The organism is Mesorhizobium sp. LjNodule214 (assembly GCF_964252735.1).
In the GTDB taxonomy this organism is placed as follows: Bacteria; Pseudomonadota; Alphaproteobacteria; order Rhizobiales; family Rhizobiaceae; genus Mesorhizobium.
On record NZ_CAXUPE020000001.1, the window covers coordinates 2,072,308 to 2,128,482 of the forward strand.

General features: G+C 62.6%; 51 protein-coding genes, 2 pseudogenes and 1 riboswitch (2 of these 54 cut by a window edge). Of the genes and pseudogenes, 20 read left to right on the forward strand and 33 right to left on the reverse strand.

All coding sequences use genetic code 11. From position 1 onward, the window contains the following. On the forward strand, window positions 1-727 hold the 3' portion of the coding sequence (locus ACSQ3Z_RS09830; RefSeq protein ID WP_436171084.1) for an NmrA/HSCARG family protein. It extends 248 nt beyond the left edge of the window; 727 of the gene's 975 nt are visible here — the last part of the coding sequence; its start codon lies beyond the left edge, outside the window; the stop codon is at window positions 725-727. A gap of 305 nt (window positions 728-1,032) precedes the next feature. Continuing rightward, window positions 1,033-1,356, forward strand: coding sequence for a hypothetical protein (locus tag ACSQ3Z_RS09835; protein WP_436171085.1), 324 nt, complete (start codon window positions 1,033-1,035; stop codon window positions 1,354-1,356). Here the strand turns inward: ACSQ3Z_RS09835 and ACSQ3Z_RS09840 are convergent. Then, window positions 1,349-2,464: a Fic family protein gene (locus ACSQ3Z_RS09840; RefSeq protein WP_436171086.1), complete on the reverse strand. Its 1,116-nt coding sequence runs from the start codon at window positions 2,462-2,464 to the stop codon at window positions 1,349-1,351. The genes ACSQ3Z_RS09835 and ACSQ3Z_RS09840 overlap by 8 nt on opposite strands. A 560-nt stretch (window positions 2,465-3,024) precedes the next feature. Here ACSQ3Z_RS09840 and ACSQ3Z_RS09845 point away from each other — a divergent pair. Then, window positions 3,025-3,341 (forward strand): annotated as a pseudogene (locus ACSQ3Z_RS09845) (NIPSNAP family protein). Window positions 3,342-3,393: 52 nt separating this feature from the next. On the opposite strand, the gene ACSQ3Z_RS09850 reads toward ACSQ3Z_RS09845, so the two are convergent. Next, a complete protein-coding gene (locus tag ACSQ3Z_RS09850; RefSeq protein WP_436171087.1) occupies window positions 3,394-4,203 on the reverse strand; it encodes a helix-turn-helix domain-containing protein in 810 nt (269 codons plus the stop codon). Window positions 4,204-4,312: 109 nt separating this feature from the next. Here ACSQ3Z_RS09850 and ACSQ3Z_RS09855 point away from each other — a divergent pair, with 109 nt between their 5' ends. After that, window positions 4,313-5,203, forward strand: coding sequence for an NAD-dependent epimerase/dehydratase family protein (locus ACSQ3Z_RS09855; protein ID WP_436171088.1), 891 nt, complete (start codon window positions 4,313-4,315; stop codon window positions 5,201-5,203). Between the two features lie 254 nt (window positions 5,204-5,457). Here the strand turns inward: ACSQ3Z_RS09855 and ACSQ3Z_RS09860 are convergent, their stop codons facing one another. Together ACSQ3Z_RS09860 and ACSQ3Z_RS09865 are read right to left on the reverse strand one after the other, a co-directional pair. Beyond that, window positions 5,458-5,817 carry a LysR substrate-binding domain-containing protein gene (locus tag ACSQ3Z_RS09860; RefSeq protein ID WP_436171089.1) on the reverse strand — a complete coding sequence of 120 codons (360 nt, stop codon included), beginning with the start codon at window positions 5,815-5,817 and terminating at the stop codon, window positions 5,458-5,460. Between the two features lie 202 nt (window positions 5,818-6,019). Beyond that, window positions 6,020-6,895, reverse strand: a complete 876-nt coding sequence (locus ACSQ3Z_RS09865) for a LysR family transcriptional regulator (protein ID WP_436171886.1) — start codon at window positions 6,893-6,895, stop codon at window positions 6,020-6,022. 142 nt (window positions 6,896-7,037) lie between these two features. Between ACSQ3Z_RS09865 and ACSQ3Z_RS09870 the strand changes: the two genes are divergently transcribed. Further along, window positions 7,038-8,045, forward strand: coding sequence for a zinc-dependent alcohol dehydrogenase family protein (locus ACSQ3Z_RS09870; RefSeq protein WP_436171090.1), 1,008 nt, complete (start codon window positions 7,038-7,040; stop codon window positions 8,043-8,045). Between the two features lie 492 nt (window positions 8,046-8,537). Here ACSQ3Z_RS09870 and ACSQ3Z_RS09875 read toward each other — a convergent pair whose 3' ends face one another. The 11 genes from ACSQ3Z_RS09875 to ACSQ3Z_RS09925 form a co-directional block, all read right to left on the reverse strand. Continuing rightward, window positions 8,538-9,299, reverse strand: coding sequence for a hydroxymethylpyrimidine/phosphomethylpyrimidine kinase (locus ACSQ3Z_RS09875; RefSeq protein ID WP_436171091.1), 762 nt, complete (start codon window positions 9,297-9,299; stop codon window positions 8,538-8,540). After that, the gene (locus ACSQ3Z_RS09880) at window positions 9,290-9,895 is read right to left on the reverse strand and encodes a thiamine phosphate synthase (protein WP_436171092.1); all 606 of its coding nucleotides are present in this window, start codon (window positions 9,893-9,895) and stop codon (window positions 9,290-9,292) included. The genes ACSQ3Z_RS09875 and ACSQ3Z_RS09880 overlap by 10 nt, the downstream gene beginning before the upstream one ends. After that, window positions 9,892-10,665, reverse strand: coding sequence for a thiazole synthase (locus ACSQ3Z_RS09885; protein ID WP_436171093.1), 774 nt, complete (start codon window positions 10,663-10,665; stop codon window positions 9,892-9,894). The genes ACSQ3Z_RS09880 and ACSQ3Z_RS09885 overlap by 4 nt, the downstream gene beginning before the upstream one ends. A gap of 1 nt (window position 10,666) precedes the next feature. Then, window positions 10,667-10,864, reverse strand: a complete 198-nt coding sequence (gene thiS / locus ACSQ3Z_RS09890) for a sulfur carrier protein ThiS (protein WP_436171094.1) — start codon at window positions 10,862-10,864, stop codon at window positions 10,667-10,669. Further along, complete coding sequence (gene thiO, locus ACSQ3Z_RS09895) at window positions 10,833-11,834, reverse strand: glycine oxidase ThiO (RefSeq protein WP_436171095.1); 1,002 nt, start codon at window positions 11,832-11,834, stop codon at window positions 10,833-10,835. Before thiO ends, thiS begins: the two co-directional genes overlap by 32 nt. Next, window positions 11,831-13,666, reverse strand: a complete 1,836-nt coding sequence (gene thiC, locus ACSQ3Z_RS09900; RefSeq protein ID WP_436171096.1) for a phosphomethylpyrimidine synthase ThiC — start codon at window positions 13,664-13,666, stop codon at window positions 11,831-11,833. The genes thiO and thiC overlap by 4 nt, the downstream gene beginning before the upstream one ends. Before the next feature lie 103 nt (window positions 13,667-13,769). Beyond that, a riboswitch (TPP riboswitch) is annotated at window positions 13,770-13,886 on the reverse strand. A 107-nt stretch (window positions 13,887-13,993) separates the two neighbouring features. Beyond that, window positions 13,994-14,446, reverse strand: a complete 453-nt coding sequence (gene panD / locus ACSQ3Z_RS09905; protein ID WP_436171097.1) for an aspartate 1-decarboxylase — start codon at window positions 14,444-14,446, stop codon at window positions 13,994-13,996. Between the two features lie 63 nt (window positions 14,447-14,509). After that, window positions 14,510-15,364: a carboxylating nicotinate-nucleotide diphosphorylase gene (gene nadC, locus ACSQ3Z_RS09910; RefSeq protein ID WP_436171098.1), complete on the reverse strand. Its 855-nt coding sequence runs from the start codon at window positions 15,362-15,364 to the stop codon at window positions 14,510-14,512. Further along, window positions 15,364-16,905 carry an L-aspartate oxidase gene (locus ACSQ3Z_RS09915; RefSeq protein ID WP_436171099.1) on the reverse strand — a complete coding sequence of 514 codons (1,542 nt, stop codon included), beginning with the start codon at window positions 16,903-16,905 and terminating at the stop codon, window positions 15,364-15,366. Before ACSQ3Z_RS09915 ends, nadC begins: the two co-directional genes overlap by 1 nt. Continuing rightward, the gene (gene nadA, locus ACSQ3Z_RS09920; protein WP_436171887.1) at window positions 16,902-17,876 is read right to left on the reverse strand and encodes a quinolinate synthase NadA; all 975 of its coding nucleotides are present in this window, start codon (window positions 17,874-17,876) and stop codon (window positions 16,902-16,904) included. Before nadA ends, ACSQ3Z_RS09915 begins: the two co-directional genes overlap by 4 nt. Before the next feature lie 66 nt (window positions 17,877-17,942). After that, complete coding sequence (locus tag ACSQ3Z_RS09925; RefSeq protein ID WP_436171888.1) at window positions 17,943-18,917, reverse strand: NUDIX hydrolase; 975 nt, start codon at window positions 18,915-18,917, stop codon at window positions 17,943-17,945. Between the two features lie 651 nt (window positions 18,918-19,568). Between ACSQ3Z_RS09925 and bioB the strand changes: the two genes are divergently transcribed. The 5 genes from bioB to ACSQ3Z_RS09950 are packed head-to-tail and all read left to right on the forward strand — an operon-like array spanning window position 19,569 to window position 24,523. Then, window positions 19,569-20,510, forward strand: a complete 942-nt coding sequence (gene bioB / locus ACSQ3Z_RS09930) for a biotin synthase BioB (RefSeq protein WP_436171889.1) — start codon at window positions 19,569-19,571, stop codon at window positions 20,508-20,510. Beyond that, on the forward strand, window positions 20,507-21,646 hold the full coding sequence (locus tag ACSQ3Z_RS09935) for an 8-amino-7-oxononanoate synthase (protein WP_436171100.1): 1,140 nt from the start codon (window positions 20,507-20,509) through the stop codon (window positions 21,644-21,646). The genes bioB and ACSQ3Z_RS09935 overlap by 4 nt, the downstream gene beginning before the upstream one ends. After that, entirely contained in the window at window positions 21,643-22,278 is a 636-nt protein-coding gene (bioD, locus tag ACSQ3Z_RS09940; RefSeq protein WP_436171101.1) for a dethiobiotin synthase, read from the forward strand. The genes ACSQ3Z_RS09935 and bioD overlap by 4 nt, the downstream gene beginning before the upstream one ends. Beyond that, entirely contained in the window at window positions 22,278-23,543 is a 1,266-nt protein-coding gene (locus ACSQ3Z_RS09945; RefSeq protein ID WP_436171102.1) for an adenosylmethionine--8-amino-7-oxononanoate transaminase, read from the forward strand. The genes bioD and ACSQ3Z_RS09945 overlap by 1 nt, the downstream gene beginning before the upstream one ends. Beyond that, window positions 23,540-24,523, forward strand: a complete 984-nt coding sequence (locus ACSQ3Z_RS09950; RefSeq protein WP_436171103.1) for a beta-ketoacyl-ACP synthase III — start codon at window positions 23,540-23,542, stop codon at window positions 24,521-24,523. Before ACSQ3Z_RS09945 ends, ACSQ3Z_RS09950 begins: the two co-directional genes overlap by 4 nt. A 408-nt stretch (window positions 24,524-24,931) precedes the next feature. On the opposite strand, the gene ACSQ3Z_RS09955 is transcribed toward ACSQ3Z_RS09950, so the two are convergent. The 7 genes from ACSQ3Z_RS09955 to ACSQ3Z_RS09985 are packed head-to-tail and all read right to left on the reverse strand — an operon-like array spanning window position 24,932 to window position 32,398. Then, a complete protein-coding gene (locus ACSQ3Z_RS09955; protein WP_436171104.1) occupies window positions 24,932-25,471 on the reverse strand; it encodes an NADH-quinone oxidoreductase subunit B family protein in 540 nt (179 codons plus the stop codon). An 11-nt stretch (window positions 25,472-25,482) separates the two neighbouring features. Continuing rightward, on the reverse strand, window positions 25,483-27,003 hold the full coding sequence (locus ACSQ3Z_RS09960) for an NADH-quinone oxidoreductase subunit C (RefSeq protein WP_436171105.1): 1,521 nt from the start codon (window positions 27,001-27,003) through the stop codon (window positions 25,483-25,485). A 5-nt stretch (window positions 27,004-27,008) separates the two neighbouring features. Further along, the gene (locus ACSQ3Z_RS09965) at window positions 27,009-28,460 is read right to left on the reverse strand and encodes a hydrogenase 4 subunit F (RefSeq protein ID WP_436171106.1); all 1,452 of its coding nucleotides are present in this window, start codon (window positions 28,458-28,460) and stop codon (window positions 27,009-27,011) included. Next, window positions 28,457-29,119, reverse strand: a complete 663-nt coding sequence (locus ACSQ3Z_RS09970) for a hydrogenase-4 component E (protein WP_436171107.1) — start codon at window positions 29,117-29,119, stop codon at window positions 28,457-28,459. The genes ACSQ3Z_RS09965 and ACSQ3Z_RS09970 overlap by 4 nt, the downstream gene beginning before the upstream one ends. After that, window positions 29,119-30,075, reverse strand: a complete 957-nt coding sequence (locus ACSQ3Z_RS09975) for a respiratory chain complex I subunit 1 family protein (protein ID WP_436171108.1) — start codon at window positions 30,073-30,075, stop codon at window positions 29,119-29,121. The genes ACSQ3Z_RS09970 and ACSQ3Z_RS09975 overlap by 1 nt, the downstream gene beginning before the upstream one ends. Next, window positions 30,066-32,087 carry a hydrogenase 4 subunit B gene (gene hyfB / locus ACSQ3Z_RS09980; protein WP_436171109.1) on the reverse strand — a complete coding sequence of 674 codons (2,022 nt, stop codon included), beginning with the start codon at window positions 32,085-32,087 and terminating at the stop codon, window positions 30,066-30,068. The genes ACSQ3Z_RS09975 and hyfB overlap by 10 nt, the downstream gene beginning before the upstream one ends. Continuing rightward, window positions 32,084-32,398: a helix-turn-helix domain-containing protein gene (locus ACSQ3Z_RS09985; protein ID WP_436171110.1), complete on the reverse strand. Its 315-nt coding sequence runs from the start codon at window positions 32,396-32,398 to the stop codon at window positions 32,084-32,086. The genes hyfB and ACSQ3Z_RS09985 overlap by 4 nt, the downstream gene beginning before the upstream one ends. Window positions 32,399-32,614: 216 nt before the next feature. Between ACSQ3Z_RS09985 and ACSQ3Z_RS09990 the strand changes: the two genes are divergently transcribed. Then, complete coding sequence (locus ACSQ3Z_RS09990; RefSeq protein ID WP_436171111.1) at window positions 32,615-33,367, forward strand: spermidine synthase; 753 nt, start codon at window positions 32,615-32,617, stop codon at window positions 33,365-33,367. A gap of 150 nt (window positions 33,368-33,517) precedes the next feature. On the opposite strand, the pseudogene ACSQ3Z_RS09995 reads toward ACSQ3Z_RS09990, so the two are convergent. Both ACSQ3Z_RS09995 and ACSQ3Z_RS10000 read right to left on the reverse strand, forming a co-directional pair. After that, window positions 33,518-34,264: pseudogene (locus ACSQ3Z_RS09995) on the reverse strand (YoaK family protein); the annotation flags it as partial. A gap of 148 nt (window positions 34,265-34,412) precedes the next feature. Then, on the reverse strand, window positions 34,413-34,685 hold the full coding sequence (locus tag ACSQ3Z_RS10000) for a helix-turn-helix domain-containing protein (protein WP_436171112.1): 273 nt from the start codon (window positions 34,683-34,685) through the stop codon (window positions 34,413-34,415). Window positions 34,686-34,993: 308 nt separating this feature from the next. On the opposite strand from ACSQ3Z_RS10000, the gene ACSQ3Z_RS10005 reads away from it, so the two are divergent. Continuing rightward, a complete protein-coding gene (locus ACSQ3Z_RS10005) occupies window positions 34,994-35,206 on the forward strand; it encodes an alkylphosphonate utilization protein (protein WP_436171113.1) in 213 nt (70 codons plus the stop codon). 238 nt (window positions 35,207-35,444) lie between these two features. Here ACSQ3Z_RS10005 and ACSQ3Z_RS10010 read toward each other — a convergent pair whose 3' ends face one another. After that, entirely contained in the window at window positions 35,445-36,563 is a 1,119-nt protein-coding gene (locus ACSQ3Z_RS10010; RefSeq protein ID WP_436171114.1) for an NAD(P)/FAD-dependent oxidoreductase, read from the reverse strand. Window positions 36,564-36,676: 113 nt separating this feature from the next. On the opposite strand from ACSQ3Z_RS10010, the gene ACSQ3Z_RS10015 reads away from it, so the two are divergent. From ACSQ3Z_RS10015 to ACSQ3Z_RS10035, 5 genes are all read left to right on the forward strand, one after another. Further along, window positions 36,677-37,582, forward strand: a complete 906-nt coding sequence (locus ACSQ3Z_RS10015; protein ID WP_436171115.1) for a LysR family transcriptional regulator — start codon at window positions 36,677-36,679, stop codon at window positions 37,580-37,582. 89 nt (window positions 37,583-37,671) lie between these two features. Beyond that, window positions 37,672-39,756, forward strand: coding sequence for a hydantoinase/oxoprolinase family protein (locus ACSQ3Z_RS10020; protein WP_436171116.1), 2,085 nt, complete (start codon window positions 37,672-37,674; stop codon window positions 39,754-39,756). Window positions 39,757-39,760: 4 nt separating this feature from the next. Continuing rightward, the gene (locus tag ACSQ3Z_RS10025) at window positions 39,761-41,746 is read left to right on the forward strand and encodes a hydantoinase B/oxoprolinase family protein (protein WP_436171117.1); all 1,986 of its coding nucleotides are present in this window, start codon (window positions 39,761-39,763) and stop codon (window positions 41,744-41,746) included. After that, window positions 41,743-42,045, forward strand: coding sequence for a (2Fe-2S)-binding protein (locus ACSQ3Z_RS10030; protein ID WP_436171118.1), 303 nt, complete (start codon window positions 41,743-41,745; stop codon window positions 42,043-42,045). Before ACSQ3Z_RS10025 ends, ACSQ3Z_RS10030 begins: the two co-directional genes overlap by 4 nt. Next, a complete protein-coding gene (locus ACSQ3Z_RS10035; protein WP_436171119.1) occupies window positions 42,042-43,409 on the forward strand; it encodes an FAD-dependent oxidoreductase in 1,368 nt (455 codons plus the stop codon). Before ACSQ3Z_RS10030 ends, ACSQ3Z_RS10035 begins: the two co-directional genes overlap by 4 nt. Before the next feature lie 43 nt (window positions 43,410-43,452). On the opposite strand, the gene ACSQ3Z_RS10040 is transcribed toward ACSQ3Z_RS10035, so the two are convergent. Then, on the reverse strand, window positions 43,453-44,778 hold the full coding sequence (locus ACSQ3Z_RS10040; protein WP_436171120.1) for an NAD(P)/FAD-dependent oxidoreductase: 1,326 nt from the start codon (window positions 44,776-44,778) through the stop codon (window positions 43,453-43,455). Window positions 44,779-45,002: 224 nt separating this feature from the next. Between ACSQ3Z_RS10040 and ACSQ3Z_RS10045 the strand changes: the two genes are divergently transcribed. After that, complete coding sequence (locus tag ACSQ3Z_RS10045) at window positions 45,003-45,479, forward strand: Lrp/AsnC family transcriptional regulator (protein ID WP_120013359.1); 477 nt, start codon at window positions 45,003-45,005, stop codon at window positions 45,477-45,479. A 103-nt stretch (window positions 45,480-45,582) separates the two neighbouring features. On the opposite strand, the gene ACSQ3Z_RS10050 is transcribed toward ACSQ3Z_RS10045, so the two are convergent. The 7 genes from ACSQ3Z_RS10050 to ACSQ3Z_RS10080 form a co-directional block, all read right to left on the reverse strand. Continuing rightward, a complete protein-coding gene (locus tag ACSQ3Z_RS10050) occupies window positions 45,583-47,238 on the reverse strand; it encodes an ABC transporter ATP-binding protein (RefSeq protein ID WP_436171121.1) in 1,656 nt (551 codons plus the stop codon). Beyond that, window positions 47,235-48,086 carry an ABC transporter permease gene (locus ACSQ3Z_RS10055; RefSeq protein WP_436171122.1) on the reverse strand — a complete coding sequence of 284 codons (852 nt, stop codon included), beginning with the start codon at window positions 48,084-48,086 and terminating at the stop codon, window positions 47,235-47,237. The genes ACSQ3Z_RS10050 and ACSQ3Z_RS10055 overlap by 4 nt, the downstream gene beginning before the upstream one ends. Beyond that, window positions 48,083-49,033 carry an ABC transporter permease gene (locus tag ACSQ3Z_RS10060; RefSeq protein WP_436171123.1) on the reverse strand — a complete coding sequence of 317 codons (951 nt, stop codon included), beginning with the start codon at window positions 49,031-49,033 and terminating at the stop codon, window positions 48,083-48,085. Before ACSQ3Z_RS10060 ends, ACSQ3Z_RS10055 begins: the two co-directional genes overlap by 4 nt. 86 nt (window positions 49,034-49,119) lie before the next feature. Continuing rightward, complete coding sequence (locus ACSQ3Z_RS10065; protein WP_436171124.1) at window positions 49,120-50,730, reverse strand: ABC transporter substrate-binding protein; 1,611 nt, start codon at window positions 50,728-50,730, stop codon at window positions 49,120-49,122. 64 nt (window positions 50,731-50,794) lie between these two features. Beyond that, on the reverse strand, window positions 50,795-51,487 hold the full coding sequence (locus tag ACSQ3Z_RS10070) for an HAD-IA family hydrolase (RefSeq protein ID WP_436171890.1): 693 nt from the start codon (window positions 51,485-51,487) through the stop codon (window positions 50,795-50,797). 268 nt (window positions 51,488-51,755) lie between these two features. Further along, window positions 51,756-53,129, reverse strand: coding sequence for an aspartate aminotransferase family protein (locus ACSQ3Z_RS10075; RefSeq protein ID WP_436171125.1), 1,374 nt, complete (start codon window positions 53,127-53,129; stop codon window positions 51,756-51,758). Window positions 53,130-53,143: 14 nt separating this feature from the next. Next, complete coding sequence (locus ACSQ3Z_RS10080) at window positions 53,144-53,983, reverse strand: GNAT family N-acetyltransferase (protein ID WP_436171126.1); 840 nt, start codon at window positions 53,981-53,983, stop codon at window positions 53,144-53,146. A 318-nt stretch (window positions 53,984-54,301) separates the two neighbouring features. Between ACSQ3Z_RS10080 and ACSQ3Z_RS10085 the strand changes: the two genes are divergently transcribed. Together ACSQ3Z_RS10085 and ACSQ3Z_RS10090 are read left to right on the forward strand one after the other, a co-directional pair. Beyond that, window positions 54,302-54,970 carry a haloacid dehalogenase type II gene (locus ACSQ3Z_RS10085; RefSeq protein ID WP_436171127.1) on the forward strand — a complete coding sequence of 223 codons (669 nt, stop codon included), beginning with the start codon at window positions 54,302-54,304 and terminating at the stop codon, window positions 54,968-54,970. A 16-nt stretch (window positions 54,971-54,986) separates the two neighbouring features. Then, a protein-coding gene (locus ACSQ3Z_RS10090) for an NAD(P)/FAD-dependent oxidoreductase (protein ID WP_436171128.1) crosses the window boundary here: on the forward strand, window positions 54,987-56,175 show its 5' portion. 86 nt of this gene lie beyond the right edge of the window; 1,189 of the gene's 1,275 nt are visible here — the first part of the coding sequence; it begins with the start codon at window positions 54,987-54,989; the stop codon falls past the right edge of the window.

A 56,175-nucleotide genomic window follows, 5' to 3' on the forward strand; every position in this document is an offset into this window, starting at 1 on the left:
GCCGAACATTGTCACGGTGGAGCCAGAGGAACCCGAGTTTGCCCTCGGCAAGGAGTTGGCCGATGCGGCGGTGGCCGCTGGCGTCGAACATGTGGTTTTCAGCTCGCTCGAAAACGTCAGAACGCGCACTGGCGGCACCAAGTGGGCGCCGCACTTCACGGACAAGGCGAGGGTAGAGGACTACATTCGCAGCCTGCCCATTCGTAGCTCGTTCGTGTACCTGGCGTTTTTCTACACCAACTTCCTGGAATACTACGTGCCGCAACGCGGGAAGGACGGCACAACGTTCGCCATATACTTGCCGCCGGACGTCCCCATGCCCTTCTGTGATCCGCTCACCGCGGCCGGGCCGGCGGTGCGCGAGATGTTCGATCACCCGGCGCAATACGCTGGCAAAGCCCTGCCGGTTATCGGCGAGCTTATCTCGCCGCAGGAAATGGTGAACACGTTTGTGCGCGTCACCGGGCAGCGGGCGCGATACGCCTCCGCGTACTCGCGCGAAGACCTGTTGCGCCACTTTCCGATGTTTGCTGCCAACGAGCCTTTCGTGCGCGAGTTGGTGGGCATGAACGAATACGCCGTCGAATATGGCTATTTCGCTCCCGAGCGCGACTTGACTTGGAGCCGTAAAATCGATCCGCATGCATTGACTTGGGAGCAGTTCCTCAAACGCAGCAACTGGCAAGGCGATCTGCTGTCCTATGGTGCCATCTCTGAGGCCGCCTGAGAGCGGCGACACCTGCACCTTTGACGTTGAGAAGATAGTCCGCGGGTGGACTAGGCTAGGCGCTTCGTCGAGCCGCTGCCCTTCGTGCTGACGTGCGCTATTGTGCGCTGAAGCCGATTACCGCTCTCCAGGACCTCTTCGCATCGCCATAAAGCGGGATGCTCCGAACGGCACTGACCGAGGTGCCGTCTTGGCGGCCGGCGCCTGGGTTACAAGCCTTTTGGGGCGCCTTCCCGGCAATCGGTCCCGGCCTGTGGAGTGTCTTCCATCTCTGCAACCCGCAAAAGGCGAGAGGGGGCATCATCTTGCGAACCGAACTGATCGACGTTGCCGAGTCGCGTGAACACCTCTGGAACGGTGTCGTATGCACCCGCGAGGGGCGCCTGTTCGCCAGCATGCCGGCACGGTTTGGACCTTCGACGCCGGGCGTCGTGGAAGTGTTTCCTGACGGCAGTTTCAGACCGTTTCCGGGCAACGAGTGGAATGCTTGGCGCGACGGAAAAGATCCGCCCCGCTCCTTCATCGACATCAACAGCATCATCCCCGACGGCAAGGGCAGCCTGTGGTGTGACCGACCGCACGCGGCGTTTCGTACGAGATCGTGGATAGGGAGCAGGAGACCTATCTAGCAGAATCCGAAACTTGGAGTGAGTAGCGCGTGTGCCTACGCTCCCCGGCTTTTGTTAGCGCACCTTTGGCAACCAGATCCTGCAAGTCCCTTGTCGCTGTTGCGCGTGACGCCTGTGTGATGGCGATGTAGTTCTCGGCGCTGAGCCCTCCCTTGAAGCCGTCGATGCCTTCGCGGAACATCCGGGCGATGACCTTTTCCTGACGCTCGTTGAACTGGCCGCGGTAGCGTTCGTAGAACTTGGCCTTGGCGACGGAGAATTCGACACGGGCAAGCGTTACGCGCTGCGCTTCAAGGATCGTGTTGGCGAAGTAGAGCAGCCAATCCGTAACCGCATTGCTCTTGTTGCTAGCCTCCAGGCCGTCGTAATAGGCCTTGCGGTGGCGTTCGATCGTGTACGCCAACGCGATGAGGCTCGGTTCACCCAGGTTTTGCGCCAGCGCCTTTTCGCAAAGGGCACGCCCTATGCGACCGTTGCCATCCTCGAACGGGTGAATGCTCTCGAAATAAAGGTGCGCGAGACCGGCACGCGTCAACGCAGGCAGCGGCGTCTTGCCTTTGGGTGAGGTATCATTGAACCAAGCGGCGAAGGCGTCCATTTCGGTTTTCACCCGCGCTGAAGGTGGCGCTTCGAAATGCACTTTGGGCTTATCCAGCCGATTGGAAACGATTTGCATGGCATCTGCATGCTGGCGATAGTTGCCGATGGTCCCAATACGCCGCTCGCCCGACATCACCATCTTGTGCCAGGCGTAGAGAGTGCGATGCGAGAGGGCATCGGCAAAATGCAAGTACACATAGACCATCATTTCAGCGATGCCGCGCTCGGCAGGCGGAATGCGCTTAGCCTCGCCGCCCAGACCAAGTTGCTGGCGCAGGGATGATTGCAGGCTCTCGCGGTTGAGGTATTCCCCTTCAATCGCGGATGTCTTCAAGGCCTCTTCGCTGATAAGATCGATGCGGATCTGATCGCGATCTTCGGAACCGACATGACGAAAGACGCCCAGGAACTCGCCCGATCGCAACAGGAACTCACTTTCCAGCGGTTCCAATGCCTTCTTATCGTAGGTAAAATGCGGCCAGTCAGCCTGCTCCCAATTCCATACCATGAGTTATAGACCACCTTTCTATAACTCATGATGTCATGAATGGTGAGCTATAGCAATCTTCGCTATGCCTCAGAAATCGAGGCTACCCCGGCGCGATCACACAACTAACCATCCAGGTCAATTTCTTCGAATGGTTGCGCGATAGCGCCGACCAGACAACGGGCGCGCGCGCTGGCTAGATCCAAGACTAGGCAAAGTGATTAGGAACACCCGTGAGCTGGCTCGATTTGAGCATCGTAGCGCCTCGCTTCGCAACGGATTGCTCCGCTTCGTTCTTGCAACATGTGTGCCCAGAGTCTGTAGGTCTACGAAATTCGCCGTACTAATTGCCGTGGTTAGTTCGCAAAAAAGTACAGCAGTTTCCAATCTAAGTCTTTGAAATCGTTGGTGATACAGACAAAAATCGAACCTGTGACCTACAGATTAGGAATTCAGAGGAGTGCTCATTTGGAGCTCTTACCAGGTTCGCTACCCAATACGAGAACATACGAAGGGTACGGTTTGGCGCACCCGGTAATGAGGCCAATTGATAGAGACTCCACCCGCCCAAGGAAACTGCCATGATAACTTGTGTCGTCCACTATGAGGTTGATACGGGGCAGCTTCAGGCTTTCGAGAAGTTCGCGAGAGCATGGATATACCTGGTCAACAAATATGGTGGCATACACCATGGCTATTTCTTGCCATCCGAAGGCGCGAGCGATCGGGCGCTGGCACTATTCACCTTTGAGAGCCTAGCCGCCTGTTCGGAAAGAATGAGGAGTTCGTCAAAGCCGATCGCATTCGAGACAACAGCGGTTGCGTAATCCGGTACGAACGAACCTTCATGCGGCCGCTACTTTCTACTGATGTGAAAGAGAAGCCGGACGGCCTCTGAAGGTCTGTGTTGGACGCGAATTCGGCGTCAGGCGACCTCGATTTGCAATCGCTCAGGATCGCGTGCGCTTCAAACCGCGAGGTGTTTCCCCGATTTCGCGGCGCATCCAATGAGCAAGATGGGACTTATGGGCAAAGCCCGTCAGATGCGCAACCTCACTGATGCTAAAGTCGCTAGCCAGCAACAATAGTCGCGCCTTCTCGATCCGACGACGAAGCACATAGCGATGAACTGTTAGTCCTGTCGCAGCCTTGAACCAGGTCCTAAGATGTGAATTGCTAACGCCCGCGACCTTGCTCAGCGTGTCCAAGGAAAGCGGCGTTTGAATTTGGGCTTCAATGAAGTCCAGCACACGCTTCAGTTGGAGATCAGACAAACGGCTCGTTCTCTCGGGCTCCTTTTCCTCAAGTTCCAGCAAGCGAACTGCTAGCGCAATGCCGATGCTGTCGGCGAACAACGCTCCACTCGGCGAACCCACCCGGAAATCATTTTCGAGCGCGCGAGCGAGGTGCTCAATCCGTTCGTCACGAAGAAGATGGCGCGTTTCAAGCCGTCCGAAGCTTCCAGATCCCAGTTCAGTCGCGACGTTTTCAATCAAAGCGGGGGAGAGGCTAAGCTCCAGGGTCTTGAACTGAGTCTCCGCTTCAAACCCTCCCTCTTCGCCTGCTGGTACCAAGTCGATATCGCCGGCCCGCCGTACAAAATGTCTTCCAACTTGGCCGCAATAGGACCGCGTCGCTGCGCTGACGTGGATGAGGACGCGGTGCCGATTTGCTTGAGGCAGCTGAAAGCTGCCGGCCTCAATCTGCAATGGCGCGATTGTAACGGCTTTGGCCTCGGGCGCAGCAGACTGCTCATGCATGGGAGCCTCAACGTTTAGCGGAACATGCTGAAGATTTGGCGATTGCCGCGCGATTTTCAATGCGATGCCTCGCAAACTGAACGGTATCGCAGCCGTCGAAAGGATTGATATGAGTACCTATGTTGTTGTGGGCGCCGGCCCAGTGGGCGTTGAAACGGCTCGTCTCCTTGGGGAAGACGGGCATAATGTTGTTCTTACAAGCCGCAGCGTCGGCCCGACTGATCTGAAGGACGTGCGCACGGTCCAGGCGGACGCCACGGATGCGGCAGCGCTTGCCCGGATTAGTCAGGGCGCCGAGGCGATTTTCATGTGCGCCATGGCCCCCTATCATCGTTGGCCAACCGACTTTTTCCCGATCATGGACGGAGTCACGCGCGCAGCGGAAATCGTCGGCGCAAAACTCATCGTCCTTGGCAATGTTTATGGGTACGGCGCGAATGCCACGGGTCCGCTTCGCTTCGATCAGCCTCTCGATCCGACCTCGCGTAAGGGATCGGTCCGAACTATCATGTGGCAGCGAGCCCTGCGCGCTAGCGTCCCGGCCATAGAGATCCGGTCTAGCGACTATCTAGGATACGGCGCGGTCACTTACTTCTCGCTTCTTGCACTACCTTCGCTGATCGAGTCGAAACCCGTTACGTTCCTGGGTGATCTCGACGCAAATCATGCCTGGGCGTTCACGAAGGACGTAGCCAGAACTCTCGTGGCCGCCTCCTCGTATAGCGGGGAATGGGGGCGCGCATTCCACGTTCCGTCGCAGCACATCTCGCCTCGGGAACTCATGCGGAGGACTGCGGCGATGCTCGGCAAGGAGCTTCCCGACGTCAGCACTTACTCGCACGCCCAGATGGAAGCATTCGGCATGCATGAACTCGTGGAGATGAGCTATCTGTTCCAAAGCCCGTTACTCGTTGATTCCTCCGATTCCGAGGCTATCCTTGGCGTTAAGGCGCAGAGCCTCGATGCAATGATTGCCGACACGCTTCGCGATCAGATTTAGGGCACATGTCCCTATCGTCTGCGCGCTGGAACGCCACGGAAGCCGTCGACCTCTACGGAATCGACGCTGCGGTCACCACTCGCCGTACGGTGGAAGTGCGCGACTGTTCAGATCTTGCAACATTATTTGGCCGAGATTGGATGGCGCTCAGGTATCGCGCCCCGTCTCGGTCATAAGCCATTCTGAAAAGGCGATCGCTCCGGCTGATGAGCCTCGGACAGGCATCAATACCCAGTATCCGATCCTATCGGACGTTACTTCATGCGAAACGGCCGGATCAGACGCCCGGTTCGGAGATAGTCTTTGACCAACACCATGCGTCCCATCGCTACGCGCTGACCATCCAGGGCGGCCTGGATTGCGATGTTGTAGTCAGTCAGCTGTACAGTCGTGGCGCTCGACATGTCCAAGCCAACAGACGCGGCCCACACGTCCCAATCGGCAGTACTCTTCCTGAAAGCGGTCTCTCGGCTCATCAGCTCTGGACTAATCACCGGCGTAAGGTGCTCGGGCATTAAAAAATGCGCCTCCGCTCCCTTCCAGGTGCCTCCCCCGTAACGGATCGCCAAATCGGCCTCGCTAGCGGCCAGATCCGCAAGCTGAGTTGGTATCATTTCGCTTCCACGACCCGACGCCCACACCACGGCTGCCGCCGATCACCACGATGTTCTTGCCAGCGAGCTGAAGCATTCTACCCTCCTTGCACCCAATGGTGCTGTGAATGTTGATCTGAAGGGTAAGACTGGTACGCTCGATCAAAATCATCGGTGCCGGCTCATTTTTTTGATCTCATCGGTAACTCTCTAGCAAACACATCTATCTGCTCAGCAGACGAGGCATCTGATCCGCGAGCGCGTCGACCGCAGCTCTGACCTTGGTGAAGATATGCTGCGCCTGTTGCCGGACAGCAAAGACGTCATTGCCGATTGCGCGGTACTCCGTCAGGATCGGCCTGAGACTCCCTTCGCCAATGCGACCTTTCACCAGCCAACTCGGCTGGCACGTAATGCCTATGCCGTCTACGGCCGCATCGACGATCGAATCGAGATCGTCGAACCGAATTCGCCATTCTGTCGCAAGCTCAGTCGTGGATCCGTCTGGCGCCATGAAGCGCCATGGTTCGGGCCGGCCGCCGCGACGGTAAAATGGAAGGCAATCATGTCTGGACAGATCCTCGGGCGTTACCGGACAGCCGCGCTTCGCAAGATAGGAAGGCGCCGCGCACGCGATCATGTCAAATCCTCCGAGCTTGCGGGCGATCTGTCCGGCTCTGTCAGGCAGTGGCCCGATCCGAACCGCAACGTCGATGCGATCTTCAACGAGATCGACGAACTGATCGGAAAAGCGAAGGTCCACCTCGAGCCTCGCGTGACGCTGGCTCAAAGCGATCAGGATCGGGGCGACACAATGCCGCCCCAGGAGAACGGGTGCGGAAACGCGTAAGACGCCCGACGGCGACGAACCGGCTTGATCGAGGGCCGCTTCGGCTGACTCGATGTCCGCCATAATCACAAGACAGCGCTCGTAGAATGCCTGGCCACTGTCTGTAAGGCTCTGTCCCCGTGTCGTGCGGTGGAAAAGACGGGTCTTGAGCCGCTCCTCCAGCCGCGCGACAGCTTTTCCGACTGCCGATCGGGTGAGCCCGAGCTGTTGCGCAGCCTTGGCGAAACTTCCCGCCCCGGCCGCTTGCACGAAGATCGTTATACCACTCAACCGATCTACCAAGAGAATGCCTCGTAGATATTTTCGCTACACTGAAGGGACAATCTCTCTGCTTATGGAGACATATATATTCCAATACCATTGGGCCGCTCTACAATGGAAGGGATGCAATATGAAAACTTGGCACGTGACCGGACCCGGAATTGAATCTCTGCGGCTTGCAGAGGTCGACGTGCCGATACCGGGTTGGGGAGAAGTGCTGGTTCGTGTGGACGCGGTCTCCCTGAACTACCGCGATCAGCTTCTGATCGCGAATGATGGCTACGCACGTTTCGGCCTGCCTTTTACGCCCTGCTCGGACATGGCTGGCAGCATCGAGGCTGTAGGGCAGGGGGTTTCGCGCTTTGCCGTCGGAGACCGGGTCATCAACAACTTCAACGGCGGATGGATTGATGGCAACCCGCCGCGCCGCGATGGTGAGATTGCAAGTTTCGGCGGCCCGCTGCCGGGCACACTCACCGAATATATGGCGCTGCCGGCGGAATGGCTGGTCAAAGCGCCGTCTTCCTGGTCGGATGCTCAGGCAAGCACTCTTCCCTGCACCGGATTGACGGCCTGGATGAGCCTGATTGAGATCGGCCGCTTGATGCCCGGGCAGACCGTCGTCGTCCAGGGAACCGGAGGTTTTTCGCTGTTCGCTCTGGAACTGGCGCGCAGGGTCGGAGCCGAAGTGATCGTCACGACGACCAGCGCTACCAAGGCTGAACGTGCCTATGCGCTGGGAGCGACACATGTGGTTGACCGCAACGATGGAAGCAAATGGGCGGAGCAGGTGAAGGCGATCACCAAAGGACGCGGGGCCGACCATATTCTTGAGGTGGCAGGTGGCCGCAATCTGGAAAGCTCTGTTGCGGCACTCGCGCCGGGTGGCCACATTTCCCTCGTCGGTGTCATCGAGAGCTTCGATTCCACGTTCCCTTCAGTGCCCGCAATCCATAGTTTTGCGACCATCCAGGCGATCTATGTTGGGCATCGTGCTGGGCTTGAACGGCTGGTGCGTGCAGTAGACACGTGTGGCCTTTCTCCAACCATCGATTCCGAATTCGATTTTGCAGAGTTTCCTCATGCGCTTGCTCGGCTACAGCAGGGACCATTCGGAAAAGTCGTAGTTAGGCGTTGATTAGTGCGGATCGGCAGCGGACAACGAATTTGCTAGTCCATATGCAAAGAATGAGCCGACAGACCTTCGTCAAGTTGGCACAGCGAAAAAATGCCCTAGTCGGAGCGCTGACGGTACTTTTCGAGACGGCTTGGGCGCGTCGTCGGACGCCGTAGGATGCAAAAAAATCGTCCGATTGATCCCGATAGTTGGTGAAACCTCAAAATACTTTTTGCGGCGATTTTCCCTTTAAAATCAAAAGCGTAACTTTTTGACGGACCATGCGTCGGCTTTCGGTGCCGCAAGCAAGAAAAAGTCCAGCTAGATCAGTGACCTAGCTGGGTTGAAAACAATCGAATGGGAGTAGGGGAGGCCGCAGCGTAGAACGGCAGCCCTTGTGATTTCGGCTTTTGGCGCACGTCAGATGCCGTCAGCCATTTCCTCCGCTCCTTCCTGACCGTTTGGCTGATGTCGTTGCGTCCGAAGTAAATCTCGCTCAGTTTCTGCTTCGCGTCATGACAGCCATTGTTTCTGAAGCCTCTCGAAAACAAACCGCTTGCCTTTGCGCACGCTGTCTTCGAGTGGGCTCGCATTCGCCAGATGTGCCGCAATCGCGCTGGCCAGCATGCATCCAGTCCCGCGCATCGACGCTTTAAGGCGCGGTGTGTCGAAGAGGATTGGTTCTTGACCGTGGCGCAACAGACTATCGGTAGATCGGGGTCCCACTGCATGGCCGCCCTTGATCAGAATCGCCTGCGCGCCGGCGGCCAAGAGTTCCTGGCCTTGCCAGACCGCGTCATCCTCATCGACCGCTTGCTCCGCGCCGATAAGGAGCGCCAACTCGATGAGATTGGGTGTGGCCAGGCGGCAAAGCGGCATCAGGTCGCCCTTCATGGCGTCGACGGCTCCGGCTTCCAGGAGCGTCCGACCTGACGTGGAGGCCAGCACCGGATCGAGCACTGCCGGTATCCGCGGATTTTCGCGCAGCACGACGGCGACCGCAGCGATGATGTGCTCCGTCGCGAGCATGCCGATCTTGATGGCCGCCACCTTGTTGGCCTGCAGTGCAGCGCGCATCTGATCGGCCACAAGATCGGGCTGCGAAGGATGGATTTCCCTGACGGTGTCGTGTGTTTGCACCGTCACCGCAGTGACTGCGAGGCAGGTGCGCACGCCAATGGAGGAGATCGTCTCGACATCGCGTGCAAGTCCGGCACCCCCGCTGGAATCCGATCCGCCAACCACAAGCACATGCGGTTCTCGCCTCAGCGCCATTGGTCCGTCTTTTCAATCCATTCCCGCGTGCGCGCTTCGGGGTCGTCGTTCAGCGTGATGTCGGTCACCACCGCCGCGCTGTCCGCACCAGCCTCAAAAGCGCCGTCGAGGCGGTCAGGGTTGAGACCGCCAATGGCGACCAGGGGAATCGGCGCGACCCGGCACTTCCACTCGCCGATCCGTTCGAGCCCTTGCGGCGCCCATTTCATCTTCTTCAGGATGGTCGGGTAGATGGGACCGAGCGCGATATAGTCGGGCTCGGCAAACATGGCCGTCTCCAGTTCGACATGATCATGCGTGCTCAGCCCGAGCCTGACACCGGCTGCCCGTATCCGCGCGCGGTCGGCGGTCTGCAAATCCTCCTGGCCGAGATGGACGAAGTCGCAGCCTTCCTCGATTGCCAGGCGCCAATGGTCGTTGACGATGAGCTGGCTTTGGTGCTCGGCGCACAAGGCCTTTGCCTTCCGGATTTCGGCGCGCAGTCGGTCCTCGCCCATGTCCTTGATGCGAAGCTGAACCAGCTTGACGCCGAGTGGTGCCAACCGCCCAATCCAGGCGGCGCTGTCGACGATCAAATAGAACGGATCGAGCTTCATGAGAAAACCGCCCTGCCGAATATCGGCGTCGACGGCACGGCGACATCGCGCGGCTCGAGCAATCCCGAACTGAAGGCTTCGCGACCGGCATCGACCGCCTTGCCGAACGCACGCGCCATGCCGACCGGATCGGCCGCCCTGGCGACCGCCGTGTTCAGGAGCACGGCGTCAAAGCCGAGTTCCATGACGGTTGCCGCATGCGACGGTCGCCCGAGCCCCGCATCCACAATCAGCGGGACGCCTGGGAAATGTCCGCGCATCGAGCGTAGCGCCATGATGTTGACCGGTCCGAGGGAGGAGCCAATCGGCGCGCACCACGGCATCAGGACCTTGCAGCCCGCTTCCAGCAGCCGTTCGGCCACGACAAGATCGTCGGTGGTGTAGGGGAAAACCATAAAGCCGTCCTCGCACAGGATGCGGGCGGCTTCGACCAGGCCGAACACGTCTGGCTGCAGCGTGTCGTGGTTGCCGATCACTTCGAGCTTGATCCAGCTCGTACCGAAGACGTCGCGCGCCATTTTCGCAGTGGTGACCGCTTCCTTGACGGAGTGACAACCAGCAGTGTTGGGCAGGATTCTGACGCCCAGCGAGCGGATCAACGACCAGAATTTCTCGCCGGCCCTGCCACCTGCCATCTCACGGCGCAGCGAGACGGTCACCACCGACGTGCCCGATGCCTTGACCGCATCGGCAAGGATGGTCGGCGAAGGATACTGCGCGGTGCCGAGAAGCAGGCGGGAAGGAAGCGTCGTCCCGAGAAGCTCGAACATGCTAGCCTCCCTGCATGGGCGAGAGGATTTCGATCCGATCGCCGTCTCTCAACCGGAATTCCGCTCGGTTGGCTTTGTGCACGAGGTCGCTGTTGACGGCGGTCGCCAGCCAATCGCCCTCATAGTCGAGCGCGGCAAGCAGCTCGGCCAGGGTGGTGGCGGCAACCTCATGCGCTTCGCCGTTGACCAACAGTTTCATGAGCAAGCTCCTTGGTTCCGTCTTGATTGAAAACCAGGTCGGCCGCCTGGCGCGCCATGGCGGGCGCGAGTAGAAAGCCATGGCGATAAAGCCCGTTGATCGCGACGGCGCTTCCGCATGCCTCGACACGCGGCAGATTGTCGGGAAAGGCTGGACGGATGCCGACACCGGTTTCAACGATCTCGGCCTCGCCAAAGGCCGGATGGAGGGCATAGGCGGCACCCAGAAGCTCCATCATCGAACGCGCCGTGACCGGTCCCCCGGATTGGCTTTCGATCATCGTCGCCCCAACCATGAAATGGTGGTCGGCACGCGGCACCACATAGAGCGGAAAGCGCGGATGAAGCAGACGAACCGGACGCGACAGCGAGACATCAGGCGTGCGCAGGATCAGCATCTCGCCACGAACACCGCGCAACCTGTCATCGGCGGCGGCCATTCCCGTGCAGTCGAGCTGACCATCGAAACCGCAAACATGCCGGGCCTTGGCGCCGAAGTGAAATTCGACTCCCATGACTGCGAGTTTGTCGTGAAGCGCAGCCATCGCCCGGCGCGGGTCGAGATGGGCTTCGTCGGGGAAGAACAGCGCACGGCGGAAACGACCGGCGAGGTCCGGCTCGAACTGTGCGATTTCGTTTTCATCGACAGGCCTGTACCCCGACGTGCGACTGGCAAACCGGTCGAGCTCGCCTGCATCGCGCGGCGCGGCCACGACCAGTGTTCCGGCCCGCGTCACCTGCCCGGGCGTTGCCGTATCCCACCAGTCGGCGGCGTCGCGTCCGAGATCGAGCACCGGCTGCTCGGCGCTTTCACGCTCGCACCATGGCGCCAGCATGCCGCCGGCGAACCACGACGCATTGCCGCCGAGGCTAAGTCTCGTCTCGGCAACCGTCACCGCCGCGCCGCGGGTGGCGAGTTCGAAAGCCGCGGTGAGGCCGGCGACGCCGGCCCCTTTGATCAACACCTTCATGATGTCTCATGCGCCTCCGGCATGAGCGGTGCGCCGCTCTCTTCCGCTGGCACGTAGAGATCGCCGCCATCGCGGTATTTCGCCGCCATCGCCGCCATGCCCTCTTTCTGAGCCTCGGCGCGGATGTCGTGGGATATTCGCATTGAGCAGAATTTCGGCCCGCACATCGAGCAGAAATGCGCCAGCTTGTGGGCCTCCTTGGGCAAGGTCTGGTCGTGGAAGGACCGCGCGGTTTCGGGGTCGAGCGACAGGTTGAACTGGTCTTCCCAGCGGAACTCGAAGCGCGCGCGCGAAAGGGCATCATCCCTGGTTTTCGCTGCCGGGTGGCCCTTCGCCAGGTCGGCGGCATGGGCGGCTATCTTGTAGGTGATCACACCAATCTTGACATCGTTGCGATCGGGAAGGCCGAGATGCTCCTTGGGCGTGACGTAGCAGAGCATGGCGGTGCCGAACCAACCGATCATCGCGGCGCCGATGCCTGAGGTGATGTGGTCGTAGCCCGGCGCAATGTCGGTCGTCAGCGGTCCAAGCGTATAGAATGGCGCCTCGCCGCAGACGGCGAGTTGCTTGTCCATGTTCTCCTTGATCTTGTGCATCGGTACGTGGCCGGGCCCCTCGATCATCACCTGGCAGTCTTTTGCCCAGGCGATCTTCGTCAGCTCGCCGAGCGTTTCCAGCTCTGCGAATTGCGCCGCGTCGTTGGCGTCGGCAATCGAGCCCGGACGAAGGCCGTCGCCGAGCGAAAAGGACACGTCATAGGCGCGGCAGATGTCGCAGATTTCGGCGAAATGCTCGTAAAGGAAGCTCTCCCGGTGATGGTGCAGGCACCATTTGGCCATGATCGACCCACCGCGCGAGACGATGCCCGTGACCCGGTCGACGGTCAGCGGGATGTAGTGCAGCCGCACGCCGGCGTGGATGGTGAAATAGTCGACGCCCTGTTCGGCCTGTTCGATCAGCGTGTCGCGGTAGACCTCCCAGGTCAGGTCCTCGGCAATGCCGTTGACCTTTTCGAGCGCCTGATAGAGCGGCACCGTGCCGATCGGCACCGGCGCATTGCGCACGATCCATTCGCGGATGTTGTGGATGTTGCGGCCGGTCGAGAGGTCCATCACCGTATCGGCGCCCCAGCGGATCGCCCAGACCATCTTTTCCACCTCCTCGGCCATCGACGAGGTGACCGCTGAGTTTCCGATATTGGCGTTGATCTTCACCAGGAAATTGCGGCCGATGATCATCGGCTCGCTCTCGGGATGATTGATGTTTGCGGGAATGATCGCCCGGCCGCGAGCCACCTCGTCGCGCACGAATTCCGGCGTGACGAAGTCGGGGATCGCCGCGCCGAAGGCTTCGCCGTCGCGCTCAAGCTTGCCGCGCAGGATCTCGCGGCCGAGGTTCTCGCGGATCGCGACGAACTCCATTTCAGGCGTGATGATACCGGCGCGCGCATAGGCAAGCTGGGTGACCGCCTTGCCTGCCTTGGCCCTGAGCGGCCGGTTACGAATGGGAAATTCCGGCGTCAGGCGCTCGCCGGTGGCGAACCCATTGTCTTCCGGCCGGACATGGCGGCCGTCATAGGCTTCGACATCGCCGCGCGCCGTGACCCATTCGTGGCGAAGCCGGGCAAGGCCCTTTTCGATGCTGGTTTCGAGAGCAGGGTCGGTATAGGGGCCGGACGGATCGTAGACGGTGACGGGCGGCTCCCCGGCCGTCGGATGGACTGAGATTTCGCGCATCGGCACTTTGATGTGCGGATGGAGGACGCCGGACTTGTGGATCTTCCGCGAGGCGGGCAGTGGTCCCGTCGACACGGCGGGGGTGAGGGCATTCATCGTGAGGCTCCTTTGCTCATGCATTGGAGACCCAGTTCTGTGCCGGAAGGATGAAAAGACGCTTCTGTCGACCTGCCGAAACAGGATCTCGGGCGTAAACTCCCGCAAAGCGCTTGCACCGTCCCTACGCCAGTATGAACTGGATCAGGTTCAACGGGTCACTGCGCCGCGAAAGCCAGCAGTATCTCAGCCCCTTGCCGGGACTCCCCTGGTGAATGCATCGAATTGAACGGGCCGGCGCTGTCTTGTCAAGCGCATTCGGCCCGCTGCGGTGATAGGCGACCAATCAAACGCAGCGGAAATGCACGCGCGGGTATGGAGAGCAAGTCACGCCCCGGAGACCAGGGCGGGAATGGCCAAAGCCTCATTCGCCTCGTCAAGGACGGAAAAACTGTACCGGCCGTGCGTGTCAAGATCGACCGAGTAGCTCAGGCGGTCGCGTATGTGGTTGTCTTGGTCGAACGTGACGATCCGCGGCTTCAGTGCGGTGATCCGCGCTTCGTCCACGTAGAGGGAGTTGCAGACGATGATTTGGTCGCCGGGCTGGCAGGTGCGGGCGGCCGCACCATTGAGGATGCAGCATCGTGAGCCGCGCTCGCCGAGAATGACATAGGTCGAAATCCGCGCACCGGAATTCTTGTTCCAGATCTCCACGAACTCCATGGGCAGGATCCCCGCTGCTTCACAGTGGTCAGGGTCCAGCGTTATCGATCCATGGTAATTGAGGTTCGCTTCGGTGACATGGATGCCGTGCAGCTTGCCGGCGACTATTTTTCGCATTGGTCCGGTGCCCTATTCGTGTCGAGAAGAAGTCATTCAGCTGCCGACGGCCAGGCTCGACGGTCAAAGCTCACGGTAGTCGAGCCCGATGTCGAGGATCGGCGCACTGTGGGTCAGCCAGCCGATGGAAATCAGATCGACACCGGTCGCGGCGACGGCTGACGCCGTATTGACGGTGATCCTGCCTGACGCCTCGGTGATTGCCCGGCCGGCAACCATGGCCACCGCCTGCCGCAACGCGTCGACCGACATGTTGTCGAGCAGCACTGCGTCGGGGGCGAGAGGCAAGGCTTCCTCCAACTGGGCCAGCGTATCGACCTCAACTTCGATCTTGACGAGATGGCCGGCGCCGGCCCGCGCCCGCTCGATGGCGGGGCGAATTCCGCCGGCGACGGCGATGTGGTTGTCCTTGATCAGGATGGCGTCGTCGAGGCCGAAACGGTGATTGGCGCCGCCGCCGGCGCGCACGGCGTACTTTTCGACCGCCCGCAATCCAGGCGTCGTCTTGCGTGTGCAGACGATCTTCGCAGCGTGGCCCCGAACAGCCGCGACGACCGATGCGGTCGCCGTGGCGATGCCGCTCAAATGACAAAGAAAATTGAGCGCCGTCCGTTCCGCCGTGAGTATGGCGCGGGCCGGACCGCTCACCGAGGCAATGATCTCGCCTTGCGCGACGGCGATACCGTCAGGCAGATGCACTTTCACGTCGACGCTCTGGTCGATGAGCCGGAAGGCGAGCGTCGCCAGATCGAGCCCGGCGACAGTTCCGGCCTGACGCGCAGTCAGCACTGTTGTCGCATGATGATCTTTCGGTACGACGGCGTCGGTGGTCAGGTCGCCGGCCCTGCCAAAGTCTTCGAGGAGCGCTGCCCGCACCAGAGGCTCGAGCATGATTGCGGGAAGTGGTGAGAGATGCATCACAGGACACTTTCCAGCGTTGGGGAGAATGCGAGGTCCCGCGCTGCCGCCACTGCCGCGTTGAGCGTGATTTCGGAACGGCGGGCGACAGCTGCATGATGCGGAAAGTCCGACCGGAAATGAGCACCGCGGCTTTCCCGGCGCAGCAAGGCGGCAATGGTGATCATCAATCCAATGGCCGCGGGACCGGACGCCGCGTCGTGCCGCTGCAACAGCGGCAGCAAGGCCCGCGCGGCCTCTTTCAACCCTTCGCCATCTCGCATGACGCCGAGGGCACGCGACAGGAGAGGGCGCACAGGCCTTGGGTCCGGCGTGGGCAGGTCAGGTGCCGTCGCTGGTTTTCCGCTGCCGTCGGGCGAACCCGCTACACTCTCGGCAACCCAGCGCGCGCAGACGACGGCCTCGGTCAAGGAATTGCTGGCAAGCCGGTTGGCGCCGTGCAGCCCGGTCGAAGCGACCTCGCCGCAAGCCCAAAGTCCCGGAACGGAAGTACGCCCGGCCAAATCCACTGCGACGCCACCCATGTGATAGTGCTGCGCTGGCCTGATGGGGACGAGATCACGCGCCGGATCGATGCCGGCCCTGCCACAGGCCGATGCGATGGTCGGAAAATGCTGCGCGAATGTCACGCCTGGCTTTTCGCGTGCGTCGAGGAAGACGCGATGGCCGTCGGCAAGATGGCGCCAGATGGCGCGCGCGACGATGTCGCGCGGTGCGAGTTCCGCCCCTCGCACGCCGTCGAGGAAACGTCGGCCTGTCTCGTCGACGATCACCGCGCCTTCGCCGCGAACCGCCTCGCTGATCAGCGGCATCGGACGGCCCGGCCCATCGAACGCGGTCGGGTGGAACTGGATGAACTCCAGGTCGGCAAGGACGGCACCCGCATGCGCAGCGAGCGCCAGGCCCTGCCCGCAACTGCTCAGCGGGTTGGTTGAATCCTGAAACAGCCCGCCAATCCCGCCCGTGGCGAGGACGACCCGTCCCGTGGCGAGGAACACCGGACCTGTCGAACAACTCGCCAGCACCCCGGTGACCCTGCCGTCCTCCACGGCCAGCCGGCGCGCTTCGAAGCCCTCGACGACCGTTATGGTCGGCGTCGATCTCACGGCGGCGACCAGTGCGCGCATGACCTCCCGGCCGCTCCCGTCGCCTCCGGCATGAACGATGCGGCGCTGGCTGTGCGCGGCTTCCAACCCGAGACGAAGAACGCCCGCCGGCGTCCGGTCGAAGCGAACCCCAAGCCGCGCCAGATCCTCGATCGCGGCGGGCGCGGCGTGCACGATGCGCGTTGCTGCTTGCTTATCGCAAAGACCATCACCTGCTGTGAGCGTGTCGGAAAGATGGAGCGCTGGCTCATCATCGTTGCCCAGGCTGGCGGCAAGCCCACCCTGCGCCCACGCGCTCGACGCGTCCGCGCCAAGCGGTGATCTCGACAGCAGAAGCACCGGCTCAGGCGCCAGGTGCAGCGCCGTCATCAGCCCGGCTACGCCGCCGCCAATGATCACCGGCCGGCCGGCGAGATCGCGGACGTCCATGTTCATACGGCCAGCATCCGCTCGACGGCCAGCCGCGCGCGCCCGGCAATCTCCGGCTCGATTGTCACAGCGTGGCGGTTCTGTTCGAGCGCCGAACGAATGTTGGCGAGCGTTATCCGCTTCATGTGCGGGCACAAATTGCAGGGCCGGATGAACTCGACATCGGGGTGTTCGACCGCGACATTGTCGCTCATCGAGCACTCCGTCATCAGCACGACGCGGGGCGGTTTTTGCCGTCCGACGTAATCCGACATGGCAGCGGTCGAGCCTGAAAAATCGGCCTCAGTCACTACTTCGGGTGGACATTCGGGATGGGCGAGTACCGTCACACCGGGATGGTCCTCGCGCAATTGGCGGATGTCGGCAGGCGTGAAGCGCTCATGCACCTCGCAATGCCCTTTCCAGGCGATGATCTGCACATCGGTCTGTGCGGCGATGTTCTGGGCCAGATACTCGTCCGGCAACATGATCACCCGAGGAACACCCAGCGACTCGACCACGGCTTTCGCATTGCCGGAGGTACAGCAGATGTCGGACTCTGCCTTCACAGCCGCGGAAGTGTTGACGTAGGTGACGATCGGTATGCCAGGATAGCGCTGCCGCAGCAGGCGGACATCCTCGGCCGTAATGGAATCGGCGAGCGAGCAGCCGGCTTGCGTGTCCGGGATAAGCACTGTTTTGCCCGGGTTGAGCAACTTGGCCGTCTCGGCCATGAAATGCACGCCGGCGAGAACGATGACATCGGCATCGACTGCCATTGCCTTGCGGGCGAGCGCCAGGCTGTCGCCGACGATGTCGGCAACACAGTGGAAGATCTCCGGCGTCTGGTAGTTGTGCGCCAGGATGACGGCATTGCGCTGCCGTTTCAGATCGAGGATGGCTTCGATATCACCGGTGAAAGCCGGCCATTCGATGGGCGGGATGACGCGTCGCACCCGATCATAGAGCGCAACCGTACGTGCGGAGGTGCTGAGCATGGTCAACCCTATTATTCTCCAAATGAGTATAACTAGGGCATATACTTATCCTGAGTATAAGGAATGTCAAACGCGTGAGAGGGGCAATTTCGTCCCTGCGACAGTTCGCTCCGCCAGAACCGTTTGGCGAAAGCGGAAGCGCTTCGCTGGGCGCCCCCCGGTGGCGGACATTGTCTCGCCTGTCTCCTCGACCAGATCTTGCTCTTCGATGATTCGCCGAAAGTTTGGCTTGTGAACGAGCCGGCCAGCCAGTGCCTCCACGGTTCGCTGCAGTTGCAGCAATGTGAACGTCGCTGGCATCAGCTCGAACACGACGGGCCGGTACTTGATCTTGGTGCGAAGCCTGGCGATCCCCGTTGCCAGAATACGGCGATGATCGGCAATCATCGGACGGCCGGGAACTGACGGCGCGCTGCCTGTGTTGCTGCTGCGTCTGGATTCCGCGACCAGCGCGGCTTCGTAGAGCAGTTCGTATCGCTGCAGGACGAGTTCCTCGTTCCAGTGGCACTCATCGAAGCCAAAAGCGATTGTCGCGCGCTGCCAGCGGTCGTGACGCGTGTCCGGGTCTTCGGCCTCATCGGCCCAGGCCCGCAGTTGGGGCATGAGAATGCCTGACACTAAGGTCGGCACGCCTGCGCGGTGATCCTCCCACGGAAAATAGTCGTACCAGCCGTGCCATCCATTCGCTGGCGACCTCTCCGTCTGCTCTTCCCGCGTCAGGCCGAGATAGCTGATAGAGATCACGCGCTGCACGTGCTCGTCACCGATCCGGTCGCGGTCGGCGAAGGTGTAAAGCTGTTCGATATAGCCCAGCGGATGACCGGTCTGCCGCTCTACCCAGGCTCTTAGGCCCGACTGCAAGGAACGGTGGCCGAGTTCAAAGGGTCCGGATGGCAAAGCACCGGCGGCCTGTCCGATGGTCAGCACGCGTGGCTCACCATTTGTCACGGCGATCACAACAGCGATCAGGTCCGCGCTGACGGCCTGGCCGCGGTCGCTTTTTGCGGTCTCTTTCTTCGCCAGAGTTTTCCTGTCTTGCATAGGGATTTGATCGAATTCCAATTATCAAGTCCGTCCCGGAGGGACCAATGTGAGAAGGGTGAACTGCTGCCTGCTGCCCGTCAACGTCGTCAAGGACGGCGCATTCGACCACGTCTTGGTCTTTGCCCTTCGCGTCGGCGCATTTCTATACCAAATGCGACAGCCAGATCGCTCACCCTTAGAAGTTGCCTGTTCGAAGGCAAACGCCCCTCTGAAGATCTCTATGAAGGCGCGCCTTCCATCGGTACCCTCGGCGTAAAGGGCGCTGGCGAGGTGCCCATTCTCAATCCGCCTGCCGCAGTCGCCTGCGCCGTCGCAAACGCGACAGGGTGCCGCGTGCAACAAATGCCACTCACACCGCCGCGTGTGCTAGGGCTCTTGTTGGGCAGGGAGCCTGCTGTCGAACTGCCTCACATCGCCGATAACTGGTGGGACAATGTGCTGATGAGGCCCAAGACCCCTGATCGATGATCAAGGACAGAGTCCATGAGGAAGGACGGCACCTGGGAGAAGTTCGACAACTATGCTCTTTTGGACGCAGTCCGCGGATTCAAGGCGCCATGTGGCCACAACGCAAGGAACAGGATGGAAATGCACGCAGCGATTTCGGAAAAGACCCTGCCTGAAGTTCAATCCTTCGACGGCGGCCGGATGTGGACCCTGGAAGAAGCCCAGGCCCTCCACAACGCACCCTTCAACGACCTTTTGTTCCAGGCGCAGACCGTTCATCGCCGGAATTTCGATCCCAACAAGGTCCAGCTCAGCCGGCTTCTCAGCATCAAGACCGGCGGATGCCCCGAGGATTGCGGTTATTGCAGCCAGTCTGCGCATCACGAAAGCGGTTTGAAGGCGTCGAAGCTGATGGAGGTCAGGCGCGTCATCGCCGAGGCGACCAAGGCGCGCGATGCCGGAGCCACCCGCTATTGCATGGGTGCTGCCTGGCGAAACCCCAAGGCGCGCGACATGGATGCGGTGGTGGCGATGGTCGAGGGTGTCAAGGCGCTCGGCATGGAGACCTGCATGACGCTCGGCATGCTCGATCTTGAACAAGCCTCTCGTCTGAAGCAAGCTGGTCTCGACTACTACAACCACAATATCGATACGTCGGAACGCTACTACAGCGAGATCATCTCGACCCGCACTTTTGCTGACCGGCTCGATACGCTCGCCAATGTCCGCGACAGCGGCATCAAGGTCTGCTGCGGCGGCATTGTCGGCATGGGCGAAGAGCCGGTGGACCGGATCGACATGTTGGTGACGCTGGCCAATCTGCCGGAGCATCCCGAAAGCGTTCCAATCAACATGCTGATCCCGATCGACGGCACCCCGCTAGCCGACGCCAGGCCCATCGAGCCGATCGAATTCGTGCGGGTGATCGCGCTGGCGCGCATCATGATGCCGAAATCGCACGTTCGACTTTCCGCCGGCCGCACCGCCATGACCGACGAGATGCAGGCGCTGTGCTTCTTTGCCGGCGCCAACTCGATCTTCGTCGGCGACACGCTGCTGACGGCGGACAATCCGGGCGAAGACAAGGATACTCTCCTGTTTCGCCGCCTCGGCATCGAGCCGATGGAACGCGAGACGCAATGAGCGGGGCACCTCTTGCCCGCTATGACGCAACCTTGCAGGGGCTGGCACGCAAGGACCGGCTGCGGACGCTGTCGCCGCGCACCGGCCTCGACTTCTCTTCGAACGACTATCTTGGGCTTGCCGCCTCCAAGAGACTGGGCGACGCGGTTGCGGCGGCCATCGCGCAGGGCACGCCGGTCGGCGCCACCGGTTCGCGGCTGTTGCGCGGCAATGCACCAGAGCATGAGCAACTGGAGGCGGACGCCGCGGCATTCTTTGGCGCCGAACGCGCGCTGTTCTTCGGCAGCGGTTACATCGCCAACTTCGCACTGCTGACCGCGCTGCCGCAGAAGGGCGACCTGCTGGTCCTCGACGAACTCGCCCATGCCAGCATGCATGAGGGCGCGCATGCCGGCCGCGCCGAGTTCGTGCTGGCCGCGCACAGCGACGTCAACGCTGTCGAGGACGCGATCACGCGATGGCGCGCCGAAGGCGGCATGGGGCGTATCTGGATCGCGGTCGAAAGCCTCTACAGCATGGATGGCGACTGCGCGCCGATGGAGAGCCTTGTCGCGCTTGCCGATCGGCACGAGGCATTCATCGTCGTCGACGAGGCGCATGCCACTGGCGTCTGGGGACCGGACGGCCGCGGGCTGGCCGCCGCGTTCGAGGGCCGCGACAACATCGTTGCGCTGCATACATGCGGCAAGGCGCTCGGCGCGTCCGGCGCGCTTGTCACCGGGCCGGGAACGCTGTGCGACTATCTCGTCAACCGGTGCCGGCCATTCATCTACGCCACTGCGCCGTCGCCGCTGATGGCGGTCGCGGCGCGCGAAGCGCTCGCCATGCTGTCCGACGAACCGATACGCCGCGTTCAATTGCATGAGCGTGTCGCTTTCGCGGGCCGCCAATTGGCCGAGCGCTGCGGCGTGGTACCCAGCGGCTCGCAGATCCAGCCATTTGTCATCGGCGAGAACAGGCGCACCATGGCGGTAGCGGCAAGACTGCAGGCCCGCGGCTTCGACATACGCGGCATTCGTCCGCCGACCGTACCCGAGGGCACATCGCGCCTGCGCATTTCCCTGACGCTCAACGTCGACGAAACCGACATTTCCGCCATGGTCGAGGCGCTTGTCGAGGTGTTGGCCACGGCATGAGCAAGCGCATCGTCATCACCGGAACTGACACCGGAATTGGCAAGACAGTGTTTTCGGCAGGGCTCGCCGGCCTGCTCGACGGCTTCTACTGGAAGCCGGTGCAATCGGGCCTCGACGAGGAGACGGATAGCGAGGTGGTTGCCCGGCTTTCCGGCTTGCCCGCCGGGCGCGTCCTGCCGGAAGTTTACCGTCTGAGGATGCCGCTGTCGCCGCATCGTTCGGCCGAAATCGACGGCGTCGCGATCGAGGCGGCCAAGCTCTCACTTCCAGACTTGCCGGGTCCGCTCATCATCGAAGGCGCCGGCGGGCTGATGGTGCCGCTTAATCGACAGACAAGGGTCATCGACATTTTCCGGGAATGGCAACTGCCAGTCATCCTTTGCGCCCGCACCGCGCTCGGCACAATCAACCATACCCTGCTGTCGATCGAGGCTCTGCAGGCCCGCTCCATCCCGCTCATCGGCATCGCCTTCATCGGCGAAGAGGTAGCCGACACGCAAAGGACAATCGTGGAATTCAGCGGCGTGCCACAACTCGGCAGGCTGCCGCGCCTCGATCCGCTGACGGGTGAAACGCTGAGAGCAGCGATGGTTGCCGGCTTCGACCTTGCCTTGATTGCCGGAGGCGACTAATGGCGCAATCTCGGGTCTGGCATCCCTTCACCCAGCACGCACTCGAACCAGCGATCCCTGAAATCGTCCTGACGGAAGGCGCCTATCTCCACAAGGCCGACGGCTCCCGCATCCTGGACGCCATCTCCTCTTGGTGGGTTGTCACCCACGGCCACCGCCATCCCCGCATCATGACTGCGATCGAGACGACCGCGTCGAGCCTCGACCAGATCATCTTCGCGGGCTTCACCCACGAGCCGGCCGAACGCCTGGCCGAGGCGCTTGTCGGCCTTGCCCCGCCCGGCCTCGACCGGGTGTTCTATTCCGACAGCGGCTCGACCTCCGTCGAAGTCGCGTTGAAGATGGCGCTCGGCTATTTCCGCAACATCGGCGCGCCGCGTTCGCGCATCGCCGTCATGGAGCACAGCTATCACGGCGACACGATCGGCACGATGAGCGTCGGCGCCCGCGGCGTGTTCAACGCCGCTTACGAGCCTTTGCTCTTTGAGGTCGACACCATTCCCTTCCCGGCCGCAGGGCGCGAGCAGGACACACTGGATCGGTTCGAAGCGGTGAGCCGCGACCGGCGCGCCGCCGCGCTGATCGTCGAGCCGCTCGTGCTTGGCGCCGGCGGCATGCTGATGTATCCGGCCTCGGTTCTCACCGAAATGAAGAAGATCGCCGAAGCCTCCGGCACGCTGCTGATCGCCGACGAGGTGATGACCGGCTGGGGGCGCACCGGAACCATGTTCGCCTGCGAGCAGGCGTCCATCTCTCCTGATATCCTGTGCACCTCGAAGGGCTTGACCGGCGGTGCCATCCCGCTGGCCGCCACGCTCGCCACCGATGCCATCTTCCAGGCTCACTATTCCGAGGACCGGCAGAAGACCTTTTTCCATTCGAGCTCCTACACCGCCAATCCGATTGCCTGCGCGGCAGCACTTGCCAATGTCGAGATCTGGCAGGACGAGCCGGTGGCCGAGCGCATTGCGGCCCTGAGCGCGAAGCAGGCCGCCGGGCTTCGACGCTTTCGCGACAATCCCTTCTTCACCGACTGCCGGGCGACCGGCACGATCGCCGCCCTCGATCTGCGTACCGACTCTGCCGGCTATCTGGCCGAGATCGGGCCGAAGCTGCGCGCCTTCTTCCTCGAGCGCGGCCTGCTTGTGCGCCCGCTCGGCAATGTCCTCTACCTTCTGCCGCCCTATTGCATCACCAGCAAGGAGCTGGATGGGCTCTATGACGCGATCGAGGAGGCCGGCGAACGCTTCGGCTCGCGGCCATGAGCCGATCGTCGCGCATTCTCGGGTTTGGCCATCATGCGCCGGCGCGCAAGGTCGAGAATCCGGAAATCGAAGACCGTCTCGGGCTTGAACCCGGCTGGATCGAGCGGCGCACCGGAATTCGGTCGCGCTTCTGGGCGACGGACGAAGACACGCTGTCGGGCCTTGCCGCCTCTGCCGGCGACATGGCGCTGGCAAATGCGGGCATCGGGCGCGGCGACATCGGCCTGTTGTTGCTCGCCACCTCGACGCCCGATCACCTCCTGCCGCCCAGCGCGCCGCTGGTCGCACATCGGCTGGGACTGGGGCGCGCCGGCGCGATCGACCTCACCGGCGCCTGCGCCGGTTTCATCTATGCGCTGATGTTCGCCGACGGCTTCACCCGCCTGCACGGCAAAGCGAGCCTTGTCATCGCCGCCAACATCCTCAGCCGCCGCATCAACCCGGCCGAGCGTGCAAGCGCTGTGCTGTTTGCCGATGCCGCCGGCGCCGTGGTGATTGGTCCGTGCAATGACCCGGATCGGGGCATTCTCGGCGCCTCGGTGGATTCGGACGGCTCGCGCTACGGGTTGATCCAGATTCCTGCCGGCGGAAGCAACACGCCGTTCCATGGCGACCTCGACCTGGCGCAGACCCGGATGACGATCACCGACGGCCGCGAAGTGTTCGCCAAGGCCGTGGAGATGATGGCTGCCTGCTCGCAGGACGCGCTCACTGCTGCTCGAATGCGGCCGCAGGACATCGATCGGTTTGTGCCGCATCAGGCCAATGCCCGCATTTTCGATGCGGTCGGGCGAAACCTCGGCATAGCCGATCACGCGATCGTCAAGACGATCGCCGACTACGGCAACTCTTCCGCCGCGACGATCCCGCTCTCGCTGTCGCTGGCCCATCGGATGCAGCCGTTTCGGCCCGGCGAGAAAATCCTGCTGGCGGCCGCGGGTGCCGGTCTCAGCGGTGGCGCCCTCGTCGTCGGAATTTAGCGGGGGGAACCTCCATCGCCCGGTCGGTGCTGGTCGAGATCGAAAATTTGTTGAGACTTTAGAGACCGGTGAATTCAAGCTGCCCCGCATGAGGGGTAAAATCGTCAAACACGCCTGCTGGACTGACGATTTTGGCATTCACCATGGTAGTGCTGAACGGTCTACTCGGCGGCGCTTAGTCTCAAATCTTTACGATGAGCGAATGTCGGTATCAGTGGTTGCCCCTGAAGAGCGGCCGCGTGACGTCGATACGAATCCAACTCGGGCGCGGCGTTAGCATTGGCGTCCAAAGGCGCCAGATCAGCTCATGTCGCGCGGCTAGCAAGATTCCAAGAGTCGCTAAACTCACGGCCATGCATTGGATACATGCAGCGACGAGGCCGACCTGGAAAACCTCCACATGGGAATTCAACCTGGGAGAACACCAGCCTTTGAATTTACCCCCTCAAGCAGGCTGAGCAGGCCTTTCAGAATTTCGATTGGTGGCGGCGGACAGCCTGGAATGTGCAGATCCACCGGCAGCACCTCTGACACGCCTCCCACGATCGCATAGCTGCCAGCGAAACAGCCGCCGTTCCTGGCGCAGTCGCCAATGGCAACCACCCATTTGGGGGCCGGTGTCGCGTCATAAGTCCGCTTCAGCGCCTCGCGCATGTTCTTTGTGACCGGGCCCGTGACAAGCAGCACATCGGCATGGCGCGGCGACGCGACGAACCGGATTCCGAAACGTTCGACGTCATAGAAAGCATTGTTCAGCGCGTGCATTTCGAGTTCGCAGCCATTGCAGGAACCGGCGTCGACCGCCCGGATCGACAGGCTACGGCCCAGTTGCTTGCGGGCAGCGCCGTTTAGCGCGCGGGCGAGTTCGTCGATAGCCGTCTGGCTCGCCTCAGGCGGACGCTCGGTGAGAGGGGTCCGTGTCAGGCCTTCGAAGAGGTGCTTGCGCATGGCAGAATGCCTTAGAGATCGTGACCAGAGTAGGAGCAGTTGAACGATTTGTTGCAGAGCGGGAAGTCGGCGACGATATTTCCCTCGACCGCTGCTTCAAGAAGCGGCCATTGAAACCATGATGGGTCACGCAGGTGGCAGCGCTCGATATTGCCGCTCTCGCCGATGCGCAGCCAGGCCAGGATGTCGCCTCGAAAACCCTCGACCAGCGCCATGCCTTCGCGCGGCCCGTCAGGCCCGGCGACATCGACGCGGATCGGACCGCCGGGCAGCCGCTCCAGGATCTGCTCGATGAGCGACAGGCTCTGCTCGACCTCGCGGATGCGGATCCAGACGCGCGCGTTGACATCGCCCTCCTGGAGGACGGGCACGTCGAAGGTGAGTTCATCGTAAGGCGCATAGCCTGGCGTGCGCCGCGCATCGAAATTCCGGCCGGAGGCCCGGCCGACATAGCCGCCCGCTGCATATTGACGGGCGAGCTCGACCCTGAGCCGGCCGGTGGCGACGGTGCGGTCCTGCAGCGACGCCGTGTTGTCGTAGAGCTCGACCAGATGAGGAAAGCGCCGCCTGATCTCCGCGATCAGCGAGCGGACGGCCTCCGTCCCCGCTTCGTTCAAATCGCTTGCCACGCCCCCGGGCACGATGCGGTCGCGCATCAACCGGTGGCCGAAGGCCGCATCGCTGGCGCGCAGCACACGCTCGCGCAGCACGCCGCAATGAGCATGCATGATCGCGAAGGCGGCGTCGTTGCAGATGGCGCCGATATCGCCGAGATGATTGGCAAGACGCTCCAGTTCGGCCATCAGCGCCCGCAGCCAGATTGCGCGCGGCGGAACCGCAATGCCGAGAGCCGCCTCGACGGCGCGGGCAAAGGCAAGGGAATAGGCCACCGTGCTGTCGCCGGAGGTCCTGCCCGCCAGCATGGCAGCGCGCTCGATGGTCGCCCCTGCCATCAGGCCTTCGATACCCTTGTGCACGTAGCCGAGGCGCTCCTCCAGCCGCACAACTGTTTCGCCGCTTGCCGTAAACCGGAAGTGTCCCGGTTCGATGATCCCGGCATGCACTGGTCCGACCGGGATCTGGTGGAGGCTCTCGCCTTCCGCGGCAAGGAACCGGTAGGAGGAAGCGGCCGCCGGCGGCTGAGGTCGCGCCGCCAGGGGATGGCTGACGCCCCATTGGCCGTGGTCGAGCCAGCGACGGCTATCGGGGAGCCCCTGCGGCGACAGCCCGAAGAGGTCCGCCGCGGTACGCTCGAGGCGCAAGGCCGGCGAGTGTCGTTCGCCGACAGACGGGTAGCGGCCGCGGCGGCATTCCAGGCTGATAACGCCGATGTCTAGACCTTCGCCGAGAAGCGTCATATGGATCCGGTCCGGCTCCCCCCAAAGGCCGAGCAGGCGCCAGCAGCCTTCGGCAAGCTGGTCTACCGCAAGGGTCCAGGCCTTTGGGGTCACAACGGCGCGCCGCCAGGGAGCGTGGTTTCCGACAGGCCGGCCGGCTTCGATGAGATCAACCAGTGCGGGTTTCTTGTTCATGCGCCTCACCCCAGAATGCTCGCGACATGCTGGAACCACGCAACCAGGGGCGCCGGCAGATAGATGCCGGCGGCAAACACCAGCGCCAAGTGGGAATACATCGGAATGTAGGACGCCTCGGCGGGCGCAGTGCTGCCGCGCGGTTCGCCGAAGGCGACGCCGGTCAACCGAAGCAGCAGGGCGCCGAAAGCGAGCAGAATCCCGAATACCAACGGCATCGCCAAAAGGGGGTGTCTTGCAAATGTCGAACTCACGACCAGGAATTCGCTCATGAAGATGCCGGACGGGGGGAGGCCGGCAATGGCAACAACGCCGATGACGAGCGCCCAGCCAAGCGCCGGATGGGTCACCGTCAGTCCCCGGATCTCGGTGATGTTCTGTGTTCCCTTGACCTGCGCAATGTGTCCGACCGTGAAAAAGATCGCCGACTTGGTCAGGCTGTGCATGACCATGTGCAGCAGGCCGGCAAAATTGGCGAGCGGGCCACCCATGCCGAAAGCGAACACGATGATGCCCATGTGCTCGATAGAGGAGTAAGCGAACAGACGTTTGATGTCGCGGCGGCGGTAAAGCATGAAGGCCGCGAAAACAAGCGACGTCAGCCCCATCGTTATCATCAATGGCCCGGTCGCGATCGCCTCCGGGCTTGCCGCGAGCAACAGCTTGAAGCGCAGCACGGCATAGAGCGCGACGTTCAACAGCAAGCCCGACAGCACTGCGGAAATCGGCGTCGGGCCTTCTGCGTGCGCGTCGGGCAGCCAGGCATGCAAGGGCGCAAGGCCAACCTTCGTACCGTAGCCGAGCAGCAGGAAGACAAAGGCGACGTTGAGCAGGGCCGGGTCGAAATGCGCAGCGTGCTCGATAAGCACTGTCCAGACCATGGCATTCGTGCCCTCGCCAACAACTGGCTGCGCGGCCATATAGACGAGGATGGTTCCGAAGAGTGCAAGCGCAATGCCGACGCTTCCGAGAATGAAATATTTCCAGGCGGCTTCCAGCGCCTCATGCGTGCGATAGATGCCAACCATGAGCACGGTGGTCAGCGTGGCAAGCTCCACCGCCACCCACATCAAGCCGATATTGTTCGACACGAACGCCAGGTTCATGCCGAACATCATGATCTGGTACATCGCATGGTAGAACCGCAGATTCGCCACGGTCAGCCGCCCGGTATCCAACTCGTGCGCGATGTAGGAGGCGCTGAAGACGCTGGTCGTGAAAGCGACGAATGTGTTGAGCACGATGAAAACGATATTGAGGTCGTCGACGAGCAGGTATTGACCGGGCTGTGGCCGATCCGTGACGAGAAGCGACACTGCGGCGAGCAAGGTCAGCAAGCTCGCGGCGACATTGAGGCCAGCCGTTATCCGGTAGTTAGGCAGCGCCGCCAGAAGTGCGGCCGCAACGACTGGTATCAGCAAGATGGCCGCCACCGCATCGAGGGAAAACACGGTCAACGGTGTTCTCCCCTGTAGTCGTCGAGCGCGCCGACATCCACCGAATCGAACCTCTCGCGTATGCGAAACAGGAAGACACCGATGACGATGAAGGCGATCAGAATCGAGAAGGCGACGCTGATCTCGACAACCAGCGGCATGCCCTTGGCCCCGGTGGCGGCGAGAACCAGGCCGTTCTCGAGCGACATGAATCCGACAACCTGGCTAACGGCATTCCGGCGGGTGACCATCACCAGGAGTCCCAGCAATATGATGGACAGAGCAAAGGCAAGATCCTCGCGGGCGAGGGGGTCGGCTTCAGGAGTGACCCGCAGCATCAGGACCATGGAAAGAGTCACCAGACCAATTCCCGCAAGCATGGTCGGACCGATGCCGACGGCTGTCTCGATGTCGCGATGGATACCGAGCCGCTGAATGATGCGATGAAGCCCGACGGGAATGACGATCGCCTTGAAGATGAGGGCGATCGCCGCCGTGACATAGAGATGATGGGCGTCCTGAATGTAGGCCTGCCATGCCACCGACAGCGCGAGCACGATTGCATGAAGCGCAAAGACGTTGATCAGCGCAAAGAGGCGATCCTGATACAGCATCATGAAGCTGACCAGCACCAGGCCACCGGCGAGCAGATGAGCGATGTCGAAGGTGAGGCCGTTCATCACAGGCTCCGCGAGACGAACAGCAGGAGTGTGCCCAGCAGCGCCAACATGAGTGCTGCGCCGAGGAAATCCGGGACGCGGAACACACGCATCTTGGCGATGGCTGTCTCAAACAGGGCGAGGAGAATGCCGCTCACGGCAAGTTTGCCTATATAGAAGACGACGCCCAGAACATAGGACCCAAGTCCGGCTCGGGCTGTCACCAACCCCCAGGGTACGAAGACGCAGGAAATCAGGGACACATAGAGCAAAAGCTTGAGGAAGGCGGCAAACTCAATCATCGCCAGATGGCGACCGGAATATTCCAGCACCATCGCCTCGTGAACCATGGTGAGTTCCAGGTGGGTCGATGGGTTGTCCACTGGTATGCGGGCGTTTTCGGCGATCGCCACCATCACGAGGGCGATGAGCGACATCCCGAGCGATACCCTCAGGCCAACCTCCGGTGAGCCCATGAAGGCGGCGACCGTCGAGAGTTGCGTCGCGCCGGCGACGAGCGCCAGGCTGAATACGATCAGAAGCATCGCGGGCTCGGCCAGCGAAGCGATCATCACCTCGCGGCTCGAGCCTATGCCGCCGAAGCTCGTGCCGACATCCATCCCTGCCAGCGCCAGGAAGAATCGCGCGCTTCCAAGCAGTGCGACGATGGCTATCAGATCGGCGGTCCAACTGAAGGTCAGGCCAGTTGCGAATGTCGGGATGAGTGCGGCCGCAACCCAGGTGGCGGCAAAGATCAGATAGGGTGTCACGCGAAACAGCCAGGATGCGTTGTCCGCCAGAACGACTTCCTTGCGCATCAGCCGCAGGAGATCGCGGTAGGGCTGGATCAGGGATGGTCCCTGACGCCGTAGCAGTCTCGCCTTCACCTTACGCGCGAAGCCGGTCAGGAGTGGCGCCAGCAAAAGCACCAGTGCCATCTGCGCGCCCTGAACGGCCAACTCAAAGATCAGGGCCATAGTGCGAGCACCAAAAGCAGGACAATGAGAAAGAGAAAGACGAGGGTCAGGTAACGCCGGATCGTCAGGAATTGCAGATGGTTCATGCGGTCGGTCGCAAAGTCGAGGGCCTTGCCGATAGGCAGATACAGCGTCTCCCAGATCACATCATGCATTTCGACATTCAAACGAGCCGGGCCCGTCTTGCCTGGCGGTGGCATTTCGACGGTTTCCCTTGCACGGAATACGAACGTGCCGAAGACGCGGCGGATAGGCTGCGCGAAGCTGACGGCCGTGTACTGCGAGGTTGGGATCACATCCGGGAAGCCACAACCCCAGGCGGGACCTCGACGGAGTGCATGCGACGCGAAGCGATGAATCACATATGCCACAGCGGATGCAGAAAAGGCGATGAACAGAAACACCAGCAGGCCGTTGTAGGAACTGCGGCTCGCTGCAATCGGCACGATCGACAGCCAAGGCTGCGCCATCTGCACAGGCATCCGGCTGCCAATCAGCGGGAGTGTCACCGATGACAGGCCGTCTATGACAAGACCCGGCAGGATGCCGGCAACGAGGCAAAGGGCCGCGAGGATGAACATTGCCGCCAGCGAGTAGCGGTCGACCTCATGCGCCACTTCCACCGCGGCCGAGCGTGGCCGGCCGAGGAATGTAATCCCGAACGCCTTTACAAAGCAGGCTGCGGCCAGTGCCGCAGACAGCGCCAGCAGGCCGCCAACGGCGGGCACCATGACCTTCAGGCCCCATTGCGGCAGATCGGGGCTCTGCAAGATAGCCTGGAAGGCCAGCCATTCGGAGACAAACCCGTTGAAGGGTGGAAGTGCCGAGATCGCGACGCAGCCGACGAGAAAGGCGAAACTTGTAAAGGGCATGCGATGGATGAGACCGCCCAGCTTCTCCATATCCCGCTCACCGGTTGCCGTCAGCACGGCGCCTGCCCCGAAAAACAGCAGGCTCTTGAAAAAGGAATGGTTGAGGACGTGGAACAGCGCGGCGGTGAGCGCCAGCGCTGCGGCCGATGGCATCACGTTCGCCTTGAAGGCCAGCGCAAGGCCAAGGCTTGCGAAGATGACGCCGACGTTTTCAATGGTGCTATAGGCAAGAAGCCGCTTCAGGTCTTTTTCCATCAGCGCGTAGAGGATGCCGAGAACCGCCGTCAGGCCGCCGAGGAAAAGCACGGCAACACCCGACCACCATGCCGGCTCGCCGAGGAGATCGAAGACAACGCGTATGAAGCCATAGACGGCGACCTTTGTCATGACGCCGCTCATGAGAGCCGAGACGTGGCTTGGCGCGGCCGGGTGAGCGAGTGGAAGCCAAACGTGCAGCGGTACGAGGCCAGCCTTGGAGCCCGCTCCCAGCAGCACGAGGGCCAGGACGAAAGTGGCGACGAGCGGTGTGGCACCCGCAATGCGCATCGCTTCGAACGTGTAGTTTCCGCTCGGGCCGGACAGAAGGCCGAACGCAAGCAGCAGCGCGAGCGTGCCGAAGCTCGCCATCACGAGATAGATGTAACCCGCCCGTACATTGTCCTGTTCGCGATGGTGGACGATGACCAGCGCCCAGGAAGAGAGCGACATGAATTCCCAGGAAAGCAGGAAAGTGAAGGCGTCATCCGCGAGCACGACCAGATTCATTCCGGCGAGGAAGGCAGGGAAGAACGGCAGCACCCGATGCGGCGAGGGCTCGTGGCTGCCATAGCCGAGGCCGTAAAGACTGGCCATGGCGCCGCCGAAATTCACGACGACGAGGAAGAAGGTCGAGAGCGCATCCAAACGGAAATGAGCGCCAATCCATGGTAGCCCAAGCGGCAATGCGGCAGTCGACGGGGTGACAGGATCATCGATGATGCGGCTCGCGAGAACCAAGAGTACGGCCGCCGAAATACCGAGCGTCAAGCCGTAGATCAGGCGCGTTCCCAAGTTCGGTGTGCGGCTCAACGCAATCGCAAGCACCGCGGTCCCCAGGAGCGCGGCAACGCCCCACAGAAGGAACGCGGCCCCCAAATTCACGCCACGCTCCTCACACCGAATTTGGTGTCCGTATCGACCCCGCCCAGAATCTTGGCGGGGTCAAAATCTGCTTTCAGTCGCACGCCGCGCCCGCCGATTTGGCTTGAGGCGCCATCAGCGATCAATTCGACGCCAGCGAGGTCAAGTGCCCCGATCAACTTCATGAGGGAATCGACATTGCCCCGGATAATCGACTCGCTGGCTTCCATACGTTGAATTGTCGGCACCGATAGGCCTGACAATTCGGCAAGCCTTCGCTGGTCGATGCCAAGGAGCGCCCTCGCGGCACGCAACTGTGGAGCAGTTATCACGGTCGCATCCCCTTTTTTGTCAGCTTTGAGATATTATCTCTACGCGTTGCAGCATATATTAAAATGTGGGGCATTCAAATAATGATGCGTGACGCATCTGCGAAGCCTGCCAATGACGGAGGAATCCCCCGGCTCCGCATAGGCTCCTGACGGATGGAAAGTTCGTGAAGCCAGCCGAGCGGCGGATTTAGGAACTTAGTTGTTGGTGACAAGGTCATGATCCGCGTTGCGAAATATCATACCGATTTCGGCAACATCGAGGTTCTGCGGACCAAGGACTCCGGTTCGTTCATTTATCGCCAGGGTGGCTGCTATCAAAGCGAGTGCGACCCGAATGGCGTCAGCGTCGCGCCCTATATACACGCGATCTTTGGTCTTCTCGCGCAAGCGCAAGTGTCCGATGTCCTCATGATCGGTTGTGGCGGTGGCAGCTTGGCCACGATGCTGGATAGAGTTGGCGCGCGCGTTACGATCGTCGACATCAATCCAAAGGCTTTCCAAATCGCCCAACAGTACTTTGGACTGCCTGGAGGGGTTCACTGCTGCACCTCCGATGGGCGAGATTTTCTACGTGCTGACCGTCATCGCTACGACGCTATCGTATTGGACGCATATTCCGGGCAGCGCATTCCAGATCACTTGTGCGCCGAGACATTCTTCGGTCTAGCGCAGACACGTCTCAAAAACTCTTCAGGCATTCTGATCGGGAATGTTCACGCTCGCCACGACCTTGACACCATGCCGGATCGGGTTGCCGCGAAACTCAGCAATATCTGGGCGAATGTGAGGCTGCTCGACAGCCGCGGTGCCTCGGATCGCAACGCAGTGGTCATGGCGGGCAAGGTGGGTGATTTCGTCCAACCAGTGCTGCTGATACCGCCGTCGGTCGGAGCCGACGAAATCGAACATGAGCTTGGCCTCCTGGCGTTCAGGCCTTGGCACGTACCGCGACGGCAGCATAAGGCGTAGGGCGGGGCGCCCGTTAGGGGCAGGGCTCGTCGTGGCCCTAACGGCAGGGCCAGCCAAAACAGATAGTTGGCGAAATCTGAGAACAGCGCCTTGGCACATGTACTGCCAAATCCGGCCCCGTGACAAAGCCCTGCCGAGCTATTGCCAGAACCGCTTCATACGAACAGAGACATCCTCCAAGACTGGCATGGTGGCTAGCAAGAGGAGAATGGCTGCGAGAAATAGCGTTGCTGCAAAGCCGACGTGCTTGAAACCCACAGCGCCGATGACGCCGCCGACAAAGAACAACGCAACAAGCGACGCAAGCAGTCTCAGCTTCCTTCGATCCGCTCTCACGAACAGTCCGTCCGAGTCATTTGCTGAGATGTTCCAATACAGCAGCTTGCCGAGTTCGATGCCCATATCAGTCACCAGGCCAGTGACGTGCGTCGTCCGGATTCTGGCTTCAGATAGCTTGGTGATGATGGCGTTCTGCAAGCCCATGATGAAGCAAAGCAGCATCACTGTCATCGGCACAAACAGCGCTTCATGACGCGCAAGATGGCTGCCGACCAGACCGAAGCAGATCAGCAGAACCGCTTCCAGGACAAGCGGGAACGCGTACTCGCCCTGCAGGCTCTGCCGCCTTCCCCAGTTGACCAGCACCGCTGAGCAAGCGGCGCCTGCGACAAACGACAACAAGGCCCCCAATCCGGAAAGCACCAGTTCGATGTTGCCGAGTGCCAGGTGATCCGCCATCGACGAAACGATGCCTGACATGTGGGATGTGTACTGTTGGACGGCCAGAAAACCGCCAGCATTGGCGGCTCCTGCGATGAACGTCAGAAAGCGAGCGAGGTGCCGGTCGGATCTTTCGCTACGCTCTTTTCCCGTCAGCCGGCGCAGATACAGGATCATGAGCGAATCCTGCCTTTTGATGCAGCAAATCGTGACCAAAAGTGGGGGTGCCGAGGAGGGTTCATCGAGAGGTTCTGGAAGCGAAAGCAAAACGAGGGATCGGCCAACGCGTGGGTGCTGGCGTGAGCGAAGGTGAGCGTTTTTTGGCTTAGTTTGGCCTGCCGATCAGCGTATCCGGATGCCGGAACCTGACGCCACGGCCGCCGTCAGCGCTGCGCACATGTTCGCTGAGAAGTTCGACGCCGGCCCGGTTGAGCGCATTGATCACTTTCATCAGACTATCGACAACGCCTCGCACATTGCCTTGGCTGGCTTCCATTCGTTGGATCGTTGGCAGCGAGACGCCTGCCATTTCCGCCAAGGTTTTCTGGTCGATGTTGAGAAGGGCGCGGGCGGCGCGAAGCTGGGAAGCGGTGATCATCAAGGTATCAGTGTCTGAATATGAAAAATGATACTCATCATGGTATCATTGATGTATGAAACATCAATACAGAGTGGAAAATAATGATCCACCCTTGGCACGGAGAAACTCGGCGATTATCGTGTCCGGATGACTCAACGTTACAAACCATGTCAGGAGCCTACTGGCACCTGGACCGTCAGGGATGCACGCACCGGGCGGCCCGCCGAGATGGGCAGCCGAACTATCATTGGAATGAACCAGCAGGATGCCGAGGAACTCGCTGATCTCCTCAACGGGCTGAATGCACAAAGGCAGGAAGCGAAATCATGAATGTCAAAGATAGCAATGGCACTCCGCTGAGTGACGGAGATTCCGTCACGCTCATCAAGGATCTCAAAGTCAAGGGCACCTCCGTCACCCTGAAACGTGGAACGCTGATCAAGAACATCCGCCTCACAGGCAACGAGGATGAGGTGGAGTGTCGGGCTGAAAAGGTCAAAGATCTGGTGCTGCGGACCGAATTTCTGAAGAAAGCCTGAGCCAATGCGGGCTCGGGATAGATGGCGGATTAAAGTACTGGGCGCCATCACAACTTACCTGCCGGAAAGGATAGTCGAGTCCGCCCCCCACGGCAGTATCAACCACGGATCTTTCGCACGGGTGATCGATGGTCGTCCATGTCCCGGGATCTGCCGTGAACCGCGGATCATTCGTAGCTGTCGCTGGAGAACAGCAAGATTCCTGATGACAACCAACGACATGCTCCAAAAGCTTTCTTTAAGCGGCGCTGCTGAAGCGATCGATCCTGAAATCATCGAGCGGCGTTTCGCAGCGGTCGGTCGTGATGAGCTCGGCCATGGCGTCGCCCACGCCTGGGCCGAGCTGGAAGCCGTGTCCGCTGAAGCCGAAGGCGTGGAACAGACCTGGCGTCGTCGCCGAGCGTCCCATGACCGGCAGCATGTCCCGCATATACCCCTCGCAGCCGGACCAGGTGCGGATGACCGCGACCTGTGCGATCGCCGGCAGCAGTCGAGCGACCGCGCGCAACTGCAACGGCAGGCGCATGGGATCGGCGGCCGCATGGCCGGGATCGAGGTTCACCGGTACCCTTTCGGTCGCGCCGCCGAAGACGATGTTGCCCCGCTCGACCTGGCGCAGATAGGCGCCATGGTCCTTGTCGCGCGTCCATATACCCACCACCGGCAGAATCCTATGCGGCAGCGGCTCGGTCACGCCCATCTGCGGGCCGCGGGCGTCGAGCGGAACCTCTTCGCCGAATTGCGCGGCGATGCGCGCGCCCCAAGCGCCGGCGGTGTTGAGCAGGCACTCGGCGGCGAATGTGCCCTTTGACGTGGCGACAAGGAAACCGGAGCTTGTGTGCTCGATCGTCTCGACCTCAGCCGCCTCGACGATTTCCGCGCCGAGCCTTCGGGCCGCCTCGGCAAAGGCCGGCGTGATCAGCCGCGGATTGCCGCTGCCGTCATTCGGCGAGAATGACGCCGCGATCGCGTCGGGACCGAGGCCAGGAAAGCGGGCGCGAATCTCGCTCTGTCCGAGTTCCTCCAGCTTGAGCCCCCAGGGCCGCGCTGCCTCGGCATAGGTCCGCATGTCGGTAAGACTAACTTCATCGAAGATCAGCCGGATATGACCGGTGGCGCGGAATTCCACGTCGCGGCCCAGCATCTTATCGGCCTCGCACCACAGCTTGAGCGAGCGGTGGGCCAGCGGAAGCTGGGACAGATGACGCCCCGTGCGCCGGATGTTGCCGAAGGAGGCGACGGTCGCTCCGGTGCCGATCCGATTGCGCTCGATCAGCGTCACGCGCGCGCCGCGCCTGGCAAGGAAATAGGCCGAAGCCGTCCCCATCAATCCGCCGCCCAGCACGATCACATCCATAGTCATTCCTTGTGCATATCGGATGATCCTTGAACGTCAATCTTGTCCGCGCCGCCACATTGCGTCAAAGATGGGTTTGAACAAGGGCCATAAGCTTTACCTATGGAGTGGCAATGCGGGCGCGGCAGCTCGAAGTGTTCATCGCCGTCATGCGCGCGGGCACCGTGACCGCCGCAGCGCGGATGCTGAACATTTCCCAGCCTGCGCTCAGTCAGATCCTGCTTCACACTGAGGACGAACTCGGCTTCGCATTGTTCGAACGGGTGAAGGGCCGGCTACGCCCGACTCCGGAGGCTTTGGAGATATTCCCCGATGCCGAGAGGCTGTCGGCAGGGCTCGATGGGCTGCGCCGCAAGACCACGGATCTGCGACTGGGGCGCGCTGGGCTGGTGCGGGTTGCGGCGTCGCCGCCGCCGGCCATGGCAATACTGCCGCGCGCGTTCACCAGGTTCCGGGCGCGGCATCCCAACATATTGCTGCGTTCCCATAGCGCCCCGATCGCTGCGATCGTCGACATGCTGCGCGCCGGCGATGCCAGCCTCGGCGTGGCCATGGACGACCGCCTGCCTCCCGACATCGAGGCCGAGGTGATTGGGAGCATCGGCTTCGCGTGCCTGCTGCCGGCCGGGCACGTGTTGCAGCAAAAGACCGAGCTGACGCTCGCCGATCTCGTTGGGGAAGAGTTGATATCCTATCGCGGAAGCACCCGCCCCGCCGACGAACTGGCCCATGCAGCCCGCGCGCAAGGTGTGGCGCTTTCGCCGTCGCTCGAGATTGACGTATCCATCTCCGCGGTCGGTTTCGTCCAGGCCGGTCTGGGCATCGCGCTTGTCGATGGGCTGCTGCCTTGGCACCAGTTTGCCGGGCTTGCCGTCAGGCCGCTGGCGGCGGGACCGGAATTTCCGATCGCACTGCTTACCTCGCGTGCACGAGGGCTTTCACGAGCCGATGAGATGATGCGCGATGAAATCCGCGCAGCCTGTTCTGCCATCCTGGATGAAGATCCCGCGTTGGCATAAGCCAGACTTATATCCTTGCCCATCATACATCTTGGACCCCGGACCACCGGTCATGCCAGCTTTGGTTGGCAGACAGGAAGGGACGCATCATGGACGGTGCCATCGCTCGCGCGGCGGATCAAGTGCAGAACGGAGCCGACTGGAAGGTCGGCGTCGATATCGGCGGGACATTCATCGATTTCTGCGCGCTCGAAGCCCGCTCCGGACGGGTCGCCTCGCTGAAAGTGCTGACGACGCCGGAAGATCCGGGTGCCGAGCTGATGACGGGTCTCACCCTTCTCGCCGAACGCGAAGGTTTTGATGCTGCCCATATGACGCGCTTCGTGCACGGCACGACCGTCGGCATCAACACGATCATCCAGCGCAAGGGCGCGCCGCTCGCGCTGTTCACCAATGCCGGCTTCGAGGACGTGATCGAACTGGCGCGGCTTCGAATGCCGGACATGTATTCGCTGTTCTGCTCGCGGCCGGACCCGCTGATCTCGCGCGACATGGTCTTCGGCATTCCGGCGCGCATGCGTGCCGATGGCAGTGAATCCCGGGCGCCGGACATGGCGGCCGTGGAGGGGGCGGTCGCGGCGGCCAAAGGGAACGGAGCGCAGGGGATCATCGTGTCCTTCCTCCATGCCTGGCGCAACGACGCGCAGGAAGCCTCGGTCAAAGCGGCGATCGCGCGTCTTGCGCCCGACCTCTTCGTCTTCACCTCGGCCGAGGTGTGGCCGGTCATCCGCGAATACGAGCGCAGCTCGACCGCCATTCTCAATGGCTATGTACATCCGCGCGTCTCGGGCTATCTGACGGCTCTTGAAGAGCGGCTGAAGGGCCGCGGCGTGCCGGCCCGTCCCATGCTGACGAAGTCGAACGGCGGCCTGATGAACGCCGCCGAAGGCAAGCGCGCCTGCGTGAACATGTTGCTGTCGGGGACGGCTTCCGGCGTCATCGGCGCCTCGTGGCTGGCGCGTCAGGCCGGGGAGGACAAGGTCCTTACCCTCGACATCGGCGGGACCTCGGCCGACTTCGCGCTCATCATCGGTGGCGAGCCGCAGTTCGGGACCGGCGAGCTGATTGGCGAATTTCCGCTCCACATTCCTTCCGTCTCGGTGAGCTCGATCGGCGTCGGCGGCGGTTCGATCGCCAGTGTCGACGCGCAAGAGGTACTGCGCGTCGGGCCGGAGTCTGCCGGTTCGACGCCAGGACCGGCATGCTACGGTCGTGGCGGCGAGCGGCCGACGGTGACGGACGCCATGGTGGTGTGCGGATGGCTCGGTCACAGCGAGATGGCCTATGGCCAGCTCAGGATCGACACCGGACTGGCGCATCGCGCGGTCGGCGACCTTGCCGCCCGGCTTGGCCGCCCGGTCGAGCAGACCGCGCAGGCGATCCTCGACATCGCGGTGTCGGAAATGTTCGTCGAAGTCGAGAAGCTCGCGTCGCGGGCCGGCGTAGACCTGCGCGATTTCACGCTGATGCCCTTCGGCGGCGGCGGCCCGATGCTCGGCGCCTTCCTTGCCCGCGAGCTCGGGATGAAGCGCGTCATGGCGCCCCGCCGCCCCGGCGTGGTCTCGGCGCTGGGCGGACTGGTGGCGGATCTGCGCGGCGACTTCATTCGCAGCGTCTTTACCCCGCTGTCGGGCGCGTCGCTCCCCGGGATCCGCGAGGCCTTCGAGGGGCTCGCGCGTGACGGCCGCGATTGGCTCGCAGCGCAAGGGCATGATGCGGTCGCGGAACTCAATCTCTCCTGCGACATGCGCTATGTCGGGCAGAGCTATGAAATCGAGGTCGTCCTCTTGCCGCAATGGCTGGCGGACGGCGACACGGCCGCCATCGAGCAGGCCTTCCACCTCACCCATGAGCGGCTCTACGATTTCCACGATCCGGACGGCGAGATCGAGCTTGTGAATGTCCGGTTGTCCGCCATAGGAGCGGGCCCGCCACTCTCCTTCCCGGAGATCGACGCGATCGAGGCTCCGGCCATTCCGGCGCGTCAGCTGCCGGTCTACACGGGCCTGAGCGTCGAGAGCGTCGACCTACACGACCGGCAGACCCTGGTACCGGGCAGCACATTCCACGGACCCGCCGTGGTGGTGCAGGAAGATACCACCTTCGCCATTCCCGCGGGAACCCAGGCACGGGTCGACCGCCACCTCAACCTTCTTCTGACTTTCGCGGAGTGACGCCTTGTTTGACCGAACAAACCTTCAGGTTCTGGCGAACCATGCCCGCGCGGCCGCCGAGAACATGGCCCACACGCTGCACCGCACCGCGCACTCCGCCTTCGTCAAGGAGACGCAGGACTTCACGGTGATGCTGATGGACCGCTCCGGCGCGACCTTCGCAGTGCCGATGGAACTTGGAGCCACCTGGTATCCGGGGCTGTCGTATCACCGCGCGATCGCTATGGTGGGCGACTACCGGCCGGGGGACGTAGCCTTCACCAACGATCCTTACTCCGGCTACGTCGCCACGCACGCGCCCGATACACATCTGTGGAAGCCGGTCTTCGTCGACGGCGAGATCGTTGCCTGGACCGGAGGGCACATCCACAACACCGACATGGGCGGGGCGGTGCCGGCTTCGCTCAGCCGGGCGCTGACCGAAATCCATCAGGAAGGCATCCGCTTTCCTCCCATGAAGTTGGTGAGGGAGGGCGTCTTCGACGAGACCATCCTGCGGATCATGAGCACCAATGTACGCAAGCCCGACCTCAACATCGGTGACATCAAGGCGCTGGTCGGCGCGCTCAACACCGGCGAGCGCAAGATCCAGGCGATGGTGAGGAAGTTCGGCAAGGCCGGCTTCATTGAAGGCGTTTCCGCACTTCTCGACCATGCGGAGGCGCAGGCGCGCGATGTGCTGCGCTCCATGCCCGACGGCACATGGGAATTCGCTGACTATGCCGACGAGGATTCGGTCGAGGCCAATCCCTGCCGGTTGAAATTGACGCTGACGATCAGGGGCGACGAGGCGGTGCTCGACTTCACCGGCTCCGATCCGCAGCTCGGCTCCTCGCTCAACGTGCCTTCGGGCGGTGACCCGCGCCACACCATGCTGCTAGTTGGCGTCTACTACGTGCTCTACACGCTCAACCCGAAGATCCTGCTCAACACGGGCCTCACCCGGCCGTTCACCTGCACCACCCCCCGGGGTTCGGTGCTGAACCCGGTATACCCCGCCGCCGTGGGCATGCGTTCGCTCACTTGCGCCCGGCTGCGGTCGGTCATCTTCGGCGCCTTTTCGCAAGCGGTACCGGAGCGCCTGCCCGCGGCTCCGGCCGGCAACAACTGCATCGTCAACGTCATGACCACGGACGAGCGCACCAGCCGGACCGTCATCGCGGCGGTAAACCCCGTGGTGGGGGGCGGCGGCGCGATGCCGCATCGCGACGGGACCAACGGATCGGGCGCCGACGCCGCCTATCTCAAGAACACGCCGATCGAGATCACCGAGACGGAAACCCCGGTCGAATTTGTGAAATACGGACTCGCCCGGGATAGCGGTGGGGCGGGCCGCTGGCGCGGCGGGCTGGCAACCGAGATGGCCTTCCGCGTCTTCGCGCCGGACTCCCGGATCACGGCGCGCAACCGCGACCGCAGCTTCTTCCGGCCCTGGGGCGTGCTGGGCGGCAAGGCGGCTGGCCTGTCGGACATGGTTGTCAATCCGGGGACCGCGCACGAGCGGCGGCTGGGCAACATCGACACAGCGGTCCTGCAGCCCGGCGATGTGCTCGAGATCCGCTCCGCCGGGGGCGGCGGGCGCGGCGATCCGCATCAGCGCGAGCCCTGGCGGGTCGCGCAGGATGTGCGGCGCGGCTATCTCTCACCGACAGCTGCGGAGCGCGACTATGGCGTTGTCCTCCGCGACGGCGAGGTCGACCAGCAGGTGACGGAGCGTCTGCGCGCACGCAAGGAGCCATCCGCCGGCCATTTCGATTTTGGTCCGGAGCGCGAAAGCTACGAGGCGCAGTGGACCCCGGCGGCCTATGACCGGCTCACTGCCATACTGAGGGACTTGCCGATCCACTGGCGGTTCTTCGCCAAGACGGAGATCTTTCGTCGAATGAAGGAGCGCTCTGGACCGGAGGGCGTCCAGGCCGCTTTCGATGCGGTCTGCGAACGCTTCCCCGAGCTGCCTCGTCCAGACCCGGTGCGAGAGGCCGCGGAATGATCACCGCTGGCCGCATCGTCCGGCTGGCCGAGCGCGACCGGGCAGAGGTGCAGTTTGTTCTCGACGGACAGATGCGGAGCGCGCTTGCCGGCGACACCGTGCTGACCGGCATGCTGGCGTCAGGCTACGCCTTACGAAACTGCGAGTTCGGGCCCGAGCCGCGAGCCGGCTTTTGCCTGATGGGAGCGTGCCAGGATTGCTGGGTGTGGCAGGAGGAGGGACCGCGCCTGCGCGCGTGCACAACCCTTGTCATCGAGGGCATGCGGCTGCGCACGATGCCGCCGGAGAACTGGCCGTGATCGAGACGCGAGCGCCGCGGATCGCGATCGTGGGTGCCGGTCCCGCCGGCATAAGGGCCGCCGCGACGCTGGTCGAGGCCGGGCTTCATCCTGTGGTGATCGACGAAGGGCATAGCGCGGGCGGGCAGATCTACCGCCGCCCACCTGCCGGGTTTACCCGCACGCCGCAAGAGCTCTATGGGTCGGAGGCGGCGAAGGCGTGCGCGCTGCACGTACTGTTCGACAAGCTGGCCGAAGAGGGGCGGCTCACCCATTGCGCGCGTAGCTCCGTCATCGCAACGCATAAGGATCGACTGTACGTGCTGGGGGAGGGCGGCGTGCAAGTGATCAGCTATGACCGCCTGATCCTTGCTACCGGCGCATCCGACCGCGTCGCGCCTGTCCCTGGCTGGCAAGGTGCTGGCGTCTACAGCCTTGGCGCAGCGCAGATCGCACTCGAGGCGCAGGGCGTGGCGCTCGGGCGGCGTATCGTCTTGATCGGATCGGGGCCTTTGCTGACCCTGGTCGGTGCCCAACTCGTCAAGGCTGGAGCCGAAGTCGCGGCAGTGCTCGACACCTCCTCCTGGCGCCAGCAACTGCAAGCATTTTGGCAGCTTGCCGCCCGGCCGGTCGTCGCGTTGCGCGGCCTGGTCCTGCGGGCGAGGCTGGGCGATCGCTATCATGCGGGTGTGACGCTGGAGCGAATCGAGGCCGACACCTCGGGCGTGGCAGCGCTGCGCTGGCGCGATGCCGGCGGCCGGGAACGTCTCACGCCTTGCGACATGATCGGCATGGGCTGGCACCTGCGGGCGGAGGCGCATCTGGCCGATCTGACAGGATGCGCCTTCATCTATGACGAGCAGTGGCGGCAATGGCTGCCGAAGACCGATGAGATGGGCCGGGCCGGCAACGGCGTCTACCTTGCCGGCGACGGGGTCCGTCTGCTTGGAGCGGACGGCGCGGAGATCGCGGGACGCCTTGCCGCGGTGGCGTGCCTTTCCGATCTCGGATGTCCGGCGCCTCCCGTCAGCGCCGATCTGCGCAAGCTCGCGCGGCTCGAGCGCTTTGCCCGCGGTCTGGCTTGCGCCTTCCCCTGGCCTGACGAAATGGTGCGGGCACTGCCCGACGACGCGATCGTCTGCCGCTGCGAAAACGTGAGTGCCAAAGCCGTGCGCGAGAGCGCGGATTTCGGCGGCGGCGAGGCGAACAGGGTGAAATCCCTCTCACGCGTCGGCATGGGGCGTTGCCAGGGGCGCTATTGCCAGTTGGCTGCCGTCGAACTCGTCGCGGCGCAAGCCGGCTGCGCGCCCAACGCGGTGGGCCGGTTTCGCGGGCAGGCTCCGGTCCGGCCGGCACCTGTCGGTGCGTTTCTTCGCGATGGCTGATGCGAACGTCACATCGCTAACTGAGGTGGGGTTCTGCCGCTCTCTAGAAGTCGGCGACCTTGCCCCAGGCCGACGCCTCGAAGCGCCGTGGATCATAGGATGTCGGATCGACGATCGGTTCCGATCCGGTCACCAGATCGGCGACGAGATGCCCGGCGCCGGGTCCGATGCCGAAGCCGTGTCCCGAAAACCCGGCAGCCAGGAAGAAACCGGGAATGGTATTTATCTCGCCGATGGCAGGCACGCCGTCCGGCGTGCTGTCGATGTAGCCGGCCCAGGCCGCGCTGATCCTGGTTTGGCGCAGAGCCGGCAGCAGTTCGAGCGCCCGGGCGTGGGTCAGGCGGATGGTCGCCCGATCCGGGACCGGATCGAGGACGCGCATCCGCTCCATCGGTGTCGGCCGGTCGAGCCGCCAGCGTTGCAGAGTTTCGTGGCCCGAACGCATGCCTTGCAGGCCGCCGGGCGCGAGACTTCGCCACCGCTTCAGGAACATGGGCAGGAACTGCGACGAGAAGCGCAGCTGCTGCGGTGTCACGTCCACGCGGCCGCGTCCACTTATGGCAAGCGTGTAGCCGCCGTCGCCGCGACGCGTGGCCGAGATCCGTGCCGTGTGCAGGGCAGCTGGCAGGCCCTCCGCGCCGGGCGAGACCGACAGGATGGAGGAGCGGACCGACGCCTGCGGAAAACGGAAGCCGAACTGATGGCAAAAGGAGGACGCCCAGGCGCCGCCGGCCAGGATTGCCGTTTTCGTGCGGATCGTTCCGCTCTCCGTGACCACACCGCTGAGCCTTCCGCCCTCGGTCTCGATGCCGCGCGCGGCACAATTCTGGTGTACGGTGCCGCCAAGCTCAAGGATGGCGCGGGCTACCGCAGGTGCGGCCCGCGACGGATCGGCGGTGCCGTCGGTCGGCGAGAAGACGCCGCCCTTCCAGATCCGCCCGGTGGTTCGGCCCCGCTCGCTGGCCTCGGCGCTGTCGAGCATATGCGTGGTGACGCCGGCCGTTTTGGCGAAGTCACGCCAGCGCGCCCAACCGGCCAGTTCCGCCTCGTCATTGCTGAGATAAAGCAGGCCGCAGCGTCGAAAGCCGGTGTCCTCGCCGGTTTCAGCCGCGAAACTGCCCCACAGATCGAGGCTGCGGGTAGCCATCGGCAACTCGCGGGCGTCGCGGTTCTGCTGGCGGCACCACCCCCAGTTCCTGCTGGACTGCTCGGCGCCGATGCGCCCCTTTTCGACAAGTGCGACCTTCATGCCGCGCCGTGCCAGATAGTAGGCCGCAAAGACACCTACGATGCCGCCGCCGATCACCACTGCGTCCGCGGACTGCGGCAGTTCGCCGGACGTCTCGATTTGCTGCAGTGGCGCGCGCATGGTCCTCTTAGCCTTTAGGCTTCAGTCTACCGCGTTGCCGACGCAGCCGCTGCTGCAGTTAAGAACGGGGCAGAATTTTATTTCGACCGTCCTGTTGAAATCGGGAGTCCATGCGTTTCAAAGCAGTGTCCGCTCGCATGGACAGGCCACAGGGCTGTGGTACTGTCGATGGTGATTGGCAACGCGGCATTTTGTGCTGTGACGTGCGTTCTGTGGAGATGGCCGTGAAACTGGATCGGATCGACATCAAGATTCTGCACGAACTGCAGAAGAACGGCCGCATCACCAATGTGGAACTGGCCGATCTGGTGCATCTGTCGCCGAGCCCATGCCTGATGCGGGTGAAGAAGCTCCAGTCGGAAGGCTATATCGAAGGCTATTCGGCGCAGGTCAACATCGGCAAGCTCGGCCAGACGCTGACCGTGTTCACAGAAATCACCTTGAAGAACCACCGTCAGATCGACTTCGCACGCTTTCTCGCCGTCGTCGAGAAGATCGACCAGGTCATCGAATGCCACCTCGTGTCGGGCGGCTACGACTACCTGATGAAATTCATGACCGCCGGCATCGGCGAGTACCAGACGATCATGGAGCGGCTGACCGACATGGATATCGGCATCGACAAGTATTTCAGCTTCGTGGTGCTGAAGTCCCCCATCGTCAAGGCACACATGCCGCTGCCCAGCCTGTTTCCGATGTAGTTAGAGCAATTCCAGAAAAAGTGTGAAACGGTTTTCCGTCCGGAATTGCGTCAAAAACAAAGAGATAGAGCGGTTCGCCGTTTCCGTGAAACGGCGAACCGCTCTATCGGTGGCCGTACTGGCTGACGAGCTCGGGATCGCGGACGAGGCCGTCGAGCCACGTCGGGTCGAGTTTCGGCACTGACGAGAAAAGAAGCTTGGAATAGGGGTGGGTCGGGGCCTTCACCTTGTCGGGCGTGATCTGCTCCACCCGCTCCCCATTGTACATGACCATGATCTCGTCGCAGATGGCCTCGACGACGGAGAGGTCGTGGCTGATGAAGATGTAGGAGAGTCCCAACTCGCGCTGCAGCTCCTTGAGCAGCTCGATCACGGCGGATGCCACCACCGTGTCGAGGGCCGAGGTGATTTCGTCGCAGATGATGAGCTTGGGGGCGGCCGCCAGAGCGCGCGCGAAGTTGACGCGCTGCTTCTGGCCGCCCGAGAGCTCCGATGGGTGCCGGTAGCGCAGCGTTCTCGGCAGGCGCACCATATCGAGCAACTCGTCGACGCGCTTCGAGCGCGCCTGCCTGTCGAGCCGGTGATAGAAGGCCAGCGGACGGGAGATGATGTCTTCCACCGGCTTGGCCGGATTGAGCGCGGTATCGGCATACTGGAACACGATCTGCATTTCGCGCAGCTGGTCCTGGCTGCGTTTCCTGGCGGCGCGCTGCAGTTCCTTGCCGTCGAAGACGATGTCGCCGGCCGCCGCCGGATGGATGCCGGCGATGACGCGCGCCAGTGTCGATTTTCCGCAGCCGGATTCGCCGATGACGCCGAGATTGCGCCCCTTCTCGACGACCAGGCTGACGGAATCGACCGCGCGGATAAGTGGCAGCCCGTCTGCTCGCACAGCGCCATAGCCGGCCGTCACATTGTCGATACGCAGCAGCTGCTTCGTCCCGGCATCTGCGTCCGCCTGTGCTTGCCGCGGCTTCGGTTCGAAAGCGGCCAGCAGTTCGCGCGTATAGGGATGTTGGGCAGCCGAAAGGATTGCCGCCGTAGTGCCGGTCTCCTGCACTTCGCCGCCCTTCAGGACCACGATGCGGTCGGCGATCTGGGCGACGACCGCGAGGTCGTGGGAAACATAGACACCCGCGACCCCGCCCGCCCGCATGACCGACTTGAATGCCTTCAGCACGTCGATCTGCGTCGTCACGTCGAGTGCCGTCGTCGGCTCGTCGAAGATGACCAGCTTGGGATCGCTGATGAGCGCCATGGCCGCCGACAGCCGCTGCAACTGCCCGCCCGAAACCTGGTGCGGATAACGAGCGCCGATCCCTTCCGGATCCGGCAGCGACAAGGCCCTGAAAAGCTCGACCGCGCGCTGGCGCGCCCGCTCGGGCGGCATCAGCTTGTGAATCCGCGTGACCTCGATCACCTGCTCCATGATAGTGGACGAGGGGTTGAAGGAGGCAGCGGCACTTTGCGGAACATAGGCGATATCGGTGCCGCGCAGCCTGGCACGTTCCTTTTCGGAAAGTGCTGCCATGTTCTTGCCGTTCACGTTGATCTCGCCGCCGGTGATCCGGCAGCCGGGGCGCGCATAGCCCATGAGCGAAAGCGCCACCGTGGTCTTGCCGGAGCCGCTTTCGCCGATCAGGGCGACGATCTCGCCGTCGGCGATGTCGAGGCTGACGCCCTTGATGATTTCGACAAGCCGTCCGGCGTCGGTCTTCGCCTCGATCTTCAGGTTCCTGACCTCGACGAGATTGCTCATGCGTCCCGGTCCCTGATCTTCTGCGGCAGGTTGTCGATCAGCAGGTTGACGCTGATGGTGAGGCTGGCGATGGCCAGTGAAGGCACGATGACGGCGGGGGCCGCGAAGGGCAGGCCGCCGATGTTCTCGCGCACCAGCGCGCCCCAGTCGGCGAGCGGGGGCTGGAGGCCGAGCCCCAGGAAGGACAGGCCGGAGAGCAAAAGCACGATGAAGACGAAGCGCAGGCCGAAGTCGGCCAGCACCGGGCGGATGATGTTGGGCAGGATCTCGGACCCGATGAGATAGACCGTGCTCTCGCCACGGACGCGCGCGACGGTGATGAAGTCCATGGTGTTGATGTTGACGGCGAGCGCGCGCGCGAAGCGGTAGGCGCCGGGGATGTAGATGACGGCGAGCGTCAGGATCAGCACCGGGATCGACGAACCGACCGCGGCGACGACCACAAGGCCAAACAGTTTGCTGGGGATGGAGTTCATGGCGTCCAGGAAACGGCTGAGGCAGGTGTCTAGCCAGCCACCGGTGACGGCCGCGATCATTCCCAGCACGACGCCCGAGAAGCAGGCGATGGAGACGGCGGCGAGCGATATGCCGACGGTGTAGCGGGCGCCCATCAGAACTCGCGAGAGCATATCGCGGCCCAGATAGTCCGAGCCGAGCCACAGTCCCTGGCGCATCGGGCCGAAATAGTCGTCGTCGACGATGTCGCCGATCGAATGAGGAATAACGTAGGGCGCCAAGATTGCGACGAGCGTCCACGCCAGAATGACCAGCGCGGCCACGACGCCCACGAGGCTGTAGCTATAGCCCAGGAAGGACCGTCGGGGGGTTGTCGCGCGCGCTATCGTCATCTGAGCCTCGGGTTGGACATGATGGCGACGACGTCGGCGGCGGTGATGAGGAAGAGATAGCCGAGGCAGAAGATCATCGCGCAGCTCTGGATCAGCGGCAGGTCGCGGGTCGCGACCGCATCGACCATCAGCTTGGCAATGCCGGGATAGTTGAAGATCGTCTCGACGATGATGACGCCGCCGACCAGATAGGACAGCGAGAGCGCGACCGCATTGACGATCGGTCCGAGGGCGTTCGGAAGGGCGTGCCTCAGCACCATTCGGCTGCGCGAGGCACCTTTCAGAAGCGCCATCTCCACATAGGGCGTGGAGAGCGTCTCGATCACCGCGGCGCGGGTCATGCGGATCATCTGCGCGGAGATGACGAAGGTGAGCGTGATCACGGGCATTGCATAGATGCGCACGAGGTCGGTCAGCGAATGCGCCTCATTGACCGAGGACAGAGCCGGCAGCCATTTGAGATAAACGGCGAAAAGCAGGACCGCGAGTGTCGCGACCATGAATTCCGGCACCGAGATGACACCGATCGAAAGAATGGTGACGGTGCGGTCATAGACAGAGCCGCGCAGCATGGCGGCGGTGATGCCGAGCGTCAGCGCCAATGGCACCGAGAGCAGCGTGGTGATGCCCGCGAGCTTCATGGTGTTGACCAGGCGCCCGCCGATCAGTGCCGCGACCGGCATCTCGTTGGCATAGGAGGTGCCGAGGTCGCCGTGGAGCAATCCCACAAGCCAGAGCAGGAAGCGCAGGATCGCTGGATCGTTGAGATGCATGGCCTCGCGCAGGCCAGCGACCGCTTCCGGAGTCGCCGCCTGGCCGAGCAGGATCGACGCGGTGTCGCCAGGTAGCATGCTGGTGGCGAAAAACACGGCGAACATGACGATCAAAAGCGTGATGACCGCGATCCCCAGTCGCTTCAGCACGAGGTTCAGAACCCCAGACTTCATGGAAGCGCTCCCTCCGGTTGTTCGGCCAAGCAATCTTGCGCAATGCAGTGCCGGGGGCTGGCTGACCGGCCCCCGGCAGGCTTCTCCTAGGCTTCGAGCCAGAGATATTCCGCCATTGCGTAGCCCATCATGCCACCGAGCGGGTTCGCCTCCAAACCCTTCACCTTGCTGGAGAGGGCATCCACGTTGGAAATGTAGGCCGGGATGATGGTGCCGGCCTCCTCGGAGACCATAGCCTGCATCTGGCCGTAGATCTCCTTGCGCTTGGCCTGGTCGAGCGAACCGCGCGCCTCGATGAGCAGCTTGTCGAACTTCTCGGACTTGTACTGGCTTTCGTTCCATGGCGCGTTGGACGCGTAAAGGAGCGAGAAGAGGATGTCCGGCGTTGGGCGCGGATTGATGTTGCCGAAATGGATCGGCGCCTTGAGCCAGTAATTGTCCCAATAGCCGTCGGACGGAACGCGCTGGACGTCGAGCTTCATGCCGATGTCCGCGCCGGCAGCCTGGATGATCATCGCCATGTCGATCGACGAGGTCGCCGCGTCGGAAGCGATCACCGGGATGGACTGGCCGAGCAGGCCTGCCTTCTGGAAGTGGAACTTCGCCTTGTCCGGGTCGAAAGCCTTCGGCTTGACGTCGGCGTTATGAAAGATATTCGCCGGCGAAACGGGCTGGTCGTTGCCGATTTCGCCGAGGCCGCGCAACGCCGATTTGACGATCTGCTCGCGGTTGACGAGATACTTCATGCCGGCCACGAAGTCGGCCTTGCTGCCGGGATCCATGTCGAGCCGGATGTTCAGGTCGGTGTAGTTGCCCGAGGTCGTCTTCGACAATTCGAAGCCCTGCTGGCCGCCGATGAGCTTCATCGCGCGCGGATTGATCGAAGCCGCAAAATTGATGTCGCCGGAAAGCAGTGCGTTGACGCGGGCGCTGTCGTCGCTGATGGCGATGAATTCGAAGGACTCCAGGTAGGGCTTGCCCGATTTCCAGTAGTTCTTGTTCTTGGTGACAACCGAACGCACGCCCGGTTCGAATGTCTCGAGCACGAAGGCGCCGGTGCCATTGCCCTTGGAGAAGTCCGTGGTGCCGTCCTGGACGATCATGAAGTGGTGCAGCGCCAGGATGGTCGGGAGGTCGGCATTCGGATCGGCCAGCGTGATTTCGACGGTCGACTTGTCGACGGCCTTGAAGCCGGACATCTGGGCGGCGATCTTGGCGACCTTGGAACCGACCGCCGGATCAAGATGGCGCTTCAGCGAGTAGACGACGTCGTCGGCGGTGAGGTCCTTGCCGTCGTGGAAGGTGACGCCCTTGCGCAGCTTTACGGTCCAGGTCTTGGCGTCCTTGCTGTCGAAGCTTTCGGCCAGTTCCATCTGCGTGACGCCATCCTTGTCGAGGAAAGTCAGGCGGTTGTAGAGCGAGCAGCAGCGGACATAGTCGGTGGAGAGCGACGCCTTTGCAGGATCGAGCGTGTCGGCGGTCGATGACGACCAACCGGCCGCCTTGAAATTTCCGCCGGAAACCGGCTCGGCGGCGACGGCATTGGTGGCGCGGCCGAGCACCACGCTGCCCGCGGCAACCGCGGCGCCGCCGGCCAACAGCATCTTGAGAAGTTCGCGGCGGCTCGCGCCCCGCCGAATGGCATTTTCGACCATGGCATCGTCTGCTCTGGTCCAGTTCGAGATCTTGTCGGTCATGTTATTCCCCTTTCTGTTTGTTTGGTCGGGATGCTCGTCTTGTCGCGGCTTTCCGGGCTTGGGCTCAGGTTCGTTCCTTCAGGCTTTCCCGCACGGCCGCTGCAAAGGAGGCCATCGAGGTGAAATGGTAGTCCGGCACGGTGAAGCGCTCAGGCTCGATCGTGCCGCCATAGCCCTTCTGGGCATGCCGGCGCTCGATCCAGCAATTGGTCAACCCAAGCGCCCGGGATATGCCGATATCGTGATACTGGCTTTGCGCGACGTGCAGGATGTCGTCCTTGCTATCACCCCGGGAGGCGACGAAATCGAAGACCTTCTGGAAAAAGGCCGGGTCCGGTTTTTCCGTGCCGGTATCGTCGGCGGTGAAGGTGGCGAAGAAGGGCGATCCCAGCTGCTTCTCGAAATGGTCGAGCGCCCAGCGCAGGGCATTGGTCATGGCAATCAGCTTGTGGGATTTCGCAAGCTCGGCCAATGCCGCTGCGCTGTCGGGGAAACCTTGCCAGGTGCTGGCGGAGTCCCGCAGGCGGACGCCGTATTTCTCCTCGGCCGGCAGGCCGAGTTGCGGCGCGATGACCATGTAGACACGTACGAGATCGTCGGGAAACAGGCCCGCATCGGGCATGTAGCGCGCTTGCCGGTACAGGGCCAGCGCTGCTTCGCCATCGATGGAAACGCCAGCGTCGGCGGCAATCCCAGCCAGGCAGGTCGTGATGCCGCCTTCGAAGTCGATCAGCGTGCCGACGACATCAAAGGTCATGTATTTGAATTTGCTAAAGCCCCTGGCCAAGACTGGCTCTCCTCTGCGCACGGCCGAATTTGCATGGTGCTGAACAGAACAAAATTCCGTGCTGTCCGGCGCGTCGGCCTTTTCAAAAGCCCGGAAATTTGGGCCTTCTGGCCTTGCCTTAAAAGCAGTCTGGCACTTCCCCCGCGCTGGATTCGCCGAAAAGGCGCAGGGCTGCGGCACAAAATTGCGAAATCATCTGCCCCGGCGATATTTCGAGACACGACATATTCGTCATCCTTCATGCCAAGGCCTGGCGGACATCGGGATCGTCCAGCGTCTGGTCAAGCGTCCGGCGTGTGCGCTCGACGATCGCATCGATGTCGCTATCGGTGCAGCAGAGCGGGGGGGCATAGCCGATTACCCCGTGCGCAAAGGCACGGATGATGAGGCCGTTGTCCCACGCCCTGTCGAAGACCCGCCGCGCCGGCATGGCCGACGCGGGAAGCGGTGTCTTCTTCTGCTTGTCGACCACCAGTTCGAGTGCGGCTAGCATGCCGCGACCGCGCACCTCGCCCACCAACGGGTGGTCGCTCAGGCTTGCCAACCCGGCCATCAGGCGAGCGCCGGCTCGGGCGCCGTTTTCCAGAAGGCCGTCTTCGTAGAGCTTCAACACTTCGAGCGCGACGGCGGCGCTGACGGGATGGGCGGAATAGGTGTAGCCGTGGCCGACCGCCGAGGCGCCCGCGCCATCGGCGATGACGTTGTAGACATGATCGGCCATGAACACGGCACCCATAGGAACATAGCCCGATGTCAGGCCCTTCGCAGTCGTCATGAAGTCGGGAACGATGTCCTCGTCCGTGCAGGCGAACAGGGGTCCTGTGCGGCCGAAGCCGGTGATCACCTCGTCGGCGATGAACAGGATGCCGTACTCCCGGCAGAGTTCGCGCATCGCCTTAATCCAGCCCTTCGGCGGGACGATGACGCCGCCCGAGCCCTGGATCGGCTCGGCATAGAAGGCAGCGACGCGCTCCGGTCCGATCTCCTCGATCTTGGCCTTCAACGCAGCGAGCGATGCAGCGATGATCGCGTTCCCGTCCTCACCTACCGGGTTGCGATAAGGATAGGGGGAGGGGATCTTGTGCTGCCATTCGAAGGGAATGCCGAAGCCGGCGTGAAAGGCGGGCAGGGCGGTCAGGCCCGCGCCGACCACCGACGACCCGTGATAACCCTGCTCGATGGAAATGAACTGGTCGCGTTTCGGCTCGCTCATGGCATTCCAGTAGTAGCGGACGAAACGGATCGTGCTGTCGACCGCGTCCGATCCGCCGAGCGTGAAATAGACGTGATTGAGATCCCCGGGTGCGCGCTCGGCCAGTTCCGAGGCGAGCCGGATAGCCGGCTCCGAGCCGATGTCGAAATAGGCGGTGGCGTAGGGAAGCTCGCGCATCTGCCGGGCCGCCGCCTCGACGATGCTGTCGTGGCCGTAGCCGGCATTGACGCACCAAAGCCCGGCGAAGCCGTCAACGAGCTGCCGGCCGGACGCTTCGGTCACGGTCGCGCCCTTCGCCGATTTCAAGACGCGCACGCCGAGCGCCTCGTGGCCGCGATATGAGGAAACCGGATGGATGAGATGGGCGCGGTCGAGTTCGATCAGGGAATTGGCGAGCATTGTTGTCCTCCGGACTAGCCGAGCGCCTGGTTGGCGAGGGCGTAAACTTTTGGTCTGGCCCGTTCCGCGCCATTCTTGGGCGGGCGGTCCATGGCCACGCCGCCGCCGGCATGGGCGAGGCCGATTTCCTCGAGCCAGCCGGCAATGCCGGTCCTGCTGTCGGTATCAACGCGCAGGAAGGCGCCGGGACGCGCGGCGGCGAAGAATCTGATCAGGTCTTTGGCGGCGTCGGCGCTTCCCGCGATGACCGGACCGATCACCTCGCCGCGTCCGAACGGGCGGATCGCGGCATAGGCCTCGATGGCGCCGTTGCGGCGGATGACGGCGAACTGGCCGCGTTCGGCCAGCGCATCGATCAGAGCCTCGCGGTCGGCGCCATAGGCGTCGCGGTCCAGCGCCTTGATGTCCGGCAGATCGTCGGTGCCCGCTGCTTCCACGCCCTCGGGCACGTCAAGCGCTGCAACCTTTCCCTGATGCTGCAGGATCGTGCCGGAGGGCACAAAGCCCAGTTTCTGATAGAGAGGCATGCCATCCGCTGTCGCGACGAGCCGTAGCGGACGGTTCTCGGCAAGAGCGAAAGCCTTTTCCATCAACCGGCGCCCCAGCCCCTTGCCACGCTCGTTCCTGTCGACGATCACCATGTTGATCATGGCGCAATCCGCGCCGTAGGGCGTTACCAGAATGGTCCCGGTGAGCCGGCCCTGGTCGCCGATCACGACCGCGCCCCTCGAGAGCTGCAGAGCCATCTGCCAGTCTTGCGCACGATGCGGCCAATTCTCCCGACGAGAGAGCGCCACCGCGCCCTCGATATGGTTCGGTCCGAAGTCCCGGATTTCGATCTCGTCCTGCTGCATGTGGCGTCCTTCCGTCTGCGCTCAAGTCTCGGCCATCGGCGCGCCACAGATCGTCTGAAGGCTTCGATTGCGGCGGTATCTTTCGCCGTAGCACGGGGGATGCGCCGCATCTTCTGCTGGCGCTGTCCCCGGCGGATGCGCTTCACGCCGCAGCCGGCGCGTGATCGGCCATCAAGATGCTACAGCATGCCAAACCGGACGCCGGATACGGAACTTTCTGCTTTCGAAAGGCCCATTTCGGTCAGGTGGCTCGCCGCCTGCCGGCATATGATGAAATACATCCCAACGCGGATGTGCTTCCACCGGAGATCGACGGACATGGCTTCCTTCAGGCCCAAATACATCACCTTCGACTGCTACGGCACGTTGACCTTTTTCCAGATGGCGGAAGCGGCGCGCGACCTCTACGGCAGCCGGCTCGACGAACCGCGCATGCAGGAGTTCATCAAGAACTTCGCGGCCTATCGGCTCGACGAGATCATGGGCGACTGGAAGCCCTATGCCGAGGTCGTCCACAATGCGCTCGAGCGCTCCTGCAAGCGCAACGGCGTCGCCTTCATCGCTGACGACGCCAGGATGGTGTATGAGCGTGTCCCGACCTGGGGCCCCCATGCGGACGTTCCGGCCGGCCTTGCCAAGGTGGCCAAGGAAATTCCGCTGGTCATCCTCTCCAACGCCATGAACGCGCAGATAATGTCCAATGTCGAAAAGCTCGGCGCGCCGTTCCATGCCGTCTACACGGCCGAGCAGGCACAGGCCTACAAGCCCCGCTTCCGAGCCTTCGAATATATGTTCGACATGCTGGGCTGCGGCCCGGAGGACATCCTTCACTGCTCGTCGTCGTTCCGCTACGACCTGATGTCGGCACACGATCTCGGCATCAAGAACAAGGTCTGGGTCAATCGCGGCCACGAACCAGCCAACCCGTACTACGGCTATATCGAGATATCAGACATTTCGGGTCTTCCAGGCGTGGTCGGTCTCTGAAACAGGCGGATTGCCGATGAAATTGGTCTCCTACTGGCACGACACCGCCCCTGTCTTTACCGGCGGGGCGCAAGGCCCGGTCGAGGGGCACTACGATGCCGCCATCATCGGCGGCGGCTTCACCGGGCTCGCCGCGGCGCGCCAACTGGCGAAGGCCGGCGCGAAGGTGGCGGTGCTGGAGGCGGAGCGCGTGGGCTGGGGCGCATCCGGTCGCAATGGCGGACACCTGAACAACGGCCTCGCCCATAGCTACCTTTCGGCCAAGGCGGAGCTCGGCAAGGAACGCGCAATCGCGCTCTACCGGGCGCTGGACGACTCCATCGACACCATCGAGGCGCTGGTCGCCGAGGAAGGCATCGACTGCAATTTCCGCCGCGCCGGCAAGCTGAAGCTCGCCTCCAAGCCGCAGCATTTCGAAGCGATCGCCCGCAACTACGAAGCCCTCCATGCCGAGGTCGATCCGGATACGGCACTGCTGTCAGCGGCCGATCTCGGATCCGAGATAGGTTCGCCCTTCCACGGCGCGATGCTGTCGAAGAAGAGCGCCATGATGCATATGGGCCGCTATGTGGCAGGCTTGGCCACGGCCGCCGCCCGCCACGGTGCGATGATCCACGAGAACGCGGCGGTGACCGACCGCAAGCTGGCCGCTGGCAGGCACGAGCTCACCACCTCCCGAGGCCGGATCAGTGCCGACAATGTGCTGGTGGCGACCGGCGCCTACACCACGCCGAATTTCAGTTACTTCCGCCGCAGGATCATTTCCGTCGGCAGCTTCATCATCGCCACCCGGCCGTTGAGCGACGCCGAGATCGCCGCGACCATGCCCGGCAACCGGACATGCGTGACATCGATGAACATCGGCAACTACTTCCGGCTTTCGCCGGACAGGCGCCTAATCTTCGGCGGCCGCGCACGCTTTTCGGCGACATCGGACCAGCGCTCCGATGCCAGGAGCGGACAGATATTGCGGGCGGGCCTCGCGGCGATCTTCCCGCAGCTCGCCAAGGTCGAGATCGACTATTGCTGGGGTGGGTTGGTCGACATGACCAAGGACCGCTTCCCGCGGGCCGGCTACCATGACGGTGTCTGGTACGCGATGGGCTATTCCGGCCACGGCGCGCAGCTTTCCACCCATCTCGGCATGATCCTGGCCGATGCCATGCTCGGCCGCGAGGACCGCAATCCGATGAAGGGGCTCGATT

What these genes read in the sequence shown, in the direction of transcription:
- ACSQ3Z_RS09955 (WP_436171104.1), bottom strand. Translation starts at nt 25,471, where the DNA reads ATGCGCAAGCACCTCTTCGAAGGCCTGACACGGACCCCTCTCACCGAG.
- ACSQ3Z_RS09970 (WP_436171107.1), bottom strand. Translation starts at nt 29,119, where the DNA reads ATGAACGGCCTCACCTTCGACATCGCTCATCTGCTCGCCGGTGGCCTG.
- bioB (WP_436171889.1), top strand. Translation starts at nt 19,569, where the DNA reads ATGTGGACCCTGGAAGAAGCCCAGGCCCTCCACAACGCACCCTTCAAC.
- ACSQ3Z_RS09975 (WP_436171108.1), bottom strand. Translation starts at nt 30,075, where the DNA reads ATGGCCCTGATCTTTGAGTTGGCCGTTCAGGGCGCGCAGATGGCACTG.
- ACSQ3Z_RS09950 (WP_436171103.1), top strand. Translation starts at nt 23,540, where the DNA reads ATGAGCCGATCGTCGCGCATTCTCGGGTTTGGCCATCATGCGCCGGCG.
- thiC (WP_436171096.1), bottom strand. Translation starts at nt 13,666, where the DNA reads ATGAATGCCCTCACCCCCGCCGTGTCGACGGGACCACTGCCCGCCTCG.
- ACSQ3Z_RS10070 (WP_436171890.1), bottom strand. Translation starts at nt 51,487, where the DNA reads ATGACCTTTGATGTCGTCGGCACGCTGATCGACTTCGAAGGCGGCATC.
- ACSQ3Z_RS09875 (WP_436171091.1), bottom strand. Translation starts at nt 9,299, where the DNA reads ATGGCGCTGAGGCGAGAACCGCATGTGCTTGTGGTTGGCGGATCGGAT.
- ACSQ3Z_RS09915 (WP_436171099.1), bottom strand. Translation starts at nt 16,905, where the DNA reads ATGAACATGGACGTCCGCGATCTCGCCGGCCGGCCGGTGATCATTGGC.
- ACSQ3Z_RS10020 (WP_436171116.1), top strand. Translation starts at nt 37,672, where the DNA reads ATGGACGGTGCCATCGCTCGCGCGGCGGATCAAGTGCAGAACGGAGCC.
- ACSQ3Z_RS09860 (WP_436171089.1), bottom strand. Translation starts at nt 5,817, where the DNA reads ATGATACCAACTCAGCTTGCGGATCTGGCCGCTAGCGAGGCCGATTTG.
- ACSQ3Z_RS09850 (WP_436171087.1), bottom strand. Translation starts at nt 4,203, where the DNA reads ATGCATGAGCAGTCTGCTGCGCCCGAGGCCAAAGCCGTTACAATCGCG.
- ACSQ3Z_RS10055 (WP_436171122.1), bottom strand. Translation starts at nt 48,086, where the DNA reads ATGACGATAGCGCGCGCGACAACCCCCCGACGGTCCTTCCTGGGCTAT.
- ACSQ3Z_RS09935 (WP_436171100.1), top strand. Translation starts at nt 20,507, where the DNA reads ATGAGCGGGGCACCTCTTGCCCGCTATGACGCAACCTTGCAGGGGCTG.
- ACSQ3Z_RS10005 (WP_436171113.1), top strand. Translation starts at nt 34,994, where the DNA reads ATGAATGTCAAAGATAGCAATGGCACTCCGCTGAGTGACGGAGATTCC.
- ACSQ3Z_RS10000 (WP_436171112.1), bottom strand. Translation starts at nt 34,685, where the DNA reads ATGATCACCGCTTCCCAGCTTCGCGCCGCCCGCGCCCTTCTCAACATC.
- ACSQ3Z_RS10075 (WP_436171125.1), bottom strand. Translation starts at nt 53,129, where the DNA reads ATGCTCGCCAATTCCCTGATCGAACTCGACCGCGCCCATCTCATCCAT.
- ACSQ3Z_RS10010 (WP_436171114.1), bottom strand. Translation starts at nt 36,563, where the DNA reads ATGGATGTGATCGTGCTGGGCGGCGGATTGATGGGGACGGCTTCGGCC.
- ACSQ3Z_RS09960 (WP_436171105.1), bottom strand. Translation starts at nt 27,003, where the DNA reads ATGAACAAGAAACCCGCACTGGTTGATCTCATCGAAGCCGGCCGGCCT.
- nadA (WP_436171887.1), bottom strand. Translation starts at nt 17,876, where the DNA reads ATGCTCAGCACCTCCGCACGTACGGTTGCGCTCTATGATCGGGTGCGA.
- panD (WP_436171097.1), bottom strand. Translation starts at nt 14,446, where the DNA reads ATGCGAAAAATAGTCGCCGGCAAGCTGCACGGCATCCATGTCACCGAA.
- ACSQ3Z_RS10030 (WP_436171118.1), top strand. Translation starts at nt 41,743, where the DNA reads ATGATCACCGCTGGCCGCATCGTCCGGCTGGCCGAGCGCGACCGGGCA.
- ACSQ3Z_RS09945 (WP_436171102.1), top strand. Translation starts at nt 22,278, where the DNA reads ATGGCGCAATCTCGGGTCTGGCATCCCTTCACCCAGCACGCACTCGAA.
- ACSQ3Z_RS10060 (WP_436171123.1), bottom strand. Translation starts at nt 49,033, where the DNA reads ATGAAGTCTGGGGTTCTGAACCTCGTGCTGAAGCGACTGGGGATCGCG.
- ACSQ3Z_RS09840 (WP_436171086.1), bottom strand. Translation starts at nt 2,464, where the DNA reads ATGGTATGGAATTGGGAGCAGGCTGACTGGCCGCATTTTACCTACGAT.
- ACSQ3Z_RS09880 (WP_436171092.1), bottom strand. Translation starts at nt 9,895, where the DNA reads ATGAAGCTCGATCCGTTCTATTTGATCGTCGACAGCGCCGCCTGGATT.
- ACSQ3Z_RS09925 (WP_436171888.1), bottom strand. Translation starts at nt 18,917, where the DNA reads ATGCAAGACAGGAAAACTCTGGCGAAGAAAGAGACCGCAAAAAGCGAC.
- ACSQ3Z_RS09885 (WP_436171093.1), bottom strand. Translation starts at nt 10,665, where the DNA reads ATGTTCGAGCTTCTCGGGACGACGCTTCCTTCCCGCCTGCTTCTCGGC.
- bioD (WP_436171101.1), top strand. Translation starts at nt 21,643, where the DNA reads ATGAGCAAGCGCATCGTCATCACCGGAACTGACACCGGAATTGGCAAG.
- thiS (WP_436171094.1), bottom strand. Translation starts at nt 10,864, where the DNA reads ATGAAACTGTTGGTCAACGGCGAAGCGCATGAGGTTGCCGCCACCACC.
- ACSQ3Z_RS10050 (WP_436171121.1), bottom strand. Translation starts at nt 47,238, where the DNA reads ATGAGCAATCTCGTCGAGGTCAGGAACCTGAAGATCGAGGCGAAGACC.
- ACSQ3Z_RS09990 (WP_436171111.1), top strand. Translation starts at nt 32,615, where the DNA reads ATGATCCGCGTTGCGAAATATCATACCGATTTCGGCAACATCGAGGTT.
- ACSQ3Z_RS10085 (WP_436171127.1), top strand. Translation starts at nt 54,302, where the DNA reads ATGGCTTCCTTCAGGCCCAAATACATCACCTTCGACTGCTACGGCACG.
- ACSQ3Z_RS10065 (WP_436171124.1), bottom strand. Translation starts at nt 50,730, where the DNA reads ATGACCGACAAGATCTCGAACTGGACCAGAGCAGACGATGCCATGGTC.
- nadC (WP_436171098.1), bottom strand. Translation starts at nt 15,364, where the DNA reads ATGCATCTCTCACCACTTCCCGCAATCATGCTCGAGCCTCTGGTGCGG.
- ACSQ3Z_RS10040 (WP_436171120.1), bottom strand. Translation starts at nt 44,778, where the DNA reads ATGCGCGCGCCACTGCAGCAAATCGAGACGTCCGGCGAACTGCCGCAG.
- ACSQ3Z_RS10015 (WP_436171115.1), top strand. Translation starts at nt 36,677, where the DNA reads ATGCGGGCGCGGCAGCTCGAAGTGTTCATCGCCGTCATGCGCGCGGGC.
- thiO (WP_436171095.1), bottom strand. Translation starts at nt 11,834, where the DNA reads ATGAAGGTGTTGATCAAAGGGGCCGGCGTCGCCGGCCTCACCGCGGCT.
- ACSQ3Z_RS09855 (WP_436171088.1), top strand. Translation starts at nt 4,313, where the DNA reads ATGAGTACCTATGTTGTTGTGGGCGCCGGCCCAGTGGGCGTTGAAACG.
- ACSQ3Z_RS10080 (WP_436171126.1), bottom strand. Translation starts at nt 53,983, where the DNA reads ATGCAGCAGGACGAGATCGAAATCCGGGACTTCGGACCGAACCATATC.
- ACSQ3Z_RS09870 (WP_436171090.1), top strand. Translation starts at nt 7,038, where the DNA reads ATGAAAACTTGGCACGTGACCGGACCCGGAATTGAATCTCTGCGGCTT.